This is a genomic window from Curtobacterium flaccumfaciens UCD-AKU, assembly GCF_000349565.1.
GTDB classification, from domain to species: domain Bacteria; phylum Actinomycetota; class Actinomycetes; order Actinomycetales; family Microbacteriaceae; genus Curtobacterium; species Curtobacterium poinsettiae.
The window spans coordinates 491,352-532,264 of the sequence record NZ_KB714631.1 but is presented as its reverse complement, the minus strand read 5'-3'; the positions used below and the strand labels follow the sequence as shown (position 1 = coordinate 532,264).

The 40,913-nt window shown below is 71.0% G+C and carries 36 protein-coding genes; 13 read left to right on the top strand and 23 right to left on the bottom strand.

Annotation, left to right across the window (positions count from 1 at the left end; translation table 11 throughout):
- Positions 1–31: 31 nt before the first annotated feature.
- Positions 32–1,063: a lysylphosphatidylglycerol synthase domain-containing protein gene (locus H489_RS38435; protein WP_017888770.1), complete on the bottom strand. Its 1,032-nt coding sequence runs from the start codon at positions 1,061–1,063 to the stop codon at positions 32–34.
- A gap of 101 nt (positions 1,064–1,164) precedes the next feature.
- Positions 1,165–3,036: a hypothetical protein gene (locus H489_RS38430; RefSeq protein WP_139179874.1), complete on the bottom strand. Its 1,872-nt coding sequence runs from the start codon at positions 3,034–3,036 to the stop codon at positions 1,165–1,167.
- 106 nt (positions 3,037–3,142) lie between these two features.
- On the opposite strand from H489_RS38430, the gene H489_RS36075 reads away from it, so the two are divergent.
- Together H489_RS36075 and H489_RS36070 are read left to right on the top strand one after the other, a co-directional pair.
- Positions 3,143–4,426, top strand: coding sequence for an acyltransferase family protein (locus H489_RS36075; RefSeq protein ID WP_017888768.1), 1,284 nt, complete (start codon positions 3,143–3,145; stop codon positions 4,424–4,426).
- A 141-nt stretch (positions 4,427–4,567) separates the two neighbouring features.
- The gene (locus H489_RS36070; RefSeq protein ID WP_017888767.1) at positions 4,568–5,566 is read left to right on the top strand and encodes a GH25 family lysozyme; all 999 of its coding nucleotides are present in this window, start codon (positions 4,568–4,570) and stop codon (positions 5,564–5,566) included.
- 206 nt (positions 5,567–5,772) lie between these two features.
- Here the strand turns inward: H489_RS36070 and H489_RS36065 are convergent, their stop codons facing one another.
- Positions 5,773–6,996: a polysaccharide pyruvyl transferase family protein gene (locus H489_RS36065; protein WP_017888766.1), complete on the bottom strand. Its 1,224-nt coding sequence runs from the start codon at positions 6,994–6,996 to the stop codon at positions 5,773–5,775.
- Between the two features lie 48 nt (positions 6,997–7,044).
- Between H489_RS36065 and H489_RS37945 the strand changes: the two genes are divergently transcribed.
- Positions 7,045–8,247, top strand: coding sequence for a glycosyltransferase (locus tag H489_RS37945; RefSeq protein WP_152427355.1), 1,203 nt, complete (start codon positions 7,045–7,047; stop codon positions 8,245–8,247).
- A gap of 71 nt (positions 8,248–8,318) precedes the next feature.
- Here the strand turns inward: H489_RS37945 and H489_RS36055 are convergent, their stop codons facing one another.
- The 3 genes from H489_RS36055 to H489_RS36045 all read right to left on the bottom strand — a co-directional run bounded on the left by H489_RS36055 (position 8,319) and on the right by H489_RS36045 (position 11,050).
- Positions 8,319–9,626 (bottom strand): UDP-glucose dehydrogenase family protein, encoded by a 1,308-nt coding sequence (locus H489_RS36055; protein ID WP_017888764.1) that lies wholly within the window; start codon positions 9,624–9,626, stop codon positions 8,319–8,321.
- 70 nt (positions 9,627–9,696) lie between these two features.
- The gene (locus tag H489_RS36050) at positions 9,697–10,245 is read right to left on the bottom strand and encodes a PH domain-containing protein (protein WP_017888763.1); all 549 of its coding nucleotides are present in this window, start codon (positions 10,243–10,245) and stop codon (positions 9,697–9,699) included.
- A 4-nt stretch (positions 10,246–10,249) separates the two neighbouring features.
- Complete coding sequence (locus H489_RS36045) at positions 10,250–11,050, bottom strand: biotin--[acetyl-CoA-carboxylase] ligase (protein ID WP_017888762.1); 801 nt, start codon at positions 11,048–11,050, stop codon at positions 10,250–10,252.
- Positions 11,051–11,124: 74 nt separating this feature from the next.
- On the opposite strand from H489_RS36045, the gene H489_RS36040 reads away from it, so the two are divergent.
- Together H489_RS36040 and H489_RS36035 are read left to right on the top strand one after the other, a co-directional pair.
- Positions 11,125–12,720: an acyl-CoA carboxylase subunit beta gene (locus H489_RS36040; protein WP_017888761.1), complete on the top strand. Its 1,596-nt coding sequence runs from the start codon at positions 11,125–11,127 to the stop codon at positions 12,718–12,720.
- Positions 12,720–12,974, top strand: coding sequence for an acyl-CoA carboxylase subunit epsilon (locus H489_RS36035; protein ID WP_017888760.1), 255 nt, complete (start codon positions 12,720–12,722; stop codon positions 12,972–12,974). The genes H489_RS36040 and H489_RS36035 overlap by 1 nt, the downstream gene beginning before the upstream one ends.
- 636 nt (positions 12,975–13,610) lie before the next feature.
- Here the strand turns inward: H489_RS36035 and H489_RS36030 are convergent.
- The 4 genes from H489_RS36030 to H489_RS36015 all read right to left on the bottom strand — a co-directional run bounded on the left by H489_RS36030 (position 13,611) and on the right by H489_RS36015 (position 18,071).
- Positions 13,611–14,660 (bottom strand): hypothetical protein, encoded by a 1,050-nt coding sequence (locus tag H489_RS36030; RefSeq protein ID WP_031260562.1) that lies wholly within the window; start codon positions 14,658–14,660, stop codon positions 13,611–13,613.
- Positions 14,657–15,910, bottom strand: coding sequence for a sensor histidine kinase (locus H489_RS36025; protein WP_017888758.1), 1,254 nt, complete (start codon positions 15,908–15,910; stop codon positions 14,657–14,659). The genes H489_RS36030 and H489_RS36025 overlap by 4 nt, the downstream gene beginning before the upstream one ends.
- Positions 15,911–15,915: 5 nt before the next feature.
- Positions 15,916–16,635, bottom strand: coding sequence for a response regulator transcription factor (locus H489_RS36020; RefSeq protein ID WP_017888757.1), 720 nt, complete (start codon positions 16,633–16,635; stop codon positions 15,916–15,918).
- Between the two features lie 176 nt (positions 16,636–16,811).
- Entirely contained in the window at positions 16,812–18,071 is a 1,260-nt protein-coding gene (locus H489_RS36015) for a class I SAM-dependent RNA methyltransferase (protein ID WP_017888756.1), read from the bottom strand.
- Positions 18,072–18,085: 14 nt separating this feature from the next.
- Between H489_RS36015 and H489_RS38710 the strand changes: the two genes are divergently transcribed.
- On the top strand, positions 18,086–18,880 hold the full coding sequence (locus H489_RS38710) for a Maf family protein (RefSeq protein ID WP_017888755.1): 795 nt from the start codon (positions 18,086–18,088) through the stop codon (positions 18,878–18,880).
- Positions 18,881–18,959: 79 nt separating this feature from the next.
- Positions 18,960–20,747: an acetyl/propionyl/methylcrotonyl-CoA carboxylase subunit alpha gene (locus H489_RS36005; RefSeq protein ID WP_017888754.1), complete on the top strand. Its 1,788-nt coding sequence runs from the start codon at positions 18,960–18,962 to the stop codon at positions 20,745–20,747.
- 79 nt (positions 20,748–20,826) lie between these two features.
- Here the strand turns inward: H489_RS36005 and H489_RS0120020 are convergent, their stop codons facing one another.
- From H489_RS0120020 to H489_RS35945, 13 genes are all read right to left on the bottom strand, one after another.
- A complete protein-coding gene (locus tag H489_RS0120020) occupies positions 20,827–21,780 on the bottom strand; it encodes a hypothetical protein (RefSeq protein ID WP_017888753.1) in 954 nt (317 codons plus the stop codon).
- Between the two features lie 192 nt (positions 21,781–21,972).
- The gene (locus H489_RS36000; RefSeq protein ID WP_017888752.1) at positions 21,973–23,649 is read right to left on the bottom strand and encodes a phospho-sugar mutase; all 1,677 of its coding nucleotides are present in this window, start codon (positions 23,647–23,649) and stop codon (positions 21,973–21,975) included.
- Positions 23,646–24,488, bottom strand: coding sequence for a purine-nucleoside phosphorylase (locus H489_RS35995; protein WP_017888751.1), 843 nt, complete (start codon positions 24,486–24,488; stop codon positions 23,646–23,648). The genes H489_RS36000 and H489_RS35995 overlap by 4 nt, the downstream gene beginning before the upstream one ends.
- Before the next feature lie 29 nt (positions 24,489–24,517).
- Positions 24,518–24,796: a PTS sugar transporter subunit IIB gene (locus H489_RS35990; protein WP_017888750.1), complete on the bottom strand. Its 279-nt coding sequence runs from the start codon at positions 24,794–24,796 to the stop codon at positions 24,518–24,520.
- A complete protein-coding gene (locus H489_RS35985) occupies positions 24,793–25,239 on the bottom strand; it encodes a PTS sugar transporter subunit IIA (protein ID WP_017888749.1) in 447 nt (148 codons plus the stop codon). The genes H489_RS35990 and H489_RS35985 overlap by 4 nt, the downstream gene beginning before the upstream one ends.
- A gap of 3 nt (positions 25,240–25,242) precedes the next feature.
- Positions 25,243–26,355: an adenosine deaminase gene (locus H489_RS35980; protein WP_017888748.1), complete on the bottom strand. Its 1,113-nt coding sequence runs from the start codon at positions 26,353–26,355 to the stop codon at positions 25,243–25,245.
- A 120-nt stretch (positions 26,356–26,475) separates the two neighbouring features.
- Positions 26,476–27,774 (bottom strand): thymidine phosphorylase, encoded by a 1,299-nt coding sequence (locus H489_RS35975; protein WP_017888747.1) that lies wholly within the window; start codon positions 27,772–27,774, stop codon positions 26,476–26,478.
- Between the two features lies 1 nt (position 27,775).
- Positions 27,776–28,258, bottom strand: a complete 483-nt coding sequence (locus H489_RS35970) for a cytidine deaminase (protein WP_017888746.1) — start codon at positions 28,256–28,258, stop codon at positions 27,776–27,778.
- A gap of 109 nt (positions 28,259–28,367) precedes the next feature.
- Positions 28,368–29,657 carry an ABC transporter permease gene (locus H489_RS35965; RefSeq protein ID WP_017888745.1) on the bottom strand — a complete coding sequence of 430 codons (1,290 nt, stop codon included), beginning with the start codon at positions 29,655–29,657 and terminating at the stop codon, positions 28,368–28,370.
- Positions 29,654–31,021, bottom strand: a complete 1,368-nt coding sequence (locus H489_RS35960) for an ABC transporter permease (protein ID WP_017888744.1) — start codon at positions 31,019–31,021, stop codon at positions 29,654–29,656. Before H489_RS35960 ends, H489_RS35965 begins: the two co-directional genes overlap by 4 nt.
- A 55-nt stretch (positions 31,022–31,076) precedes the next feature.
- Positions 31,077–32,597, bottom strand: coding sequence for an ABC transporter ATP-binding protein (locus H489_RS35955; protein WP_017888743.1), 1,521 nt, complete (start codon positions 32,595–32,597; stop codon positions 31,077–31,079).
- 194 nt (positions 32,598–32,791) lie between these two features.
- Positions 32,792–33,856: a BMP family lipoprotein gene (locus H489_RS35950; protein WP_017888742.1), complete on the bottom strand. Its 1,065-nt coding sequence runs from the start codon at positions 33,854–33,856 to the stop codon at positions 32,792–32,794.
- Positions 33,857–34,054: 198 nt separating this feature from the next.
- Entirely contained in the window at positions 34,055–35,170 is a 1,116-nt protein-coding gene (locus H489_RS35945) for a mannose-1-phosphate guanylyltransferase (RefSeq protein WP_017888741.1), read from the bottom strand.
- 187 nt (positions 35,171–35,357) lie between these two features.
- Between H489_RS35945 and H489_RS35940 the strand changes: the two genes are divergently transcribed.
- The 6 genes from H489_RS35940 to H489_RS35915 all read left to right on the top strand — a co-directional run bounded on the left by H489_RS35940 (position 35,358) and on the right by H489_RS35915 (position 40,889).
- On the top strand, positions 35,358–36,593 hold the full coding sequence (locus H489_RS35940) for a glycosyltransferase family 4 protein (RefSeq protein ID WP_042538921.1): 1,236 nt from the start codon (positions 35,358–35,360) through the stop codon (positions 36,591–36,593).
- 78 nt (positions 36,594–36,671) lie between these two features.
- Positions 36,672–37,121: a succinate dehydrogenase, cytochrome b556 subunit gene (sdhC, locus tag H489_RS35935; protein WP_017888739.1), complete on the top strand. Its 450-nt coding sequence runs from the start codon at positions 36,672–36,674 to the stop codon at positions 37,119–37,121.
- 11 nt (positions 37,122–37,132) lie between these two features.
- A complete protein-coding gene (gene sdhD, locus H489_RS35930) occupies positions 37,133–37,579 on the top strand; it encodes a succinate dehydrogenase, hydrophobic membrane anchor protein (RefSeq protein ID WP_017888738.1) in 447 nt (148 codons plus the stop codon).
- Positions 37,580–37,628: 49 nt separating this feature from the next.
- Positions 37,629–39,422, top strand: coding sequence for a succinate dehydrogenase flavoprotein subunit (gene sdhA, locus H489_RS35925; RefSeq protein WP_017888737.1), 1,794 nt, complete (start codon positions 37,629–37,631; stop codon positions 39,420–39,422).
- Between the two features lies 1 nt (position 39,423).
- Positions 39,424–40,197, top strand: a complete 774-nt coding sequence (locus tag H489_RS35920) for a succinate dehydrogenase iron-sulfur subunit (protein ID WP_017888736.1) — start codon at positions 39,424–39,426, stop codon at positions 40,195–40,197.
- A gap of 50 nt (positions 40,198–40,247) precedes the next feature.
- Positions 40,248–40,889 (top strand): TNT domain-containing protein, encoded by a 642-nt coding sequence (locus H489_RS35915; protein WP_031260557.1) that lies wholly within the window; start codon positions 40,248–40,250, stop codon positions 40,887–40,889.
- The last annotated feature ends 24 nt before the right edge of the window (positions 40,890–40,913 follow it).

Below are 40,913 nucleotides of genomic sequence, written 5' to 3'. Positions count from 1 at the left end.
ACCCGACGTCTTCTGCACACTCGCTGCCGCGTCAGGCGGCGGGGACGCCACCCTCGACCGCGGAGGGGTCGTCCGTCGGCCGGTCGCGCCGGAACCACGTGGGGGCCGCGGCGCAGAGCAGGAAGAGTCCGTCGACCGCGAGGCTCCAGACACGGGTGACGACGACGACCACGAGGGCGATCGGCACCGGCATCACGAGGGCCAGCAGGAGGGCCTGGACGCCCTCGCGGACACCGAGCCCGCCGGGCGCGAAGACGGCCAGCATGCTGATCGCCGAGGCCATGCTGGCGGCACCGATCACGAAGGCCGCGTCGGTGATCTTCAGCGAGGGGTACACCCCGAGGGTGATGAAGTAGTACGCCGTGCCGGACAGCACCGCTCCGGCGACGTAGAGACCGGCCCCGCCGAGGACGGTGCCGAGGTTCGGGCGGACGTCGGCTTCGAGCGGCTTGCGGCGCAGGATCTTCAGCGCGATCCCGATCAGGAACACGAAGACCCGCGGGATCAGGCAGACGACACAGCCGACGAACGCCGCGATCATCAGGACGATGAGCCACGGGTCGAGGTTGTGGGTGCGCGGGTCGATGAGCAGCAGCACGAGCGCCAGGGCCAGGGTCGCGGCGATCTGCAGGGCACCCTCGAGCAGGCCGCTCACACCGAGACGGGCCTTCGAGACGCCGTGCTTCGAGGCGAAGTAGACCTTGCCGATGATCCAGGTGGCAGCACCCGGGATGTAGCGGCCCATCCAGGACTTCGCGTACACGTAGGTCAGGGTGACGCCACTGCCCTTCAGCCCGGTCGCACCGAGTCGTCGCAGCAGGTAGAACCAGATGCCGACGCCCCAGTAGCGGAACCCGAGGCTGATCACCGTCGCGAGGGCCACCCACGACCACTGCCAGTCGAGTCCGGCGAGCTGCCCCCAGTCGACGCCGCGCACGTACAGCACGAGGAACACCGCGAGCAGGACGTAGAAGACGATCGGGATCGCCTTGCCGAGGAACCGTCGTCGCTTCGACGGACGCTTCCCCTCGGGCGCGGGGGTGTCGCTGGTGCTGACGGACAAACGGGTCTCCTGCTCAGGTCTCGGGCTCAGGTCATGGTAGACGGTGGGGCGGGCCGCTCCCTGCGGTGCCGCTGCGGCCCTCGCTCGCCCCGTCGCTCGCGCTACCGGGCGAGCTTGATGACCTGGACGCGGCAGGGGACCTCGGGGTCGGTCGACCGGTCGGTGCTGCACGAGATCGTCGCGTTGTACGTGCCGACGACCTTGCCGGCCGCCGAGTAGTCGCGCGCCGGGGCGGTGGCCGCGTCGAACTGCACGAAGTACTGCACGCCCTGGTCGAGGAACAGCTTGCGCATCGCGTCCGACTGGTAGGTGTACCCCTGACCTGAGCGACCGTACACACGCGTGTCGGTCAGGAAGGCGAGCGACGCCAGCGACCGGTAGTTCGACCCGATGACGGTGGCGTCCTCGGGGAGCGCGCCGCTCGCCCGGATCTGGTCGGCGAGCCGGACGATCTCCGGCACCCGGGTCGGGCCGAGGACGCGCAGCGGCTCGGTCCGGTTGACCGACGGGTAGAACGGCGCCGGCGATCCGAGCCAGTTCTGCGTGTACGACGCCAGGGGCACCACGGCGATCGCCAGGCACGCGACGATCGTCCGCACCACGCCACGACGGCGCACCAGTCGCCAGACCGCCGGCAGCATGAGCGCACCGATCATCGCGGTCAGGTAGAAGAGCGGCCAGTAGTAGCGCGCGTTGCCGCCGCCGCTCGACGACGACGTGATCATGCCGTAGCCGACGAAGTAGACCAGGGTCGTCGCGGCGACGATGCAGGTGAAGGCGTAGCGGCGGAAGCGCACGACACCGATGACGAGTGCGGCGGCGAAGAGCAGCGCGATCGGCGCCGCGAACGGGGCGAACGTGCTGATCTTCTGCAGGTAGTACGGCAGGGCGAGCATGCGCTCGTGCAGGTAGTAGCCGGCGCGGGCGGCGATGCCGGACTCCTTCGTGACCTTCGGCGCGGTGTCGTCGCTGGACGACGAGGTGGCCGGCGGCACCACGGCGGGGTCCGGGTTGTCCATCGGGCCCTGCTTGTAGACCGACGGGGTGAAGTCCTCGTTCGGCGAGAAGGCGTGGTCGTTGGGCGGGACCGGCAGGAACGGCCAGTCCGTGGCTCGACCGCCGTCGTCGAACTTCGAACCGATGTTGACCGACAGCGACGACCCGAGCGTCACGGTGTCGTACTTGGCGGTCAGGGCACCGACCCAGGGGGCGATGACGACGACGAACACGACGATCGTCGCGACGGGCGCCGTCCACCAGTGCCGCACGGGCTCGTGGCGACGGCGGGCGGACCAGACGCGCAGCAGCAGCCAGAGGATCACGGCACCGATGGCCACCGGCAGCAGGAACAGCTTGGTGAAGTAGCCGAGGGCTGCGACGGCACCGAGCACGGCCCCGGAGACGACCCGCGCCCGCGTCGATCCGTGCAGCGCCTGGTCGGCCCACCGGAGTGCCCAGAGGAACCCGACGACCCACGCGACGACGAGCAGGTCCGGGGTCTGCACCGGCACGGCGCTCATCAGCGCGGGGATCGCCGTGACCATGAAGACCAGGGCCGGGACGATGCGGTGGTTCTGCGACCAGACGAGCCACCCGCCGATGCCGAGCACCACGGCCGCGGCGAAGCAGTTGACGATCGCGAAGGCCGTCTGCAGGCCGAGGCCGAGCGCGACGAACGGCGCCATCATCCACGAGACCAGCGGCGACCAGTACGCGTTGATCGCATCGGGCAGCCAGCCGTTCGCGTACTCGCGCGCGATGCCCATGTAGGAGATGCCGTCGACGTTGGTGACGCCGAGACGGTTGTGGTAGGCCACCGCAGCGCAGAGGACGACGCCGACCACCGTGAGGACCGCGAGGAGCAGGGGTGCGACCAGGTGCCGGTACCGTCGGGAAGCCGTCCCCGAACGGCCTCGAACGGGCTCGTGGGCGGACTGCGGTGCTGCGGGCGTCGTCACGGTCACGTGCTTCATCATGACATCCGATCGCTTGTCGGACCGCACCGGGCCGGATCGCGAGGGACGCTCGGCGTGTGGGAGACTGCCGGGGACCCCGCTCCGACCACCACGAGGACGTTCGTTGGCCACCGAAACCCGCGCAGCCGAAACCGCAGCCGAACCGAGGGCCGCCGCTCCCCGAGCCGGGGGCCGTCTCGAGTTCCCGTACCTGGACGGTCTCCGCGGACTCGCCGCCCTCGCCGTGGTGTTCTACCACGCGTACCTCTTCACGGGGATGCGGGGCACCGGTCCGACCGAGCTGCCGTGGCTCCGTCCGTTCATCGGGTGGGGCTACCTCGGCGTCCCGCTGTTCATCGTGCTGTCCGGCTACGTGCTGATGCTCCCCGTCGTGACCCGGTTCGACCGCTACCGGTTGCCGGGAGGCTTCTGGAAGTTCATCTGGCGCCGCGCACGACGGATCATCCCGCCGTACTGGGCGTCGCTCGTCGTCTTCGCGCTCATCATCCTGTTCGTCCCCGTGATGGGGCAGCCGGGTGGCACGCAGTGGGACACGAAGTTGCCGATGGGGTGGGGAACCTTCCTCACGCACTTCTTCCTGGTGCACGACTTCTTCCCGCAGTACATCGGCAAGATCAACGGCCCGATGTGGACGGTCGCCGTCGAGTGGCAGATCTACTTCCTCATGCCGCTGCTGATCCTGCCGCTCTGGAAGGTCTTCGGCGGCTGGGCGACGGCGTCCTCGCTGGTCCTGATCGGCATGTGGATGGGCTCCGAGAGCCGCTACTCGTGGATGCACCCGTGGTTCGTCGGCCTCTTCGCGGTCGGCATGCTGGCCGCCGAACTCACCGTGAAGGCCCGTGACGAGCACCTGACCGGCAAGCTGAACGCCTCGAAGCTCGGCGGCCCGCGGTGGCAGGGCGGCGTGTTCGTCGCCGCGATGTTCGTCGGGATGCTCCTCGTCTTCTTCCGCAACCGCGACTACTGGCAGCACCAGACCTGGCCGTCCGAGGTCGTCCTCGGCATCTTCGCCGGCATCCTGCTGACCTGGATGGGACGCCGAGCCGTGTCCGGGCAGCACACCTGGCTGGCACGGTTCTTCGCCTGGAAGCCGTTCGTGCTCGCCGGCCTCGTGTCGTACTCGGTCTACCTCTTCCACAGCCCGCTGCTCGGACTCGGCAACCTGCTGCTCCTGCCGATGGGCCTGTACCCGAAGTGGCAGTTCCTGCTGATGGTCTTCGTGGTGATCCCGGTCACCCTGGCCATCTGCGTCGGGATGTGGTGGCTCGTCGAGCGCAACTTCCTCAACCGCCGGCAGAAGCACGCCACGCGCGAGGTCGCCTCGCGCGGGCGCCTGCCGGAGGTCGAGACCGACGACACCGACACAGCGCCGCGCCGGCGGCGGTAGCCCACCGCGGCGGTAGCCCACCGCGGCGGGTGCCGCCCGTGTGCGCCTGACGGACATGTGTCGCCGAGGCCGGGTAGCATCACTCGGACCTCGGCGTGGGAGATCAGGCCCACGGCATCTCGACAGGGAAGACGAGACCACATGCGCGCACCGATCAGCAGACTCCTCGGACTCGGCACCGCCGCCGTCGTCGCCGGGGCCATCACCTTCGCCAGCGGCCCGGCCGTCGGCGTCACCACGACCGACCCCGCGACCGCGGCACCGGCCCCCACGGCGGGCACGTCGGCTGCGGCGCCGGCGGCAGAGGCACCCAGCGAGCAGCTGTCCATCGCGGAGATGGACCGCACCGGCAACCACACCATGGGTGCCGGCATCGCCGCGCACGCCGGCGAGTCCCACGTCACGACCGCCTCGCCCGACGCCCTGTCCGGCGGCGTGAGCGCGCAGGCCCTCAGCTCCTCCGCCGCTGCCGCCTCCGCCGGCGGTCCGCCCCCGGGCCGGGTGCAGGGCTTCGACATCAGCGCGTGGCAGCCGAGCGTGAACTTCCGGCAGGCGTACGGCAACGGCGCCCGGTTCGTGTACGTCAAGGCGACCGAGGGCACCTCGTACGTCAGCTCGACGTACAAGCAGCAGTACGCGACCGCGAAGCAGCGCAACCTGTACCGCGGTGGCTACGTCTACGCCCAGCCGAGCCAGGCGAGCGGCGCCGCGACGGCGAACTACTTCTTCGCGCACGGCGGCCAGTGGAGCAAGGACGGCAAGACCCTGCCGCCGCTGCTCGACATCGAGTACGGCAGCGCCGCCCAGGGCACCTGCTACGGCAAGTCGTGGTCGTCGATGCGCAGCTGGATCAAGGACTTCAACCGGACGGTCGTCGCCAAGACGGGTCGGTACCCCGCGATCTACACCACGACCGACTGGTGGAAGCGCTGCACGAACAACAGCAACCAGTTCTCGAAGAACCCGTTGTTCGTCGCGATCTACCCGGTGAAGGACTTCACCACGCCCGGCACCCTCGGCCGCAGCTGGTCGAAGTGGACCTTCTGGCAGTGGGCGTCCAGCGGCACGCTCCCCGGCGACCAGGACGTCTACCGCAACGACATCACCTACCTGAAGCGCTTCGCCTCCCGGACGAGCTGACGCCCGTCAGGCACGCGGCTGCACCGTGCGCACCTGGTCAGTCCGTGCGCCGTTGCTCGCTCCGAGCGAGCCTTCAAGCGCGCACGGAGCGGACGGCCCAGCACCGGACAGCGCAGCCCGCACCGCGCGCACGACGGACAGGAGGCCCGTGGCGGTGTCGCCACGGGCCTCCTGTCCGTCACGGGCGCGCGTTCGCGCCCGTCGTGTCAGCGGACGTCGCGCGTCGCCTCGGCGAAGTCGGCGTCGAGTGCGGTCGCCATGCGGGACACGCCCTCGGCGAGCTGCGCACGGACCGTGTCGCGGTCCGCGTCGAGCGCCTCGAGCTGCGCCGTGACGTCGTCGACGAACGTGGGCTCGAGCGCGGCCTCGATCGGCTTCGAGTACGCCTGCTGCCCCATCTGCTCGAAGAACAGCCGACCCTTGTCGACGTAGTAGAGCACCGCGGCCGGCACCCCGGCGATGGTCGCCACGATCGCCGAGTGCAGGCGGCTCGCCAGGAACAGGCGGCTGCGGGACATCAGCCCGGCGTACTCGGACGGCGAGAACTCGTCGGCCTCGACCACGTGGGTGCGGTCGGCGTGCCGCATCAGCGCGATGACCTCGCGGGCGAACGCCGCGTCACCCTCGGACGCCTCCATGTGCATCGGGTAGAACACGACGTCGGCGTCCCAGCGGTCGATGACGCGGTCGGCCAGGTCGGCGACGGCCTGGCGGTAGGTCACGAGTTTGTCGCTGTCGACACCGGTCTGGCGGAAACGCTTCGGCAGGAACCGGAACGGGATCCAGCCGCTGCGCTTGTAGTGGAACCAGCGGCGGACGCCGAAGCCGATCGAGCCGTCGAGCTGCTCGGCGGTCAGGCCGGTGGTGCGCTCGAGCCGCTCGAGCACCTCGGCGTCGGGCGGGGTGACCGTCCCGACGACGGCGGGGTCGAAGGACGACACGATCGGCGTCGTCACGCCCCAGGACAGGAGCTTCTCGCGGGACTCGTCGTCACGGACGGCGAACGCGCTGCACAGGTCGACGGTGGCGCGGATCAGGCGCTTGCTGACCCCGGCGGTGGTCGGGCCGATGCCCTGGAACGCCCCGACGAGGTTCTTGTTGACCGCACGGACGAGCAGCATCTTGCCGAACCAGTACACGAGGCCGAGCTTGTTCGTGTAGTCCTTCAGGATCTCGCCGCCACCCCAGAGCACCACGTCGGCGCCGCGGGCGGCACGCAGCAGGGCGAACAGGTCGCCGATGCCCGTGCTGTACGGGGAGACCGGCAGGAACCGGATCCCGAACCACGCGGCGTCCCGCTCGGGGTACTGGGACAGGGACACGATCTCGGCGTCGGGCCACCGGCGGCGGACGAGCTCGACGTTGCCGGCGAGGATCGCCCGGTCCCCGCGGTTGTGGGGCGAATCGCTATTGTGGATCAGTACGCGCACGGGGTGAGAGCCTACCGGACCGTCCCCCGCCACCCCCGGAAAGGCACGATGTCCCGCACCACTCGCTCCGCCCGCTCCCCCCATGGACGCCCCCGCCTGCTCGTCCTGGGCTCGACGTTCCCGGCCCGACCGGACGACGGGGTGCCGGCGTTCGTGCTCGACCTCGCCCACCAGGAGGCGACCGAGTTCGACACCCTCGTCCTCACGCCCCGCGTGCCCGGCGGTGCCACGAAGGAGCGCATCGGCGAGGTCGCGGTCCGTCGCTACCCGTACTTCCCGCGTCGCTTCGAGGACCTGGCCGACGGCGCGATCCTCGACAACCTCAAGGAACGCCGCTCCCGCATCGTGCAGGTGCCCGCCCTGGTGCTCGCGCAGTACCTGGCCGTGCGGCGCGTGGTGCGTTCTGCGAGGCCCGACGTCATCCACGCGCACTGGGCCATCCCCCAGGCCCTCGTCGCGACCCTGGCCGCTCCGGGCGTGCCCGTCGTCGTGACCACCCACGGCGGGGACATCTACGCGCTCCGTGCGGCTCCCCTCGTCCGCCTCAAGCGGTGGATCTTCGGGCGGTCAGCGCACGTCACCACCGTCAACTCCGAGATGCGTGATCGGCTGACCGAGTGGGGCGTGCCCGAGTCACGCTCGACCGTGATCCCGATGGGTGTCGACCTGGGCCCGGCCCGCGACACCCGCGCGCGCGTCGCGCCACAGGAGCACCACGTGGTCGCCGTCGGGCGGTTGGTCGAGAAGAAGGGCTTCGGCAACCTGATCGAGGCGCTCCGCGGCCTGGGCGACGACGTGCCGTGGCGGCTCACCGTCGTCGGTGACGGCCCGTACCGGACCCAGCTCGAGCAGCAGGCTGCAGGGCTGCCGGTGTCGTTCCTCGGCCAGCGTGGCCGCACCGAGGTCCTCGAGACCCTGGCCTCGGCGACCGTCGTCGCCGTTCCGTCGATCCCGGCGGCGAACGGCGACCAGGAGGGCCTGCCGGTGACCCTGCTCGAGGCCGCGGCGGTCGGCGCCGCGATCGTGGCGAGCGACCTGCCCGGCATCCGGGACGTCGTGCAGGACGACGTGTCCGGCGTGCTCGTACCCCCGGGCGACGTCCCGGCACTCCGCGCGGCACTGCAGCGCGTGCTCACCGACGACACGGCGCGGACGCGCTACCAGGAGCAGGCCGTCGTCTCGGCGGCGGAGTTCTCCACCGAACGGATCGGCGAGCGGTACCGCGCGGTGCTGCGCGCAGCCATCGGCTGACGACGCGATGAACGCACAGGAGGCCCGGTGCCGGTCCCACGGACCGGCACCGGGCCTCCTGTCGGTCGCGGCTAGCGCCCCATGCCGCGGTACGTGAAGCCGGCGGCAGTCCACGCCTCGCGGTCGAGGCAGTTGCGGCCGTCGATGACGACGGGCGACGCAACGAGCGCGGCAGCGGCCGTCGCGTCGAGCTCGCGGAACTCGGTCCACTCGGTCAGCACGAGCACGAGCTCCGCTCCACCCAGCGCCTCGGCAGCGCTCTCGACGTAGTCGAGCTCGGGGTGCACGCGGCGCGCGGTGACGACGGCCTCGGGGTCGTACGCCGAGACGACGGCGCCGAGTTCGTGCAGGCGAGCGGCGATGTCGAGTGCCGGCGAGTCGCGGACGTCGTCGGAGTTCGGCTTGAAGGCCAGGCCGAGCACGGCGACGCGCTTGCCGCTGACGACCCCACCGAGCAGCTCCTGCGCCAGCTCGACGACGTGCGCGCGACGGCGCAGGTTCGTGGCGTCGACGTCGGCCAGGAACGCCAGGGACTCCCCGACGCCCAGCTCGTTCGCCCGCGCCTGGAACGCGCGGATGTCCTTCGGCAGGCATCCGCCACCGAAGCCGAGACCGGCGTTCAGGAACTTGCGGCCGATGCGGGCGTCGTGGCCGATCGCGTCGGCGAGCGCCGTGACGTCGGCACCGGCGACCTCGGCGATCTCGGCCATCGAGTTGATGAAGGAGATCTTCGTGGCGAGGAACGCGTTGGCGCTGATCTTCACGAGCTCGGCGGTGGGCAGGTTGACGACGAGTCGGGGCGTGCCGGTGGACAGTGCCTCGGCGTAGACCTCGTCGAGGGCGGCGACGGCCTGCTCGCCGGCCGCACCGTCGGGCACGCCGTACACGAAGCGGTCCGGCGCGATGGTGTCCTGCACCGCGAAGCCCTCACGCAGGAACTCGGGGTTCCAGACGAGCGTGGCACCGGGGACGGCCTCGCTGACCTCGGCGGCCAGGCGCGCCGCGGTGCCGACGGGCACGGTCGACTTGCCGACGACGAACTCGCCGGCGGCCAAGTGCGGGGTGAGCGCGGCGACGGCGGCGTTCACGTAGGTCAGGTCCGCGGCGCCGGTGGGGCCCTGCGGGGTGCCGACGGCGAGGAAGTGCACGCCGGCACCGGCGACCTCGGCCATGTCGGTGGTGAAGCGGATCCGACCGGACTCGAGGGCCTCGGTCAGGATCTCGGGCAGGCCGGGCTCGAAGAAGGGGGCCTCGCCGGCAGCGAGCCGCTCGATCTTGGTGGGGTCGACGTCCACAGCGACGACCTCGTGTCCGAGTTTGGCCATGGAGGCGGCGTGCACGGCACCGAGGTAGCCGCAGCCGATGACAGAGATACGCACGTCGAAGACGGTACCGGTTTCTCGCCGAAGTCTCACCACTGCTCCCCAGGGGGTGTCGCGGCGTCCGCGGTCAGGCCCGCACGTCGCCCCACGGCGGACGGTCCGGACCGCCGACGATCTCGTCCCAGTCCGGCTCACGGTGCCGACGCCTGGCCTCGTACGCCTCCACCAGGTCGTGCAGCACGGCGACGACGAGGTCGGCGTGCGGCACGTCGGCGAGGACCACCGCCGGGTCGTCCCCGGGGAACACCAGCACGTCACCGGAGCGGAACAGGCCCTGCAGGCCCCGACGCCGCACCGTGACGTCGTAGCCGCGGGAGTGCAGGAGCTCCCGCCGCGTCCGGGTGCCGAGGCCGCCCACCACGACCAGACGACGGGTGGTGACGACGTACCGCTCCGACATCCAGCGGAACAGCGGGACCGCGCCGCCGAACACGACGAGCACCAGGACGACGAGCGCGACGACGGCGTTCAGCCACGCCAGCTGGGCCTGGAACACGCCGAAGCCGAACCCGCCGGCCGCGGTGACGAGCACGACGAACACCGCCGGGCGCACCAGCCGACGGGCGTGCGGTCGCAGGCGTGCGACGACACGTTCGGGCGGGGGCTCGGCGGTCATGCCGTCATGCATACCGCAGGTGGGTGACGTCCCCCACCGCGACGCCCCTGGTGCGCCCCGCCTGGTCCCGGATCGTGATGCGACCGGCGTCGTCGATGCCGGTCGCGTCGGCTTCCTCGACGCTGCCGTCCGGCAGCTCGAGACGGATGCGGCGACCGATCGTGCCGCACGCGGCGCGGACGTGGGTCCGGACCGTCTCGGCGGCGTGACCACCCGCGACCAGGCCGGCCACCGCCTCCAGGACGGAGCGCAGGAACGCGGACAGGACCGCGTCGGCCAGGGCGGGTGCGTCGTCGGCCGCGCCCGCGAGCAGGAGCGAGGTGGACGTGGGGGTGGGCAGCCGGTCGGCCGGGATCGTCAGGTTGACGCCGGCGCCGACCACGACGCTGCCGTCGGCGGCGACCTGGCAGAGGATCCCGCACACCTTGTGCCCGCCGACCTGCACGTCGTTCGGCCACTTCACGACGACGTCCGCGCCGGCGGGGAGCACCGACGCGATCGCGTCGCGCATCGCCGCACCGGCGACCAGGGGCAGCCAGCCGCGGTCGTGGTCGTCGAGGTCGGCGCGGACGAGCACGCTGGCGGCGAGCGTCTCACCGGCCGGAGCGGTCCAGGTGCGGTCGAGCCGGCCCCGCCCCGCGGTCTGGTGCAGGGTCGCGACGACGCTCCCGTGCTGCTGCTCGGGCGCTGCGGCGAGCAGGTCCGCGTTGGTGGACCCGGTCTCGGCGGGGGCGGTGATGGTCGCGCCCGTCGACCGGACCGCCTCGCTGCTGGCGGGGAACGACGGCGACGGGGATGTGGACATGCACGCAAATGTACGGGCAGGAACCGTGGGGGTCCTCCAACCGGCAGCGTCCCACCCGCCGGTAGGGTGAGCGGGTGACTTCAGGAGACACCCCCGATCTGTCGACGACGGCCGGCCGGCTGGCCGACCTCCGCGACCGGTACCACGAGGCCGTGACCGCCGCGGGCGAATCCGCCATCGCCAAGCAGCACGCGAAGGGCAAGGGCACCGCTCGCGAACGCATCGAGCAGCTGCTCGATCCGAACTCCTTCGTGGAGTTCGACGAGTTCGTGCGGCACCGCACCACGTCGTTCGGCATGGACGCCAAGCGCCCCTACGGTGACGCGGTCGTCACCGGCGTCGGCACGATCCACGGCCGGAACGTCGCCGTGTACGCGCAGGACTTCACGGTCTTCGGCGGGTCGCTCGGCGAGGTCGCCGGCGAGAAGATCATCAAGGTCATGCAGCACGCGCTCAAGACGGGCGTGCCGATCATCGGCATCCTCGACTCCGGCGGCGCCCGCATCCAGGAAGGCGTCGTCGCGCTCGGCAAGTACGGCGAGATCTTCCGCCTCAACACCCAGGCCTCCGGCGTCATCCCGCAGCTCTCCATCGTGATGGGCCCGGCGGCCGGCGGTGCGGTGTACTCCCCCGCCCTCACCGACTTCGTGATCATGGTCGACAAGACCAGCCACATGTTCGTCACCGGTCCGGACGTCATCAAGACCGTCACCGGCGAGGACGTCGGCTTCGAGGAGCTCGGCGGCGCCCAGACGCACAACGCGGTCTCCGGTGTGGCCCACTACATGGCCGAGGACGAGACCGACGCGCTCGACTACGCCCGCTCGCTGATCGGGTTCCTGCCGGACAACAACCTGTCCGACCCGCCCGCGTACGACGTCGCCCCGGAGCTCGAGACCACGGACGCCGACCACGAGCTCGACGTCGTGATCCCGGACTCCACGAACCAGCCGTACGACGTCACCACGATCATCGAGCACATCGTCGACGACGGTGAGTTCCTCGAGGTCCAGCCGCTCTTCGCGCCGAACATCCTGATCGGCTTCGGCCGGGTCGAGGGCCGCACAGTCGGCATCATCGCGAACCAGCCGCAGGCGATGGCCGGCACGCTGAACATCGACGCCGGCGAGAAGGCCGCCCGCTTCGTGCGATTCTGCGACGCCTTCGGCATCCCGATCCTGACCCTGGTCGACGTGCCCGGCTACCTGCCCGGCACCGACCAGGAGTGGACCGGCGTCATCCGCCGCGGCGCGAAGCTGCTCTACGCCTACGCCGAGGCCACCGTCCCGCTCGTCACCGTCATCACCCGCAAGGCCTACGGCGGCGCGTACATCGTGATGGGCTCGAAGCAGCTCGGCGCCGACATCAACCTCGCGTGGCCGACCGCCGAGATCGCCGTGATGGGCGGTCAGGGCGCCGTCAACATCCTGTACCGCGCCGAGATCAAGCGGGCCGAGGAGTCCGGCGAGGACGTCGCCGCGGTCCGGACGAAGCTCGCCAACGAGTACACGTACAACGTGGCGTCGCCGTACCTGGCGGCCGAGCGTGGTGAGCTCGACGGCATCATCCAGCCGCACGCCACCCGCGTGTCGGTCATCAAGGCCCTCCGGTCGCTGCGGGGCAAGCGTGCAACGCTGCCGCCGAAGAAGCACGGGAACATCCCGCTCTGATGGGACGCCACGCAGCACCCGTGCCCTCGGACGAGCCCGCTTCGGTGGCGGACGTCCGGGTGGTCTCCGGCGAACCCACCCCCGAGGAGCTCGCCGCCGTCGTGGCCGTCCTGCAGCGGCAGGCCGACGAGGCCGCGGCGGCCGGACGCGCTGCCGTCGTCGTCGAACCGCGCACCGGCTGGGACGTGGCGGCTCGGGGGCTCCGCCGCCCGCTCGAGGACGGACCGGGCGCCTGGGGTCGATCGCTCCGCTGATGTACCCCTCGGTGCGCGGCCGATCATGACGGTCACGGGGCGCACTTCCCGGTCGGTATCCCCTCGCTCGGGGGACACGATCTGCGGATGCGGACCGGAAATGCCGAAATTGTCCCCCATAATGACGACTGACACGCAGCTGGTGCGTGGGCATAGTAGTTGGTGTTCGGTGTCCTTCAACGAAAGACATCGCAGGACGGTGGCCGACTAGGGTACGAAGCCACCGCCCGCTGCGAGGCAGGGCGACATTCGGGTTGTCGCTCAGCCTCGGGTCGTGAACGGGCCGGTCGGTATCCGACCGGCCCGTTCCCCGTTTCCGGGGCGTGTGGCGGGTGCTGCGGCGGCTGCGGGGGGCGACACCGAGCCGATGCGGAACGGCATCGTCGCTGTCGTACGACAGCGACGTGGTCGCTTCCACGCACGCGCCAGCCCGGCGCACCCACGTGACGGCCGGGAGGCCCGTGCCGGGGCCGCCACGGGCCTCCCGGCTGTCCCCCATCGCGTCCACCGCCGCCCGCACGCCCGGCGCACCACGCGCGTCCGCAGCACCGTGCGCACCACGTTCGCGACGATCCACCTGTCGATCACGTGGTGCATCGTCGCAACACGCGCGCAGCGTGCCGCGCGCAGCGTGCGCTACGCCGGCTCGTGCCGCGGGATCTCCAGCCAGAGCGCGACGGAGTCGTCCTCGTCACCGTCGTCGTCGTCCAGCCTCGCTCCGAGCGCGGCCGACTCGCTCGCCGCCACGTCGAGGCGGAGCCCGACGACGGTCACCGCGGAGTCGGAGCCCTCGCCGACGGTCCGGACGATGACGTTGTCGGCGTCGCGGGCCTGCCGCAGCGCCTCGGCGACGCGGGCGTGGATGCGACGGATGTCCGGGGCGTCCAGGTCGTCGAGCCCGCCGTCGTCGTGCAGCTGGACGGTCGCTCCGCGGCGACGCAGGCGCATCACCTCGTCGCGGACGTCGTCCGACAGCAGCGACCGGCCGCGGATCTCGTCACGGATGGCCTGCTCGAGGTGCAGGCACTCGGCACGGTCGGCCTCGTCCAGGTCCCCGCAGGAGTCGATGATGCGCTGGAGCATCGGCAGGGCCATCCGGGTGGTCTGGCTCAGCCGGAACTGCCGCTCGAACACGTGGGCGTCCTGCGCAGCCTGCCAGTCGGCGGTCTCCTGCTCGGCGAGGACGAGCTCACGGGTGTTGCGGATGGCGCGGCTCATCGCGGCCGCGAAGACGGTGGCGATCGCGACCCAGGCGACACTGCCGACCACGCCCAGACCGCCGAGCGAGCCGAGGCCGGCCCAGGCGACGGTGTACACGGTCAGGAACAGCACGCCGGCCCACGCGAACGGACCCCGGCCGCGCACGACGAGCACGACCATGAGCGTGCCGATCGCCGCGATCCACCAGGTGGCGGAGCCGGGTCCGCGACCCTCGACGACGACCGGGGCGGCAATCACCGGCATCACGATCGCGGTGGCGAGGGAGAAGCAGGCCGTCCAGACCGGCAGGATCTTGCCGGGGACGAACAGTGCGAGGCCGGTGGCCGCGGCGTAGAGCGCCATGCAGGCGATGATCGGGGCGACCTGGTCGACCCGCGGGAGCGTGGCCGCGGCGAGGACCAGGTGGTAGACGGAGAACAGCGACGCGAGTCCGAGGGCGATGCTCGCCGGCAGGGAGACCTTCATGCGGTCGTCCTCGCAGCCGGCGACCACGTGAGCACGATGCGGGTGCCCTCGCCCGGCGCGGTGTGCACCTCGGCGTGCCCGTCGACGGTCGCGATCCGCTCGACGATGGAGCGGCGGACCCCCAGGCGTTCAGCGGGGATGGCCGCGACGTCGAACCCGCGGCCGTCGTCGCCGACCTCGACGCGCACGCCCTGCCCCTGCTGCTCGATGCTGACCCAGCGGGAGACGTCGCAGTCGCCGGCGTGCTGCACGCTGTTCACCGCGGCCTGCAGCGCCGCCGAGGCCAGCGCGTCCGCGACCGACGCGGGCAGGCGGACCGACCCGGTCGTCGTCGGGACGAGGCGGACAGGCGCGGGGAGGGCGCCGATCCCCTCGCGGATGCGCGCCCGGAGTTCCCCGAGCGCGACCGGTTCGACGTCACCCGGGCCGTCGGTGGCCGCGGCCTCGAGGTGGTCGATCGCGTTCCGGGCCATCCTCGCCGCGAGGGTCTTGGCCTCGAGCGTGTCGGCACGTGCAGCGGAGAGCAGCGTCGTCAGGACGCTGTCGTGCACGATCGCGTCCACCTGGACCCGTTCAACCTCCGTCGCGTGCTCCCGGATGGCGAGCGAGTACCGCCGCACGGCCGTGGACTGCGCCGTGTCGACCGCCGTGGCCGCGCGGCGCAGCACCACCGCGATGACGAGCACCGCGCCGCTGAGGAGCGCCGTGTAGACCCCGTCGAGCAGCACCGCGAGGACGCCGACGTCGCCGCCGAGCGGGCTGAGCCGGACGACGACGTACACCGCCGGCACGAGCGCGGTGTAGACCGTCGCACGCCACGTGGCGAAGCCCATCGCCGCCGCCGTGCAGCCGACCGTGCAGAACCACCACGGCCACGGCTGCTGCGACGACGGGATGGGCTCCTGCACGGTCGCCGTCCACGTCACGAGCGCGACGAGGAACAGCAGCGCGCAGATGATCTGCGCCATCTGGGCGACCCGCTGCACGAAGGCCGCTACGCCGATGAGCACGAACGACGCCGCGAGCGCGAGCATCAGCGTCGGCCCCCAGAACGGGTCGAGGTACGGCAGCTGCTGCACGACCGCCGGCGCGTCGACGATGCCGAGCCCGATCGCGGCCATCGCCAAAAGGATCGCGAACGCCCGCTCCACCGATGCCTGCGTGATCGAGGCGCGGACGCTGCGCGCCGGATCGGCACCGAACGGTGCCGGTTCGACGGCCGTCCGCCCCGGCTCAGCCGCGGTGACCATCCGTGTCAGCGACCGTCGCCGTCGGGGTCGATGCCCGAGTCGAGCCCCGGGAGGATCCCGTCCTCGACGGCCCGACGCAGCAGGTCGACCTTCGTCGGGGCCGGGCGGCCGACCTCGACGTACTTCACCCGGATCCGGTCGAGGTACTCACGCGCCGTCGAGTAGCCGATGCCGAGCTGCTGGGCGGCGAGCTTGAGCGGGAGCCCCGAGGCGTAGAGGTGCAGGATCTCGCGCTCGCGGCGGCCGAGCTGCGCCTTCGCGAAGTCACGGTCGGCGTCGATGGCGCTCGCCCACTCGAGGTTGTTGAGCACGTCGCCCCGTGCGACGGTGGCGACCGCGGCCATCACCGTCTTGGTGGCGGAGGACTTCGGGATGACGCCGGCAGCCCCTGCTGCGAGCGCCTCACGCACGTTGGCGACCCGGTCCGCGATGGAGTGCACGAGCACCGCCGATCCCGTCCCCTGCACGCCCTTGACGTTCTCGGTGACGGTCGAGCCGTCACCGAGGGACAGGTCGAGGACGACGACGTCGACCTCTCGCCCGTCGAGGTTCTGGACGTACTCGGGGACGCTGGCGGCGGTGAGCACCACCTCGAACCCCTCGTTCTGGCACGCCGCCTGGATCCCGAGTCGGACGGACTCGTGGTCGTCGACGATCGCGACCCGGACCGGCCTGGTGGCCGCCCCTGACGTCTCGGTGCTGGTGGTTGTCGTTCCTGCTGCCACTGTGGCCTCTCGTTCCGATGCGCGACGCCGGCCCCTGAAACCGGAGTGCCATCAACGACCCAGGATACCCAGCCCGGACTCAGGTGCGGGGCTTCTCGGCCGCGCCACGCTGGTCGGTCCGCCTATTGGTGGACACCCCGACACGCAAGGAACGGCGGTCGAACGAGCCCCGGCCCTCAGCGCGTGGGGACCAGGCGCGCGACGGCTTCCAGGTGGTGGGTGTGCGGGAACAGGTCGAAGGCCCGCAGGGCCTCGAGCCGGTACCCCAGGTCGGCGAACGTCGCGACGTCGCGTGCCAGTGCCACCGGGTCGCACGCCACGTAGACGACCTGCTCCGGCTGGAGCGCGGCGATCTGCACGACCACGTCCCGCCCGGCGCCGGAGCGCGGCGGGTCGAGCACGACCGTGCCGGCGCGGAAGCGGTCCTTCTCGGCGCGCGAGGCGTTGGCCACGGTGTTCGTCAGCCAGCGGTCGACCCGGCCGGTCTCGGCACGTGCGCCGAGCCACTCGGACAGGTTCTCCTGCGCGTGCTCGGTGGCACGGGCGGCGCTCTCGACGCTCGTGATGCGCGCCTTCGGGCCGACCAGGTCGCCGAGTGCGGCGGCGAGCAGACCGACACCGCCGTACAGGTCGAGGTGGGTGCCCTCGGGGTCGAGGCGGTCGCGGTCGACCAGGTCCTGCACGGCCTCGGTCAGCACGGAAGCGGCGGCACGGTGCACCTGCCAGAACCCGTTGTCGTCGACCTGGAAGGTGCGCTCCCCCACGACCTCGGTCACCACGGTGGGCTTCTGGTCGTCGATGACGAGCCGTGCCCCCTCGGAACCGCTCGGCGCGAGGACGTCGATGACCGACGAGCCCGGCAGCGCACCACGGCCGAGCGGGGCGCTCTGCTGCACGACGGGGGTCGCGAGCGGCAGGCTGGCGACCGGGATCACGGAGTGGGAGCGGGCGGCGAAGGGGCCGGCGGTGCCCTGCTCGTCGACGTGCAGTCGGACACGGGTGCGCCAGCCGAGCCCGTTCGCCGCGTCGTCGCCGGGCGCGGCCTCGACGACGACGTCGTGGCCGAGCACCTCGGCGAGGTCCATCCGTGCGAAGCGTGCGAACGAGTCGACGAGGACGTCGTGCTTCAGCGTGCGCTGGTGTGCGAGGGCGATGTGGCCGAACTCGGCACCACCCGGGCGCGTCTCGGGGTCACGCTCGAGCGCGGCCTCGGGCCAGACGTGGTCCACGCGGTGCTCGCTCGGCGTCAGGACACGGACCGTGTCGGCGCGCCAGAACGACTTCTTGCGGTCCTCGGTCACCCGGGCGACGACGCGCTCCCCGGGGATCGCGTCCGAGACGAAGACCACCCGTCCTTCGTGCCGTGCCACCGAGATGCCGCCGTGGGCGATCCCGGTGACGTCGAGTTCGAGCAGCGTGCCGACGGATTCACCCATGGTGAGATGGTCCCATGCGTCTGTACCTCGCGAGTACATCCCCCGCCCGCCGAGCACTCCTCGCCCAGTCCGGGATCGAACCCGTCCTCGTGTCCCCCGGGGTCGACGAGGACGCCGTCGGCGCCGACGCCGCGGCATCGCTCGGCCGCGACCTGACCGGTCCGGAACTCGTCTCGCTCCTCGCCGTCGCGAAGGCGTCGGCCGTCGCGGACGCCACGGTGGCCGGGTCGCCGGTCGACGGGGTCGTGTTCGGCGGCGACTCCGCCTTCGAGGTCGACGGGCAGCTGTACGGCAAGCCGCACGACCCGGAGGTCGCGCGCGAGCGCTGGCGGCAGATGCTGGCCGCCGGCGGCGGCACGCTGTGGAGCGGGCACTGCGTGATCGACCGGCGACGGGACGACCGGCGCCCGGACCTGGAGCCGACCACGGGACGGCCTGGAGGCACGGGACCGGCCCGCACCGTGCCTCCCGTCCGGTCCCTGGTCACGTCCGCCGCCGGCGTCCCCGAGCTCGGCGACGTCGCCCCCGGCGGGTCGGCGCTGGCCGCCGACGGCGACCGCGTGGTCGCCGTCGACAGCGCGGTGCTGACCTTCGCCGACGACGTGTCCCCCGACGAGATCGACGCGTACGTCGCGACCGGCGAGCCGCTCGAGGTCGCCGGCGCGTTCACCATCGACGGCCGGGCCGCCGCGTACATCACGCGGATCGACGGGGCACCGTCCGCGGTGATCGGGATGTCCCTGCCGATGCTGCGCTCGATGCTCCTGCGTGGCTTCGGCATCGACTGGCACGATCTGTGGGCACTGTAGACATCCGCACCTGATCCGGGTGCTTCTTTGTGGGCGTCAGTCAAAACGCACGCACGCCGCACGAATACGCTGCTGTGTCATGCCCCGTATCAGCAAGGTCCTCATCGCGAACCGCGGCGAGATCGCCGTCCGCATCATCCGCGCGGCCCGCGACGCGGGCAAGGCATCGGTCGCGGTCTACGCCGACCAGGACCGCGATGCCCAGCACGCCCGCCTCGCCGACGAGGCCTACGCGCTGAACGGCACCACGAGCGCCGACACGTACCTGGTCATCGACAAGATCATCTCGGTCGCCCGCCGCTCCGGTGCGGACGCCGTGCACCCGGGCTACGGGTTCCTGGCCGAGAACGCCGACTTCGCCCGCGCCGTCATCGACGCCGGGCTCGTCTGGATCGGACCGTCGCCGGACTCGATCGAGCGCCTCGGCGACAAGGTCTCCGCGCGCCACGTCGCCGAGAAGGTCGGCGCGCCGCTCGCTCCCGGCACCATCGAGCCCGTCAAGGACGCCTCCGAGGTCATCGCGTTCGCCGACGAGGTCGGCCTGCCGGTCGCCATCAAGGCGGCGTTCGGTGGCGGTGGCCGCGGGCTGAAGGTCGCACGGACCCGCGACGAGGTCGCCTCGCAGTTCGAGTCCGCCACGCGCGAGGCGATCGCCGCGTTCGGTCGCGGCGAGTGCTTCGTCGAGAAGTACCTGGACAAGCCGCGCCACGTCGAGACCCAGTGCCTGGCGGACGAGCACGGCAACGTCGTCGTGGTCTCCACCCGCGACTGCTCGCTGCAGCGTCGCCACCAGAAGCTCGTCGAGGAAGCCCCGGCGCCGTACCTGACGCCCGAGCAGCAGACCGCGCTGTACGAGTCGTCGAAGGCGATCCTGCGCGAGGTCGGCTACGTCGGTGCCGGCACCTGCGAGTTCCTCATCGGCGCCGACGGCACCGTGTCGTTCCTCGAGGTGAACACCCGCCTGCAGGTCGAGCACTGCGTGTCCGAAGAGGTCACCGGCATCGACCTGGTGCGCGAGCAGTTCCGCATCGCCGAGGGCGGCGTGCTCGACTACTCGGACCCGGAACCGCGTGGACACTCGTTCGAGTTCCGCATCAACGGCGAGGACCCGGGCCGCAACTTCTTCCCCGCGCCCGGCCCCGTGCACGCGTTCAACGCACCGTCCGGCCCCGGCGTCCGCGTCGACTCGGGTGTCGTCGCGGGTGACGTCGTGTCCGGCTCGTTCGACTCGATGCTCGCGAAGCTGATCGTCACCGGCGCCACCCGTGCCGAGGCGCTCGAGCGTTCCCGACGCGCACTGGCCGAGTTCGAGGTCACCGGCCTGCCGACCGTGCTCCCGTTCCACCGTGCCGTGGTGTCCGACCCGGCGTTCGCGACCGACGACTCCGCGCCGTTCTCGGTGTACACGCAGTGGATCGAGACCGACTTCGTCAACGAGATCCCGGCGTGGAGCGGCTCCCCCGAGGAACTGCCGGCCCCGGCTGCGCGCGACAGCGTCGTCGTCGAGGTGCAGGGCAAGCGCATCGAGGTCACCATGCCGTCGATCGTCGGTGGCGGTGCTGCCGGTGCCGGTGTCGCCGGTCGTCGTCCCGCCGGGCCCACCGCTCCCCCGAAGCGCCGCTCGTCGGCCGTCCGTGGCGGTCTGGCGAAGTCCGGGTCGTCCGTGGCGTCGCCCATGCAGGCCACCGTGGTGAAGCTCGCGGTCGCCGAGGGTGACACCGTGGTGAAGGGCGACCTGCTCGTCGTGCTCGAGGCCATGAAGATGGAGCAGCCCGTGCAGGCCCACAAGGACGGTGTCGTCACCGGGCTGAACGCCCCGGTCGGCCAGACGGTCTCGTCCGGTCACGTGCTGCTCGAGCTCGCGTAGCGCGCGGGTTCCCTCCCGTCCGCTCGAGCCGCGCCCCGCTGCGGTCATCGCGCCCCGACTCTTCGGGGCGCGATGACCATCAGAGGGCGCGGCTCGCAGCATGACGCCAGGCGGCACCCCAGTCCGGACCGAGCGGCACCCCAGCGTCGTGCAGGATCCGTGGGAGCTGCCCCGCGGGCATCGCGTCCGACCACATCACCCGTGCGAAGCCGTTGACCCCACGGCGGCGGCGGAGACGGTCCTCACGGCGCTTCTCGTCGACCAGGGCGTCTGCCGCTGTCCGCCCTCGCCGCGGGTCGTCGAACTTCACCCGACCGTCGAACTCGACGATCACCCCGGCTTCCGCGAACCACAGGTCCACCCGGTCGCGGAGCATGCCGTCGTGCCGGAACTCCTGCTGCAGCACCGGGTCCGGAGCGCCGAGCACGTGCGCACCCCATCGTGTGATGCTCTCCCCCGGTGACTCGGCGAGCGGGTCCGCGTGCTCGACCAGTTCCCGCGCGCGTCGATGCCCCCGAGCACGGCGATTCCCCAGTGCTTCGAGGATCGTCGCCCGCTCGACGCCGCGCCGCAGGACCGCGTCGAGCACGACGATGGCACGCCACGGGTGTTCGCGGAGGGCGACGTCGACCGCCGTCTCGGTCAACGTCGTGACGGGCACGCCGTCGACCTGGACGGAGGACGGTCGCCGACCGGCGCTGCCGACGCGTTGGATGCTCCGCTTGACCTGGCCCCGGTCCCGGGACGGATCGGTCACCGTGACACGCTCGCCGAACACCCCGATCCACGGAAGTCCGAGCATGGCGACCGCCGACCGGTGTGACACCACGACGGAGCCCCTCCCGCCGGCGAGCACACTCCGCACGAGCATGCGGTGTCGTTCGCGTCCCGTCATGGACGCCCACTCACCCGACCCGACGTACGTGCCACGGTGCACCCGGACGAGGGCGCCGGCATCCGCTGCGCGGCGGATCGCCGACGCACGACCTGGGTCCTGCCCGAGGCCGACGGTCGAGATGGGGTCGTGGTCCATGCTCCGATGATCGCGACGCACGGGCCACCGTGGGCGGGGTCCGCGCGATCTGTGGACAGGCCGCGGGGCAACGCGCCCCGCTGCGGGCGTTGCGCCCCGAAGAGTCGGGGCGCAATGCCCGCAGCGGGGCGCAACACGAACGAGCAGGGCGCGAGCAGGGCGCGACGCGAACGAGCGGAAGCCCACCCCGCCCTAGGACACCAAGGGGCGCACGGCGTCGGCGATGGCGTCGACCAGGCGCTGGGCCTCGGCGGGGGTGTTCGCGACGGTGTCGATGTAGACCTTCACCTTGGGCTCGGTCCCGCTCGGGCGGACGATCACCCGTGCGTCGCCGGCCAGGTCGTAGCGCAGGATGTCCGACGGCGGGAAGCCCTGCACCCCGTCCGAGTAGTCCGTCACCGTGTGCACGTCGAGGCCGCCGAGGGACGCAGGCGGCGTGGACCGGAGCAACGTCATGACCTCGCCGATGCGCGACAGGTCGTCGACCCGGGTCGCGACCTGCCCCGAGGCGAACGCCCCGAACTCGGCGGCGAAGGCGTCGAGCTGCCCGGCGATCGACGATCCGGCCGTGGCGAGGTCCGACGCCAACGACAGCAGCTCCAGCGCCGCCGAGATGCCGTCCTTGTCGCGCACGACCGACGGGTCGACCAGGTAGCCCAGGGCTTCCTCGTAGCCGAACAGCAGCCCGGGCACCCGCGACACCCACTTGAAGCCGGTCAGGGTGTCGCGGTACTCCAGCCCGTGGCGCGCAGCCACCCGGGCCAACGCGGGCGACGAGACGATCGACGCAGCGAGGGTGCCGGTCGCGCCGGACTCGGACGCCCGTGCAGCGGCCCGCCACCCCAGCAACCAGCCGACCTCGTTGCCCGACAGCCGACGGTACGACGGCGCACCGGCGTCCGAGGCGATCGGGATCGCGAGCGCGAGCCGGTCGGCGTCGGGGTCGTTCGCGATCACCAGGTCGGCACCGACGGCGACACCGCGGGCGATCGCCAGGTCCATCGCGCCCGGTTCCTCGGGGTTCGGGAAGGACACCGTGGGGAACGCACCGTCGGGATCGATCTGCTCCGGGACGACCGCCGGCTCGGCGAACCCCGCCGCGGCGAACACCGCACGCGCGGTCTCCCACCCGACGCCGTGCATGGCCGTGTAGACGACCTTCGGCTGCTCGTCGACCGGGAGCGCCGGAGCGGGCACGATCGCGGCCGTGGCGGCCACGTAGGCATCGACCAGGGCCGACGTCGCCACGGTGTAGTCGGTGCCGCGCGGCAGATCGGCGACCGAACCAGCGGCGACCGCGTCGATGGCGTCCGCGATCTCGCCGTCGACGGGCGGCACGATCTGCGAACCGTCGTCGTCCTGTCCGAGGTAGACCTTGTACCCGTTGTCCCGCGGTGGGTTGTGGCTCGCCGTCACCATGACGCCGGCACCGACGTCGAGGTGCCGGACGGCGAACGCGAGCACCGGCGTCGGCAGGGCCGAGGGCAGCAGGGTGACCTCGAGTCCGAGACCCCGCATGACCTCGGCGGAGTCGCGCGCGAAGACGTCCGAGTTCACCCGGCCGTCGTAGCCGATGACGACGCTCGGCGAACGCCCGGTCTCGATCAGGAACCGTGCGAGCCCCGCCGCCGCCTGGGTCACGACGACGCGGTTCATCCGCAGCGGGCCCCAGCCGAGCTCGGCGCGGAGTCCGGCGGTGCCGAACTGCAGTCGCCCGTCGAACCGCTCGGCGAGCGCCCGGACCGCGGGACCGTCACCGTCGGCGGCCTCGTCGATCGCCGCGGCCAGCTCGTCGCGGGTCTCCGGGTCGGGGTCCTGCGCCAGCCACGCCCGCGCGGTGCCGAGCACCCGGTCGAGGTCGAGCTTCACGACGCCGGCTGCCCGAGTGCGGTGACGACGCGTGCGAGCAGGTCCGCGATCACCGGCTCCGCCTGCTTGCCCGCCTCGAGCACCTCGGTGTGCGACAGCGGCGTCTTCTGGATGCCGGCGGCGAGGTTCGTGATGAGCGAGAACCCGAGGACCTCCATGCCGGCCTGGCGGGCAGCGATGGCCTCGAGCGCGGTCGACATGCCGACGATGTGCCCGCCGATGGCCTTCGCCATCTGGACCTCGGCCGGGGTCTCGTAGTGCGGGCCGCGGAACTGCGTGTACACGCCCTCGTCGAGCGACGGGTCGACCGTCCGGGCCATCTCACGCAGGCGCGCCGAGTACAGGTCGGTCAGGTCGATGAACGTCGCGCCCTCGAGTGGGCTGTCGGCGGTCAGGTTGATGTGGTCGCTGATGAGCACCGGGGTGCCGGGCGTCCAGTGTTCCTTGATGCCACCGGCACCGTTGGTCAGCACCATGACCGAGGCACCCGTCGCCGCGGCGGTGCGGACGCTGTGCACGACCCGGCGGACGCCGTGACCCTCGTAGTAGTGCGTGCGGGCGCCGATGACGAGCGCGTGGCGGCCGTCGGCGAGGCGGATCGACCGGATCGTGCCGGAGTGTCCGGGGACGGCCGAGGCGCTGAACCCGGGGACCTGGTCGGCCGGGATCTCGGACACGGTCTCACCGATGATGTCGGCGGCCTTGCCCCAGCCCGAACCGAGGGTCAGGGCGATGTCGTGCCGCTCGATGCCGGACTGTTCAGCGATGACGGCGGCGGCATCCCGCGCGACCTCGAACGGGTCGGCAGCGGGGTCGTTCAGCGGGTTCTCGGTGCTCATGCCCCAACTCTAAAGGGCGCACTACGCGCTCAGTGCTCGCCGAGCGCCCGGTCGACCGCCGCCGTGATCTCGCCCTGGTCGAAGTGGTTCTTGATCACGATCACCTCGGCGTAGGTGTCCCCGATCGCCTCGACGAACTCCTGACTCGTCAGGATCACGTTGGCGTCGTCGGAGACGTCCCGCACCGAGGCGACGTCCGCAGCGACGACGGACGCCGACAGCCCGAGGGTGTCGAGCGCCTTCTCGGCGTTCACCTTGAGGATGCCGCTCGACCCGATGCCGGCCCCGCAGATGGTCACGATCTTCACGCGGAGACCCCCATGATCGCGCGGACCTCGTCCGCCGTGGTCGCCGCCGCGATCCGCCCGGTGACGGTGGCGTCGTTGAACAGGTTCGCGATCTCGCCGATCGACTCCAGGTGGGTGCCGACCTCGGCCACCGCGAGCCCGAACACGACACGGACGGGGTCGTTGTGCGGGTGGCCGAACGCCACCGGCGATGCGAGCGTCACGACCGCGAGTCCGTCCCGCACCACGGCGCCACCGGGCCGGGCATGCGCGAACGCGAGCCCCGGCGAGATGACGATGTACGGCCCGTGTTCCTCGACCATGCCGATCATGGCGTCGGTGTACTCGTCGGTGGTGGCGCCCGACGCGACGAGCGCACCGCCGACCAGGCGCATCGCGTCACGCCATGCGGGCGCGTCCGCACCGAGGAGGACGGCGGTGTCCGGCAGCGGTGGCAGTCCCATGCGTCAGGCCTCCTGGTACCCGGCCGTGATGGTGGCGATGATCTCCTCGCGGTCCTCGAGCGGCAGGAACGAGCCGAGCGCGGCGTTGATCTGGAACGCCGCCAGGTCGTCGAGGTCGTAGCCGAACGTGCCGGCGAGCAGTGCGAGCTCCTTCGACAGCGAGGTGCCGCTCATCAGGCGGTTGTCGGTGTTCACCGTGACGCGGAAGCCGAGCTGGTAGAGCACGTCGAACGGGTGGTCGGCGAGGTCGTCGCCCCACGCGGCGATCGCCCCGGTCTGCAGGTTGGACGACGGCGAGACCTCGAGCGGGATCTCACGGTCACGGACCCACGAGGCGACCTCGCCCAGGGAGGCCAGCGTCGAGCCGTCACCGGCGTCGGACAGGGCGACGTCCTCGAAGATGCGGACGCCGTGTCCGAGGCGGAGCGCCCGGCCGTCGACGAGCGCGGAGCGGATCGAGGCGAGTCCGTCGGCTTCGCCCGCGTGGACGGTGACCGGGAACAGCTCGGAGGCCAGGTGGTCGAAGGCTGCGCGGTGGTTCGAGGCGGGGAACCCGGCCTCGGCACCGGCGATGTCGAAGCCGACGACCCCGGCGTCGCGGTGCCGGACGGCGAGTTCAGCGATCTCGAGCGACCGGTCGGCGTGCCGCATCGCGGTGACGAGCTGGCCGACACGGATGCGCCCACCGGCGGCGTCGACGGCTTCCTCGATGCCGGCCTGCACGGCCTCGACCGTCTGGTCGAGCGTCAGCCCGCCCTGCAGGTGCTGCTCCGGCGCCCAGCGGACCTCGCCGTAGACGACGCCGTCGGTGACCAGGTCCTCGACGAACTCGCGGGCGACGCGGGTGAGCTGCGGTGCGGTCTGCATGACGGACGTGGTCACGTCGAACGTCTTCAGGTACTCGACGAGCGAGCCGGAGTTCGACTGGTCGGCGAACCACTGCCCGAGCTCTTCCGGGTCGGTGGTGGGGAGCGTGACACCCGCGGATGCTGCGAGCTCGATGATGGTCGCGGGACGCAGGCCGCCGTCGAGGTGGTCGTGCAGCGAGACCTTCGGCAGGTCGTTGATGACCGCCCCAGCGTCGGGCAGGCGGTAGGTCGGGGCGTCGGCGCTCATTCCCCCAGGCTATCGGTGGTCACCGCCGCCGCGCAGGGACCTGTGCACAACCCACAACGGAAGACACTGGAGGCTCCCCACAGCTGTGCAGGGAGCCTCCGGTCGGCCGGGTGCCCGGGTTCAGGACCCGATGCGCTCGCGCACGATCGGACCACGTGCTGCGGCGGGAGAGTCCGCCGAGCCGATCGCCCACGCCCCCTCGAGCGACTCCAGCGCGCGCGGGATCCGCGACGTGTCATCGGAGTGCAGCGTCCACAGCGGCTGCCCCTCGGTCACGGTGTCCCCCGGCTTGACGTGCAGCTCGATGCCCGCACCGGCCTGCACCGGGTCCTGCGCACGGGCACGACCGGCTCCGAGCCGCCAGGCCGAGACGCCGAACGGCAGCGCGTCCTGCTGCGTGAGGACCCCGGACGTCGGCGCGGTCACGACGTGCTGTTCCCGGGCGACGGGCAGCGCCGCGGACGGGTCCCCGCCCTGCGCCTCGATCATCCGACGCCACGTGTCCATGGCCCGGCCGTCGGCGAGTGCCGCAGCGGGGTCGGCGTCGGGCAGTCCGGCGAGCGTCAGCATCTCGCTCGCGAGTGCCACGGTCAGCTCGACGACGTCGGCCGGTCCGCCACCGGCGAGCACCTCGACCGACTCCCGCACCTCGAGCGCGTTGCCGATCGTCAGCCCGAGCGGGACCTCCATGTCGGTCAGCAGCGCCGAGGTCGCCACCCCGGCGTCGTTGCCGAGGTCGACCATGGTCTGCGCGAGCTCCTTCGACGCCTCGTACGTCGGCATGAACGCGCCGGACCCGAACTTGACGTCGAGCACGAGCGCACCGGTGCCCTCGGCGATCTTCTTCGACATGATGCTCGACGCGATGAGCGGGATGCACTCGACGGTGCCGGTGATGTCGCGGAGCGCGTAGAGCTTCTTGTCCGCGGGGGCCAGCCCGGACCCGGCGGCGCAGATGACCGCGCCGACGTCCTGCAGCACCTGCATCATGCGGTCGTTCGAGATCGACGCCTGCCACCCGGGGATCGACTCGAGCTTGTCGAGCGTGCCGCCCGTGTGCCCGAGTCCGCGGCCCGACAGCTGCGGCACGGCGACACCGAACGACGCCACCAGGGGTGCCAGCGGCAGGGTGATCTTGTCGCCGACCCCGCCGGTGGAGTGCTTGTCGACCGTCGTCTTGCCGAGCGACGAGAACGACATCCGCTCCCCCGACGCGATCATCGCGAGCGTGAGGTCCTTGATCTCGCGCCGCTCCATGCCGTTCAGGAAGATCGCCATCGCCATCGCGGCCATCTGCGGGTCCTCGACGTAGCCGCGGGTGTACGCGTCGACGAGCCAGTCCACCTCGGCGGTGCTCAGCGCGCCGCCGGAGCGCTTCGTACGGATGAGGTCGACGGTGTCGAACGGCTCGACTGCCATGTCAGTGCTCCTGCTGGTAGGTGGCGAGGGTGCGCGGCCCGAAGGCGTCCGGCAGGACCTCGTCGATGGTGCGGATGCCGGAGAGCGTCTCGAGGAGCATGCCCTCGGTGGAGTGCTCGAACAGCAGCTGGCGGCAGCGCCCGCACGGCATCAGGGTCGCCCCGTCGCCGTCGACGCACGTGAACGCGACGAGCTTGCCGCCGCCGGTCATGTGCAGCTGCGACACGAGGGAGCACTCGGCGCAGAGCGTCACCCCGTAGCTCGCGTTCTCGATGTTGCAGCCGGAGACGATCCGGCCGTCGTCGGTGAGCGCCGCGGCGCCCACCGGGAACGACGAGTACGGCGCGTAGGCGCGCCGCATCGCGGCCGTGGCGGCGTCCCGCAGGGCGCCCCAGTCCACGTCGTCGGCCGGGAGGCCCGTGGCCGCGTCCGTCAGGTCGGTGGCGGTGACCCCCTGGTCACCCGCAGCGTGCGTGTCGGTCATGTGTCGTGCCTCCAGGCCGGTGGGTGGTCCGCAAAACACCGGTGTTCGTCGATCGAACACCCGCGAACCGCGGTGCGGAGCACGAACACCGGTGTCTTGCGGAAGGGAACTAACTCTTGATGTAGGGCTTGCCGGACGCGGCGGGGCCGCGCGACTGCCCGACCAGGCCTGCCACGGCGAAGATCGTCACCACGTACGGCAGCATCAGCAGGAACTCGCTCGGCACGGGTGAGTCGATCGCTCCGAGCGTGTTCTGCAGGTTCGACGCGAAGCCGAACAGCAGCGCCGCGAGCGTCGCCTTGATCGGGTCCCACCGGCCGAAGATGACGGCGGCCAGGGCGATGTAGCCGGCGCCCGCGGTCATGTCCTTCGTGAACGGCCCGACCGCGTCGAGCGTGAAGTACGCCCCGCCGAGACCGGCGATCGCACCGGCGAGGGAGACGTTCCAGAACCGGGTGCTCGTGACGTTGATGCCCACCGTGTCGGCGGCCTGCGGGTGCTCGCCGACGGCGCGGAGCCGCAGCCCCCAGCGGGTCTTGAACAGCCCGAAGGTGACCACCGCGACGGCGATGTAGGCGAGGTAGACCACGACGGTCTGCTCGAAGAACACCGGTCCGATGACCGGGATCTGGTGCAGCAGCGGGATCTCGACCTTCGGGAACCGGATGCCGATGTTGAGCGTCTCCTCGTTCGGGGAGAGCACCTGCGAGTACAGGAAGCCGGTCAGGCCGGAGATGAACGCGTTGATGACGACACCGACGATGACCTGGTCGACCAGGTACTTGATGCTGAACGCCGCGAGGACGAACGACACGAGCATGCCGGCGACGAGCGCGGCGACGAGGCCGACCCAGGGCGACCCGGTGATCGACGCGACCATCGCGGAGCTGAACGCACCGGCGAGGAACTGGCCCTCGATCGCGATGTTCACGACGCCGACCCGTTCGGAGATGACGCCGCCGAGGGCACCGAACACGAGCGGCACGCTCAGGCTCAGCGCGCCGAGCAGCAGGCCGGGGATCGGCAGGGACGAACCGGCGGCGGCCCAGGTCAGGAACCCGACGACGAACACCACCGCGAAGACCGACGTGACCCACAGCGCGACCCGGCGCAGCGCACGCGTCTCGATGAACGCGTAGACCGTCAGGATCGCGAGCAGGACGATGACGACGATGCCCGTCCCGAGCGCGGGCAACGGGACGTTCGGCAGCGCGAAGAAGTCACCGGCGTTCGCCAGGCGGAACGTGGTGGTGCCGGAACGCGGCAGCAGGCCGAACAGCACGATCGCGATGAGCGTGAACACGCCGTACCCGATCGGGAGCTTCCAGCTCCTGGTGGTCTCGAGCGGGCGGTCCGCGAGCGGCGATGCGGGGGCCGCGGTGGGGCTGAGGGTGCTCATGCGGCGACCGCCTTCTTGCTGGTCTTGTTCGTCTTCGTGCGCTTGCGGGCGCCCGGCTGCGGGATCCGGAAGATCGCGCGGACGAGCGGCGGCGCCGCGATGAAGAGGACGATGAGGGCCTGGATGACCCCGACGATGTCGATCGGGATGCCGTTGGCGGCCTGCATGGCGTAGCCACCGTTCTTCAGCACGCCGAACAGGATGGCCGCCCAGAACACGCCCCACGGCTTGGAACGGCCGAGCAGGGCCACCGTGATGGCGTCGAAGCCGATGCCGGCGTCGATGCCCGAGGTGAAGCCCGACGTGACGGCGCCCTGCACCTGGTAGGCGCCGGCGATGCCCACCAGGGCACCGGAGATCAGCATCACCCAGATGGTCAGCGACGGGACGCTCATGCCGGCCACGCGGGCGGCACGGGGGTTCTCACCGATGGTGCGGAACCGGAAGCCGAGGGACGACTTGTTGACGAGCCACCAGACCACGACGACCGCGATGATCGCGACGATGAACCCCAGGTCCACGCCGTACCGGACTCCGAAGAGCTGCGGCAGCAGGGCGCTGTCCTTCGTGGGGGGCGAGATCGGGTTGCTGCTGCCCGGGGCCTGCAGCAGGCCCGGGGTGCGGAGCAGGTAGCTGACCAGGTAGAGCGCGACGTAGTTGAGCATGATCGTGACGACCACCTCGTTCGCACCCGTCCGGGCCTTCAGCACCCCGACGATGCCACCCCACACGGCGCCGCCGACGATGCCGGCGAGGATCGTGAGCGGGATGTGGACCGCGGCGGGGCCGTCGAACGAGAACCCGACCCACCCGGCGGCCGCGGCCCCCATCAGGATCTGGCCCTGGCCGCCGATGTTGAACAGTCCGGCGCGGAACGACAGCGCGATCCCCAGGCCCGCGGCGATGAGCGGCACCGAGTAGTCGACGGAGCGCGTGAGCGGCCCGATCGCCTGCTGGAACGAGTCCGCGCCGAAGTTGAACACCGAGCCCTGGAACAGCGAGGCGTACGCGCCGCCGACCGCGGTGCCGACCGCCTGGAGCATGTCCGTCGGGCGGGCGAAGAAGTACCCGGCGGTGGCACGGACGTTCTCGTCCGTCACCGCGATGAGGATGCCGCAGGCGACCAGCGCGAGGACGACGGCGAGCACCGTGACGAGCACGGAGCCGTTCAGGATCCCCTGCAGGGCGGCGTGCCAGCGGTCGCCGCCGGCGCCGTTGCGGCGCTCGGTGTCCGCTGCCGAGTCCGTCATCAGGTGCGGGGTCGACTCGACCTCTTGCAGACGGTCGTCGGTGAGCGGGGCGTCGGCGGTGTCGTTCGCCGCCGGGGCCGGCTGCTGCGTGTTGTCTGGCGGTGGGGTGGTCACGCTGCCAGCTCCGTTCCGGTCGTGGGTGTGGCGTGGATCTCGCCGGCCGAACCGGTCATGCGGCCAGCTCCGTTCCTTCAGGGATCTCCCCGGCCATCATGAGGCCGAGGACGTCGCGGGGGGTGGTCGCGGGGACGATGCCGACGATGCCGCCGCGGTACATCACGGCGATGCGGTCGGCCAGTGCGACGACCTCGTCGAGCTCGGTGGAGACGACGATGACCGGCACACCGGTGTCGCGGGTGGCGACGATGCGCTTGTGGACGAACTCGATCGAGCCGACGTCGATGCCGCGGGTGGGCTGCGCGGCGACGAACAGCCGCAGTTCGCGGCTCAGCTCGCGCGCCAGGACGATCTTCTGCTGGTTGCCGCCGGACAGCCGACCGGCAGCGGTGGTGCGACCAGGCGTCCGGATGTCGAACTCGGCGATCTTCTCGTCGGCGAACGCGTCACGTTCCGCCGACCGGATGGTGCCGGCGCGGACGAACTCGGCGTGGTCGGCGCGGTCGAGCATCAGGTTCTCGGCGATGGTGAACTCGCCGACCAGGCCGTCCTCCTTGCGGTCCTCGGGGACGAAGCCGACGCCCGCGTCGAGCACCTGCTTGACGCTCCGGCCGGTGAGTTCCTTGCCGTCCAGGGTGATGCGGCCACCGTGCGCGGGCTCGAGGCCCATGATCGCCTCGGTGAGCTCGGTCTGCCCGTTGCCCTGCACCCCGGCGATGGCCAGGACCTCGCCGCGACGCACCGTGAAGGAGACGTCGTCGACGAGCACGATGCCGGACGGGTCGGTGACGGTGAGGTGCTCGACGACCAGGGCGTCGTCGCCACCGGTCGAGGGTTCCTTGTCGACCACGAGCGAGACGGCGCGGCCGACCATCAGCGCGGCCAGCTCGTTGTTCGTGGCTGTCGGCGAAGCTTCGCCGACGACCTTGCCGAGGCGGATGACCGTGATGCGGTCGGCGACCTCGCGCACCTCACGGAGCTTGTGGGTGATGAAGACGATGGCGGTGCCGGCTTCGCGGAGCTGGCGCATGATGCCCATCAGCTCGTCGGTCTCCTGCGGGGTGAGGACGGCCGTCGGCTCGTCGAACACCAGCACGGAGGCATCGCGGGACAGCGCCTTGATGATCTCGACGCGCTGCTGCACACCGACGGGCAGGTCCTCGACCTTGGCGTCCGGGTCCACGTCGAACCCGAAACGGTCCGAGATCTCCTGCACGCGCTTGCGGGCACCGGCCAGGTCGAGACGGCCACCGAAGGTCGTCTGCTCCTGCCCGAGCATCACGTTCTCGGCGACCGTGAACACGGGCACGAGCATGAAGTGCTGGTGCACCATGCCGATGCCGGCGCGCATGGCGTCACCGGGGCCGTCGAAGTCCTGCACCACGTCGTCGAGCAGGATCTCGCCCTCGTCGGCGTCGTACAGGCCGTACAGGACGTTCATCAGGGTGGACTTGCCGGCGCCGTTCTCACCCAGGAGGCAGTGGACCTCACCCGGCTCGACGGTGAGCGAGATGTGGTCGTTGGCGACCAGGGCGCCGAACCGCTTGGTGATGCCGCGGAGTTCGAGCTTCATGTTCGGGAGTCTATTTCTGTCTCGCGCGCGCCACGCGGGCGCACGGTGTCGCGTGCACCCTGCGGAAGCACGGTCTGGCGCGCACCCTTGGGTGCACGGTCTGGGGTGCACCCTGGGGATGCACGGTCTGGGGTGCGCCACCTGGGCGCACGAGAACGCGGGCGAGGGATGCTCCCCCGCCCGCGTTCACCGGGTCAGGACTGGGTCTTGACCTTGATCGAGCCGTCGATGATGCCGGCCTTCACGTCGTCGAGCTCGCCCTGCAGGCCCTTGTCGACCTTGGACTCGAAGTCGTGGAACGGAGCGATGCCGACGCCGTCGTTCTTCAGGGTGCCGACGTACGGCTCCTTCGAGAACTTGTCGTCAGCCGCCTGCTCGACGACGTCCTTCACGGCCGGGCGCATGCCCTTCTCGACCGAGGTGAAGGCGATGTCCTTGTAGCGGGGGTCGGCCTCGTAGAGGTCGCTGTCCGCGCCGATCAGGACGGAACCGTTGTCGGCGTCCTTGATGGCCTCGGCAGCGGACTGGTAGATCGGGCCACCGACGGGCAGGATCACGTCGGCGTCCTGGTCGAGGAGCGTCTGCGCGACCGACTTGGCCTGCGTGCCGGCCTCGAAGCCACCGGTGAAGGAACCCTTGCCGGTGTCGACGTTCCAGCCGACGACCTTGACGTCCTTGTCCTTCTGCTCGTTGTAGTACTTCACGCCGTCCGCGAAGCCGTCCATGAAGATGGTGACGGTCGGGATCTGCATGCCGCCGAAGGTGCCGACGACGCCGGTCTTCGAGTACGACGCCGCCGCGTAGCCGGCGAGGAACGCGGCCTGCGAGGTGTCGAACGTGATCGGCTTGACGTTCTTGGCGTCGATCGAGTTGTCGTCGATGATCGCGAAGTCGGTGTCGGGGTTCGCAGCGGCCTGCTTCTTCGTGGCGTCGGCCAGGTTGAAGCCGACGGTCACGACGAGGTTGCAGTTCTGGCCGATGAGCTGCTCGATGTTCGAGTCGTAGACGGTGGCGTCCTTGGACTCGGCTTCCTTGTAGGTGGCGCCGAGGTCCTTGGCGGCGTCCTTCATGCCCTCGTAGCCGAGCTGGTTGAACGACTTGTCGTCGAACCCACCGGCGTCGGAGACCATGCAGGGGCGGAAGTCGGTCTTCTTCGCCGTTTCGGTGGTGGACGGCGCCGAGGCACAGCCGGCCAGGACGGCGACGGTGCCGGCGAGCGCGAGGCCGCTGAGGACGACCTGTCGGGTACGAGATGTCACGGGTTGGTTCCTCCGGGGAGCGTGCCCGGACCACGTGCGTTCCGGGCGATCGTGGCGACAGTACACGACCGTCGGGTCGGTACAGGACCCGTTGCGGGGGTCCCGTGGATCGGTTACGGGATCGCGACCCCGCCGAAACGCGCCCGTAACGCGGGGCCGCCCGCTCACCCCCAGTTCGAGGGGTTTGTCGGTGGAGCGCTACAGGACGTCGCCCCGGCCGCTGATCTTCAGGGCATCCACGACACCCTTCACCCGCTGGGCGTTCGCGCTCGTGGTGACGAGCAGGGCGTCCGGGGTGTCCACGACGACGATGTCCTCGACGCCGATGAGCGAGATGAGTCGCTGGCTGTGCGAGATCACGATGCCGCTCGACGAGTCCGCCAGGATGCGCGCGCCGTCCCCGAGCACCGCGAGGTTGTTCGGTCGCCCACCGGACTGCAGCTTGGCGAGCGAGGCGAAGTCGCCCACGTCGTCCCAGTCGAAGTCGCCGGGCACGACGGCCATGCGACCAGCAGCAGCAGCGGGCTCGGCGACTGTGTAGTCGATCGCGATCTTCTCGAGCGTTGGCCAGACCGCGTCGACGACCGCGCCGCGCGCCGAGGTGTCCCAGGCGTCCGCCAGCTCGTTGATGCCGGCCAGCAGCGTCGGGTTGTTCCGGCCGATCTCCTCGAGCAGCACGTCGGCGCGGGCGATGAACATGCCCGCGTTCCACAGGTACGTGCCCTGCTCGACGTACGAGCGGGCGGTGTCCAGGTCGGGCTTCTCGACGAACGACCGGACGGCGTGCGCGGTCGGTGCGCCCTCGATGTCCAGGGTGTCGCCGTGCGCGTGGATGTAGCCGAAGCCGATCGCGGGCTCCGTCGGCGTGATGCCGATGGTCGTGACGTAGCCGGCGCGTGCGACGGCGACGGCTTCGCGGACCGAACGGCGGAAACCGCGTGCGTCGCCGATGACGTGGTCGGCCGCGAAGGACCCGATGACGACGTCGGGCTCGCGGCGCACCAGGATCGCCGCGGCCAGGCCGATGGCCGCCGTCGAGTCCTTCGGCTCGCTCTCGAGCACCACGTTGTGGTCCTCGACGCCGGGCAGCTGCGACTCGACCGCGACGCGGTGCGCACGGCCGGTGACGACCATGATCCGCTGGTCGCCGGCGAGCGGCGCCAGGCGGTCCCAGGTCTGCCGCAGCAGCGAGGTGCCGGAACCCGTCAGGTCGTGCAGGAACTTGGGTGCGTCCGCGCGCGACAACGGCCACAGGCGCGATCCGATGCCCCCTGCGGGGATGATCGCGTAGAAGTCTTCGAGAGCGTCAGCCACGCGCTCACCGTACCGCCCCCGCCGGGCGGATCCTGGGTGGTCTCCGCACGATTCCCGCATGCGGCCTCCCGCAGGACGCCGTCCGGCGTCCGCACCGGAGGGCGTCGCGTTGTTCACCCGGCGCGCGCGTCCCGTTCACGTCGTCGGCCCCGTCGGGTCACGTCACGCCCGGAGCATGGGCAGCACCATGAGCGCACGCAGCGTGGAGCGCGGCACGTCCCCCCGGACCGTCGCCGTCGTGACCGAGAGCTTCCTGCCCACCCTCAACGGCGTGACCACGAGTGTCCTGGCGGTCCTCGACCACCTGGAACGACGTGGTCACCGCGCGGTCGTGATCGCCCCGGACACCCCCGGACTCGCGCAGTTCCGCTCGCGCAGCGCCGTCGAGCGCTACCGCTCCTTCGACGTCCACCGTGTCCCCGCGGTCGCCTACCGGCAGTTCCCGGTGGCGCTCCCCCACCCGGTGCTCGACACGATCCTCGCCGCCTCCGGCGCCGACGTGCTCCACGCCGCGAGTCCGTTCCTGCTGGGTGGGCGCGCGATCACGGCGGCCGGGAGGCTCGGCATCCCCTCCGTCGCCGTCTTCCAGACCGACGTGGCCGGGTTCGCCCGCCGCAACGGCCTGACCGCGACCGTCCCGTTGGTGCGGAAGATCCTCGGACGCATCCACGCGGGCGCCTCGCTGACGCTCGCCCCGTCGAGCGCGACGGCCGCGATGCTCGCCGAGGACGGCGTGCCGCGCGTCGCCCGCTGGGGTCGCGGCGTCGACACCGAACTGTTCCACCCCGCACGCCGGACGTCGGGGCACGTGCGCGCGCTCCGCCGCCGGCTCGCCCCGAACGGCGAGACGATCGTCGGGTACGTCGGTCGGCTCGCCCCGGAGAAGGAGGTCGAGCGACTCGCCGAACTCGGTGGTGTCCCCGGCATCCGGGTCGTCGTCGCCGGCGGCGGTCCGTCGCGGGCGATGCTCGAGCGGCGGCTCCGGCACCTCGACGTCACCTTCACCGGCCCCTTGCGCGGCGACGCCCTCGCCGACGCGTACGCAGCACTCGACCTGTTCGTGCACACCGGTCCGGCCGAGACCTTCGGGCAGACCCTGCAGGAGGCCCACGCCTCCGGCCTACCGGTGATCGCACCGGCGTCCGGCGGCCCGCTCGACCTGGTCGCCCCGGGGCTCGACGGGGAGCTCTACGACGCCGACGCACCCCAGGCCCTGCGGCACGCCGTCCTGCGGCTGCACCACGACCGCGCCCTGGCCGACCGGATGGGTTCGGCCGGTCGGCTCCGCGTCGAGGGGACCACGTGGGAGGCCGTCGGCGACCAGCTCCTCGACCACCACGACACGGCCCGGACCATCGGCGCGCCGCCCGTCGGACGGGGCCTCCGGGCAGGTCGGGACGAGAAGGTCAGCGCTCGCGCATAGGATGGGTCGTGTTCCACACGAACACGAACGGCAAGGGCTCGCCGATCGGGCGAGCCCGTCCTATGGAAGGACGAGCTCATGGCTGAGCACACCGGCGGGGGTACGGCGACGGCGGTGCCCGACGTCTCGATCGAAGCGCCCAGGGCTTCTCGGACGCCACAGGGCACGCTCTACCGCGGATCCATCGGGATGTGGTCGTGGGTCCTCCACCGCATCACGGGCGTCGCGATCTACTTCTTCCTGCTCGTGCACATCCTCGACACGGCACTCGTGCGGCTCTCCCCCGAGGCCTACAACGCCGTCATCGGCACGTACAAGACCCCGATCATGAACCTCGGCGAGATCGCGCTGGTGATGGCCATCGTGTTCCACGCGTTCAACGGCCTGCGGATCATCCTGATCGACTTCTGGTCCAAGGGCCCGAAGTACCAGCGGGCCATGTTCTGGATCGTCATGGTCCTGTGGGCGGTGGCGATCGCGGGCTTCCTGCCCCGCCAGCTCATGAACCTCGTCGCGGACTTCAACTGAGGGGCACGGACATGACCACGCAGATCGTCGAACCTCCCCGCTCGGCAGCGGCCGCCCGGAGCACCACCAACTGGGAGAAGTGGGGCTGGATCTACATGCGCGCCTCGGGCGTCCTGCTCGTCGTGCTGATCTTCGGCCACCTCTTCGTCAACATGGTGGCGGGCGAGGGCGTCAAGCAGATCGACTTCGCCTTCGTCGCCGGCAAGTGGGCCAACCCCTTCTGGAAGATCTGGGACTCGCTCATGCTGGTCCTCGCCCTCATCCACGGCTCGAACGGCATGCGCACCATCGTCAACGACTACGTGTCGAAGCCGGGCATCCGCAAGACGCTCCTCATCGCGATCCTGGCCGCCTGCGTCGTGCTGATCGTGCTCGGGCTCCTCGTCTGCTGGACCTTCGACCCGTGCCCCGCCGGCGCAGCTGCCGCCGACCTGCCGTCCTTCTGCCCGGCGCAGTAGCACCACCACCGTTGCTGCCCGCGTTCCCACCGTCTACGGAAAGACCCCTGTGACCGAGACCACCGTCCACCACCACCAGTTCGACATCGTCATCATCGGCGCCGGAGGCGCGGGCATGCGAGCCGCGATCGAAGCCGGCCCGAAGGCGAAGACGGCCGTCATCTCGAAGCTCTACCCCACCCGGTCGCACACCGGTGCGGCGCAGGGCGGTATGGCCGCAGCCCTCGCGAACGTCGAAGAGGACTCGTGGGAGTGGCACACCTTCGACACGATCAAGGGCGGCGACTACCTGGTCGACCAGGACGCCGCCGAGATCCTCGCGAAAGAGGCGATCGACGCCGTCATCGACCTCGAGAACATGGGCCTGCCGTTCAACCGCACGCCCGAGGGCAAGATCGACCAGCGTCGTTTCGGTGGGCACACCCGCGACCACGGCAAGTCCCCGGTCCGCCGGGCCTGCTACGCCGCCGACCGCACCGGGCACATGATCCTGCAGACGCTGTTCCAGAACTGCGTGAAGCTCGGCGTCGAGTTCTACAACGAGTTCTACGCACTCGACCTCATCATGGTCGACGTCGTCGGCGAGGACGGCGTCACCCGCCAGCAGCCGGCCGGCGTCGTCGCGTTCGAGCTCGCGACCGGTGAGCTCCACGTCTTCCACGCCAAGGCGATGGTCTTCGCGACCGGTGGCTTCGGCAAGATGTACAAGACCACCTCGAACGCGCACACCCTGACCGGCGACGGCGTCGGCATCGTCTGGCGCAAGGGCCTGCCGCTCGAGGACATGGAGTTCTTCCAGTTCCACCCGACCGGCCTCGCAGGGCTCGGGATCCTGCTGACCGAGGGTGCCCGCGGTGAGGGCGCGATCCTCCGGAACGCCTCGGGTGAGCGCTTCATGGAGCGGTACGCCCCCACCATCAAGGACCTCGCTCCGCGTGACATCGTCGCGCGCTGCATGGTGCAGGAAGTGGCAGAAGGTCGCGGCGCCGGTCCGAACAAGGACTACGTGCTGCTCGACTGCACGCACCTGGGTGCCGAGGTCCTCGAGACGAAGCTGCCGGACATCACCGAGTTCGCCCGGACGTACCTCGGTGTCGACCCCGTCGTCGAGCCGGTCCCCGTCATGCCGACCGCGCACTACGCGATGGGCGGGATCCCGACGAACGTCAAGGCCGAGGTCCTGTACGACAACACCACCGTCGTCCCCGGGCTGTACGCCGCCGGCGAGTGCGCCTGCGTCTCCGTGCACGGCTCGAACCGTCTCGGCACGAACTCGCTGCTCGACATCAACGTCTTCGGCAAGCGCTCGGGCAACAACGCCGCCGAGTGGGTCCAGACCGCCGAGTTCCTCCCGCTGCCGGAAGACCCGGCTGCCGGCGTCCGCGGCATGCTCGACCAGCTCCGCGCCTCCACCGGCACCGAGCGCGTCTCTGCCCTCCGCAAGGAACTGCAAGAGGAGATGGACAAGAACGCGCAGGTGTTCCGCACGGACGAGTCGCTCGCCCGTGTCACCGAGACCCTGCACACACTGCGCAACCGTTTCATGCAGGTCTCCGTGCAGGACAAGGGCAAGCGGTTCAACACCGACCTGCTCGAGGCCGTCGAGCTCGGGTTCCTGCTCGACCTGGCCGAGGTCGTCGTCTACTCCGCACGCAACCGCAAGGAGAGCCGCGGCGGACACATGCGCGACGACTACCCGAAGCGCGACGACGAGAACTACATGCAGCACACCATGGCGTACCTGACGGGCGACCCGCACTCGTCGCTCGCCGACGACCACATCACGCTCGACTGGAAGCCTGTCGTCATCACGCGGTACCAGCCGATGGAGAGGAAGTACTGAGATGACCGACACCCTGGTCTCCGAAGCACCCCGCACCGACACCGTGCAGGACGCCCCTCCCGGATCCTTCTCGGTCACGGTCATCGTCCGTCGCTTCGATCCCGACGTCGACGACGAGCCGCGCTGGCAGGACTTCGACGTCATGATGCTGCCGACCGACCGCATCCTCGATGCCCTGCACAAGATCAAGTGGGAGCAGGACGGGTCGCTGACCTTCCGCCGTTCCTGCGCGCACGGTGTCTGCGGCTCCGACGCGATGCGCATCAACGGTCGGAACCGTCTGGCGTGCAAGACCCTGATCAAGGACCTCGACGTCTCGAAGCCGATCTACGTCGAGGCGATCAAGGGCCTGCCGCTCGAGAAGGACCTCGTCGTCGACATGGAGCCCTTCTTCCAGAGCTACCGCGAGGTGCAGCCGTTCCTGCAGTCCTCGTCGGCCCCGACGCCCGGCAAGGAGCGTGTGCAGTCGGTCGCCGACCGCGCCCGCTTCGACGACACCACGAAGTGCATCCTCTGCGCGGCGTGCACGTCGTCCTGCCCGGTGTTCTGGACCGACGGGCAGTACTTCGGCCCCGCCGCGATCGTGAACGCCCACCGCTTCATCTTCGACTCCCGCGACGACGCCGCGAACGTCCGTCTCGACATCCTCAACGACAAGGAAGGCGTCTGGCGCTGCCGGACCACCTTCAACTGCACCGACGCGTGCCCTCGCGGCATCCAGGTGACGAAGGCGATCTCCGAGGTCAAGCAGGCGATCATGCGGGGTCGGGCGTAGTCCCGGCTCCGTCCAAGCTCCGCACCACGCCGACCGATAGGCTCCCGACCATGACGTTCGCGGACACCCGCCCCATCCTCGACCAGCTCGGCTACACGACCCGGTACGTGCAGCTCCCCGGTGAGACCCTGCACGAACCGCCGGTCGAGGGGGCGCTCCGCATCGTCCAGACCGACGCCTCCGACTACGCGCTCGAGGTCGTCGACTACGGCACGGCTCGTCGGCTCGCGCAGGCGACGGGCGAGGACGACGCGGTGGAGATGCTTCGCCGGTTCCTGAACCGTCCGTTCCCGCAGCCGCGCGACATCCCCCGCCACGAGCTCGACGGGCTCCGTGACCGTGCGGCGTCGACCTACCCGCAGCTCGCGCAGCAGGTCTCCCAGGCGGGCGAACAGGGCCTGACCATCCAGATCCCGGCCGGCGTCCCCGTCGACCGCATCGGTGGCCCGGACGGCTACCTGCTCCACCCGCTCGACACCCCGCTGCCCAGCCGCTCGCTGCCGCCGCACGTGACCTCGTCGCCCGAGACGCACCGCTACGTCGTCGACCGGCCGTTCCTGGTGAACGTCCGCTTCGTCCAGCCGTGGTTCGAGCAGCCGGGCGGTGCCCTGCGCTTCCAGATCGCCGACCCGTCCGCCACCGTGCGCGACCTGGTCGTCGACGGCGCGCTCGTCCGTCTCCGGGTGGTCTGACCGTCCACGAACGAGAACAGCCCA

Excerpts from the sequence above, each read along its gene's own strand:
- H489_RS36050 (WP_017888763.1), bottom strand. The coding sequence starts at position 10,245 with ATGACCGCCGAGCCCCCGCCCGAACGTGTCGTCGCACGCCTGCGACCG.
- H489_RS35985 (WP_017888749.1), bottom strand. The coding sequence starts at position 25,239 with ATGGGACTGCCACCGCTGCCGGACACCGCCGTCCTCCTCGGTGCGGAC.
- H489_RS36025 (WP_017888758.1), bottom strand. The coding sequence starts at position 15,910 with ATGGTCACCGCGGCTGAGCCGGGGCGGACGGCCGTCGAACCGGCACCG.
- sdhC (WP_017888739.1), top strand. The coding sequence starts at position 36,672 with ATGGCTGAGCACACCGGCGGGGGTACGGCGACGGCGGTGCCCGACGTC.
- H489_RS36045 (WP_017888762.1), bottom strand. The coding sequence starts at position 11,050 with ATGTCCACATCCCCGTCGCCGTCGTTCCCCGCCAGCAGCGAGGCGGTC.
- H489_RS35995 (WP_017888751.1), bottom strand. The coding sequence starts at position 24,488 with ATGAGCACCGAGAACCCGCTGAACGACCCCGCTGCCGACCCGTTCGAG.
- sdhD (WP_017888738.1), top strand. The coding sequence starts at position 37,133 with ATGACCACGCAGATCGTCGAACCTCCCCGCTCGGCAGCGGCCGCCCGG.
- H489_RS35955 (WP_017888743.1), bottom strand. The coding sequence starts at position 32,597 with ATGAAGCTCGAACTCCGCGGCATCACCAAGCGGTTCGGCGCCCTGGTC.
- H489_RS37945 (WP_152427355.1), top strand. The coding sequence starts at position 7,045 with ATGTCCCGCACCACTCGCTCCGCCCGCTCCCCCCATGGACGCCCCCGC.
- H489_RS36035 (WP_017888760.1), top strand. The coding sequence starts at position 12,720 with ATGGGACGCCACGCAGCACCCGTGCCCTCGGACGAGCCCGCTTCGGTG.
- H489_RS35940 (WP_042538921.1), top strand. The coding sequence starts at position 35,358 with ATGAGCGCACGCAGCGTGGAGCGCGGCACGTCCCCCCGGACCGTCGCC.
- H489_RS35970 (WP_017888746.1), bottom strand. The coding sequence starts at position 28,258 with ATGACCGACACGCACGCTGCGGGTGACCAGGGGGTCACCGCCACCGAC.
- H489_RS35980 (WP_017888748.1), bottom strand. The coding sequence starts at position 26,355 with ATGAGCGCCGACGCCCCGACCTACCGCCTGCCCGACGCTGGGGCGGTC.
- H489_RS36070 (WP_017888767.1), top strand. The coding sequence starts at position 4,568 with ATGCGCGCACCGATCAGCAGACTCCTCGGACTCGGCACCGCCGCCGTC.
- H489_RS36030 (WP_031260562.1), bottom strand. The coding sequence starts at position 14,660 with ATGAAGGTCTCCCTGCCGGCGAGCATCGCCCTCGGACTCGCGTCGCTG.
- H489_RS35965 (WP_017888745.1), bottom strand. The coding sequence starts at position 29,657 with ATGAGCACCCTCAGCCCCACCGCGGCCCCCGCATCGCCGCTCGCGGAC.
- H489_RS36015 (WP_017888756.1), bottom strand. The coding sequence starts at position 18,071 with ATGGGTGAATCCGTCGGCACGCTGCTCGAACTCGACGTCACCGGGATC.
- H489_RS35920 (WP_017888736.1), top strand. The coding sequence starts at position 39,424 with ATGACCGACACCCTGGTCTCCGAAGCACCCCGCACCGACACCGTGCAG.
- H489_RS38430 (WP_139179874.1), bottom strand. The coding sequence starts at position 3,036 with ATGAAGCACGTGACCGTGACGACGCCCGCAGCACCGCAGTCCGCCCAC.
- H489_RS36005 (WP_017888754.1), top strand. The coding sequence starts at position 18,960 with ATGCCCCGTATCAGCAAGGTCCTCATCGCGAACCGCGGCGAGATCGCC.
- H489_RS0120020 (WP_017888753.1), bottom strand. The coding sequence starts at position 21,780 with ATGGACCACGACCCCATCTCGACCGTCGGCCTCGGGCAGGACCCAGGT.
- H489_RS35975 (WP_017888747.1), bottom strand. The coding sequence starts at position 27,774 with ATGGCAGTCGAGCCGTTCGACACCGTCGACCTCATCCGTACGAAGCGC.
- H489_RS38710 (WP_017888755.1), top strand. The coding sequence starts at position 18,086 with ATGCGTCTGTACCTCGCGAGTACATCCCCCGCCCGCCGAGCACTCCTC.
- H489_RS35915 (WP_031260557.1), top strand. The coding sequence starts at position 40,248 with ATGACGTTCGCGGACACCCGCCCCATCCTCGACCAGCTCGGCTACACG.